Below are 56,955 nucleotides of genomic sequence, written 5' to 3'. Positions count from 1 at the left end.
TCGACGCCGCGGATGTCCACGGAGCCTTCGGGTCCGGGCGGCAGCAATTGTTCGTAGAACGCCAGCTGGTCGCGCACCCTGCCGACTTCGGCCTGGACGGCGCGCAGCTGGGTTTCCAGTTCCTGGCGCGCCGCGCGCTCGATGACCAGTTCGCCATCGACGGTGTCGAGCTGGCCTTGCGTATAGCGCAGCTGCGTCGCCTGCTGCCGCATGGCCTCATCCTGGACTTCGGCCTGGCGCGCGCTGATCACCACCGCGTCCTTCGGCCGGTAAAGCTGGCGGGCGTAGAAAAAACTGGCCGCTCCGCCCAGCAACACACCGATCAGCAGTCCCGCGACCACGCGCACCAGCCCGCCGGCGGGGCGAGACTGGGACGTGGCGGAAGAATCGGCGGGCATAAAGAACGGCGGCTTGCGGCGCGTGGCCGCAAGCCTGCGGGCATCAAGGCAGAATCGCGACCTGGTCCAGGCCGGTGGACTCGGAGATGCCGAACATCAGGTTCATGTTCTGGACGGCCTGGCCGGCGGCGCCCTTGACCAGGTTGTCCTGCACCACCATGACGATCAGCTGGTCACCATTGCCCGGACGGCTGAGCGCGATGCGCAGGTTGTTGGAGGCGCGCACCGACCGGGTTTCCGGCAGGCTGCCAGCGGGCATCACGTCGACGAAAGCCTCGTCGGCGTAGCGCTTTTCGAACAGGGCCTGGAAGTCCGTGTCGCGGGCCTCGGGCAGGATACGGGCGTAGATCGTGGAGAACATGCCGCGGATCATCGGCACCAGATGCGGCACGAAGGTCAGGCCGACCTTGCCGCCGGCGATCTTTTCCAGCTGCGCGACGATTTCCGGGTGGTGGCGGTGGCCGGCCACGCCGTAGGCCTTGAAGTTGTCGGAGGCTTCCGAGAAGAGCGAGCCCACTTCGGCCTTGCGGCCGGCGCCCGACACGCCCGACTTGCAGTCGGCGATCAGGGTTTGCGCATCGACCAGTTTCTTGCCGCCTTCGAGCAGCGGCGCCAGGCCCAGCAGCACGGTGGTGGGATAGCAACCCGGGTTGCCGATGACGCGGGCCTTGGAGATGGCCTCGCGGTTCAGCTCGACCAGGCCGTACTGGGACTCGGCCAGGATGTCCGGGCAGGTGTGGGGAATCTTGTACCAGCGTTCAAACGTGGGGATGTCCTGCAGGCGGAAGTCCGCGGCCAGGTCGATGACCTTGGTGCCCGCATTGATGAGTTCCTGGGCCTGGGCCATGGCCACGCCGTGGGGCGTCGCGAAGAACACGACGTCGCAATCCGTCAGCGAGGCTTTTTCCGGCGCGGAGAAGGCCAGGTTCACGCGGCCGCGCAGGTTCGGATACATGTCGGCTACCGGCAGCCCGTCTTCCTTGCGGGACGTGATGGCGGTCAATTCCACATTGGGGTGCTGCGACAGCAAGCGCAGCAGCTCGACGCCGGTATAACCGGTGCCGCCGACGATACCAACCTTGATGCGGGTGTTCGATGCTTGGGCCATGATGTGTGCTCTTCGTAGAACGAGGATCGATTGTATCGCTCGGGAAAGCGGGTGTTGCGGCTAAGAGCCCGAAATGGCACCGCAGTCCTTCTTTCCGACCGGGCGGAAAGCGCGGAGTTCCGCGCGGGACGCACAGCATCCGGGCCATGCCCGGCGCTGGAACTGCAGGTGCGAAAAAAAGCCCGCCGAAGCGGGCTTTCTTTCGCAGCGTATTAGCGCTTGCTGAACTGCTTGCGCCGACGTGCCTTGCGGAAGCCGACCTTCTTGCGTTCGACTTCGCGGGCATCGCGGGTGACAAAGCCAGCTTGCGACAGTGCGGGCTTCAGGGTCGCGTCGTAGTCGATCAGGGCACGCGTGATGCCGTGACGGACTGCGCCGGCCTGGCCGGTTTCACCGCCACCGTGCACGTTGACCTTGATGTCGAACGATTCCAGGTGGCCGGTCAGTTCCAGCGGCTGGCGCACGATCATGCGGCCGGTTTCGCGGGCGAAAAAGTCGTCGACGGGCTTGCCGTTGACAACGATCTTACCCGTGCCCTTCTTGATGAAAACGCGAGCCACCGAGGTTTTGCGACGGCCGGTTCCGTAATTCCAGTTACCGATCATGGCGTTTCCTTAGATATCCAGCGTCTTGGGCTGCTGGGCGGTGTGCGGGTGCTCGGCACCGGCGTACACCTTCAGTTTCTTGATCATGGCGTAGCCCAGAGGACCCTTGGGCAGCATGCCCTTGACAGCCTTCTGGATGGCACGGCCGGGAAAACGCTCTTGCATCTTCTCGAAGTTCGTTTCACGGATACCGCCCGGGTACGTCGTGTGGCGGAAGTACTTCTTGTCCTTCGCCTTGGCGCCCGTAACAACGATATCGGCAGCGTTGACGATGACGATGTAGTCACCGGTATCAACGTGCGGCGTGAATTCAGGTTTGTGCTTGCCACGCAGACGACGTGCGACTTCGCTGGCCACACGACCGAGGACTTTGCCCTTGGCGTCGATCACAAACCAGTCACGTTGGACTTCATGCGGCTTGGCCACAAAGGTCTTCATGATGGTTCCTAAGAATAAAAATTTTCCTGGCTGGACCATCCAGCCAGTGTTTTTCCCTGAACTAGACCGAAATCCCGGAAAGAACCCATAGGGTTTTCCAAAAATTCAGTCGATATCAGCGTCTTGCCTAAGCGTTATTACCCGCCCGTGCATTAGCCAAAATGAGGGAAAGCCTGCGATTCTAACACAGCTGCTCAAAAAGTGGGCAACTTGATTCGCGGCCGGAAATGCGCCGGCGGCGCCCGAGGGCGCCGCCGGTGTCCTGCGATATCAGGGACGCCTTGCCCTGCGCGCGCTGTCAGGCGCCCAGGTAGGCCTCCAGCACGCGCGGGTGGCCCAGCAGTTCGCGGCCGGTGCCGGTCAGCGCCATGGCGCCGTTCTCCAGCACGTAGCCGTGCTGGGCGATCTTCAGCGCCTGGCGCACGTTCTGCTCGACCAGGAACAGGGTCAGGCCGTCGGCGTTGATCGCGCGCAGCGAGCGGAAGATTTCCTGCACCACGATGGGCGCGAGGCCCATGGAGGGCTCGTCCAGCAGCAGCAGGCGCGGCTTGGCCATCAGGGCCCGGCCGATGGCCAGCATCTGTTGCTCGCCGCCCGACAGGTTGCCGGCGATGCCGGTGATCCGTTCCTTCAGGCGCGGGAACAGGTTGAACACGTATTCCAGGTCCGAGTCGACGTTCTTGAGGCCGCGGCGGTAGGCGCCCAGCTCCAGGTTTTCGAGCACGGTCATGGTGGTGAGGATGGCCCGACCTTCCGGCACCTGGACGATGCCGCGCGCCACCAGCTGGTGCGGCGGCAGGTTGGTGATGTCCTCGCCTTCGAAGGTGATCTTGCCGCGCGCCTTGGGCAAGAGGCCCGACAGCGCCAGCAGCGTGGTCGACTTGCCGGCGCCGTTGGCGCCGACCAGGGCGGTGATTTCCTTGGCGTTCAGGTCCAGGTCGATGCCGCGGACTGCTTCGATGTGGCCGTAGTTGACCTCGAGTCCGCGGACTTCCAGCATGGCGCTCATTGTGCAGCCTCCGCGCAATGCGCTACGGTATTCGTCTTGGGAGCGGCCCGGCGACTCATTTGGCGGCCTCCGCTTGTTCGGTGTCTTCGTCGTCTTCGCGGCCCAGATAGGCTTCGATGACCTGTTCGTTGTTGCGGATCTCTTCGGGTCCGCCGCAGGCGATGATCTTGCCGAAGTTCAGCACCGCGATGCGTTCGCACAAGCCCATGACGAAGCGCATGTCGTGCTCGATCATGAGGATGGTGTAGCCGCGGTCGCGGATGGCCAGGATCTCGCGCATGAGCTCGGCGCGCTCGCCGGTGTTCATGCCGGCGACCGGCTCGTCCAGCAGCAGCAGCTTGGGCTCGGTGGCCAGCGCGCGCGCCAGCTCCAGGCGGCGCTGCTCGCCGTAGGACAGGTTGTCGGCCAGATCATTCGCCTTGTGGTCCAGGCGCATCCAGGTGAGCAGTTCATGGGCGCGCTCGCGGGCGCGCTTCTCGTGCTCGCGATAGCCCGGCAGGCCCAGCAGCAGGCTGGGGAAGCCGTAGTTCATGTGGCGGTAGGCGCCCACCACCACGTTTTCCAGCAGCGTCATCTCCTTGAAGAGACGGATGTTCTGGAAGGTGCGGGCGATGCCCATGCGCGTGATGCGGTGCGGCCGCTTGCCCAGGACGCTCTGGCCATTGAAGGTGATGGTGCCGCCGCTGGGCGGCAGCAGGCCAGTGATCAGGTTGAACACCGTGGTCTTGCCGGCGCCGTTGGGGCCGATCAGGCCGAAGATGGCGCCCTCGGGCACGGACAGGCTGACGTCATGCAGCACATGCAGGCCGCCGAAGCTCTTGGAGACGGAAGAAAGCTCAAGCATGGCGCTTGCCTCCCTGGCGTCCTTGGCGCATCCAGCGCTTGAAGCGCGCCGGATCCCAGATGCCTTGCGGCAGGAACAACACAATCACCACCAGAATCACTCCATTCGCGACCAGGCGCAGATCGGCAAAACCGCGCAGCATTTCCGGCAGCACGGTAATGATGAAGCTGCCCAGCACGGGACCAGCCAGGCCGCCGATGCCGCCCAGGATCGCCATGGTCAGGATTTCCACGCCGCGGTCGAAACCGTATTCGTTGGGACCGATGAAGAAGGTCAGGTGCGCATTCAGGGCGCCGGCCAGACCCGCGATCATCGCGCCGGCCACGAAGGCCAGCATCTTGTTGGCGCGCACGTCGATGCCCATCAGGCCGGCCGCGGTTTCATCGCCGCGGATGGCGTCGAAGGAGCGCCCGATCTTGGAGGCGCGCACGCGCCACAGCACGAACAGGACGATGACGACGGCCAGCACCACGTGCCACCACTGCGTCAGCTGCGGAATGCCATTGAGGCCCAGCGCGCCGCCGGTGATGGACTCGGTGTTGAGGATGGTCACGCGGACCACTTCGCCGAAGCCCAGCGTGGCCATGGCCAGGTAGACCCCCGACAGCCGCAAGGTTGGCAGGCCGATCAGCGCCGCCACCAGCGCGGGCGCAGCCATGCCTCCGGCCAGGGCGACCGAGAACGGCGCGTCATAGTTCATGGTGAGCAGCGCGGCGGTGTACGCCCCGATGCCCATGAAGGCTGCATTGGCCATGGCCAGCATGCCGCAAGCCAGGGTCAACCAGATGGAGAGGGCCAGCAACGCGTTGGTGCCCAGCGTGAGCACCAGGTTGCCGTAGATGGCCCAGAAGTTTTCGAATCCGCTCATTCTTTAAGCCTTGCGTTGAACCACTTTGCCGAACAGACCTTGCGGACGCACCAGCAGGATCAGGAACAGCAGGCCGAAAGCCACCGCATCGCGCATGGTGGAGCCGATGTAGGCCACCGACAGCACCTCGGCGAAGCCCAGGAACAGGCCGCCCAGCATGGCGCCGCGGATGTCGCCCATGCCGCCCAGGATGATGACCGCGATGCCCTTGTGCAGCATCGGCTGGCCCATCAGGGGGAACAGCGCATTCGAGTACAGGCCGATCAGCACGCCGGCCACGCCGCCCAAGGCAGCCGCGGCAAACGAGGTGGTGACGAACAGCTTTTCGACGTTGATGCCCAGCAGCCACGCGGCCTTGGGCGATTCGGCGATGGCGCGCAGGGCGCGGCCGAATTGCGTGCGGCGCATGACGTACATCAGCACGGCCATCAGCGCGAAAGACAGGAAGATGATGCCCAGTTCGATGACGGTCAGATGCAGGCCGGCGACTTCGATCACTTCCTCGGGCACGGTGCCGTGCGGGAAGCGCAGGTTGCTGGCGCCGAAGATGCTCTGGGCAGTGTTGTTCAGGATGATGCCCACGCCGATGGTGGCGATCATGGGGATCAGGTGGGGCGCGTTGCGCTTGCGCAGCGGCTTGAGCACCAGGTAGTCGATGATGACCCCGGTGAAGCCGGCGACGAAGAACGCTGCCATCAGACCGGCCCACAGGGGCAGGCTGAATTGCTGCACGACGAACAGTGCCGCGTAGGCGCCAACCATGAAGACGGCGCCATGCGCCAGGTTGATCACCCCGAGCACGCCGAAGATCAGCGTGAAGCCCAGCGCGAACAGTGCATACACACAGCCCAGCGACAAGGCATTGACGAATTGTTGTTCGAACATGATGGGACTTTCCAAAGCTGTGAGGGCCCCATGCAGCGCCCACTGCATGGCCTTGAGCCTCCGAGCAAGGAGGCATTTCTTTTATGGTGACGGCCCTGCGATAAAAAGCGCCTTGCGGACGGCTCAGCCGCCCGCAAGGCGCATCCCCCCGCGCGGGGATGCGTAGCGCTTACTTTTCGATGACGTACTTGCCGTCCTTCGTCACGCTGACGATGGGGGCCTGGTCGGCGTCATAGCCGGCGGGCTTGCCGGCGCGGTCGTTGGCCTGGCGGAACTTGAACGCGCCGGTGGCGCCAGTCCAGGTTACCGAAGGCAGCGCATCGCGCAGGGCTGCGCGATCCTTGGGCAGGTCGCCCGAGATCTTGACGTTCTTCAGTGCCTGGGCGGCGATGTACATGGCGTCGTACGACTGGGCCGCGAACTGGTCGGGCGCGCCGTTGAACTTGGCCTTGTAGGCGTCGATGAACTTGACGTTCTCGGGGGCCTTGTTCTCGATCGACCACGGGCTGCCGATCCACAGATTGTTCGACGCGCCGCCGGGGGCCAGGTCGAAAATCTTGACCGAGTTCATGCCGTTGCCGCCGATGACGGGCACGTTCAGGCCCAGTTGGCGAGCCTGCACCATGATCGGGGCGCCTTCGGCCAGCAGTGCGGACAGCACGATGGCGTCGGGGTTGGTACCCTTGATCTTGGTCAGCTGGGCCTTGAAGTCCACGTCGCCCTTGGCGAACGTTTCGGTCGTGGTGACCGGGATCTTCTGGTCTTCCAGGGCCTTCTTGAAGTTGTCGTAGCCGCTCTTGGTGAAGACGTCGTCGTTGCCGTACAGCACGGCCACGTTCTTCAGGCCGGTCTTGGCCTTGACGGTGGAAATGGTGGCGGGCAGCACGTCGGCTTCGGTGACCGAGTTGCGGAACACGTAGTTGCCGATGGAGGTGATGCCGTCGGCGGTGTTCGAGGTGCCGAATGCGACCGTCTTGGCGGCCTGGGCGATCGGGTCGGCAGCCTGGGCCGAGTTCGACAGCGTCGGGCCGAAGACCATCAGGACGTTGTCCTTGAAGATCAGCTTCTTGAAGACGTTGATCGCTTCTTCTTTCTTGCCTTGTTCGTCCTCGACCACGAGCACGATCTTGTTGCCGTTGATGCCGCCGGCGGCGTTGATTTCATCAGCGGCCAGCTGGAAACCGTTGCGGATCGACACGCCGTACTGGGCGGCGCCGCCCGACAGGGCTTCGGCCACGCCGATCTTGATGTCAGCCGCGTGGGCAGCCGGGACGATACCGGCAGCGATCAGCGCGGCCAGCAGCTTCTTGGTCTTGGATTGCATGGTTGTTACCACCTTAAAGTCTGTCTCGGAATATTGGTAATCCGGGCTGATGTAATCCTGCCGGATTGACGTCGGATGCCGCCTAAAGGCGCCATGTTTGCGCGTCAAGACCCGGGATATTACTCCTTTGTATCAGGCGGCTACTCGAACGCCATTCAACAAAAGCCTACAAACCGCCCATTTTTTTGTAAAAAACGTGTGGTTACTAGCAAAAACCCTAACGCCGGCCGAATGTTATTCGGCAGGCGTTAGTGTCCTACGTTCTGGCCGATAAAGCCACGCCCAGATATTGGTCGTAGGCGCTTTCGGTCAAACGGAACCATGGCATCTCGCTGTCGCGAAAACCCATGTAACTATCGTGCATCGCCTTGAATTTGGGGTCTTTGGCGGACAAGTCCTTGTAGACCTGCTGCGTGGCCTCGAACGCCAGGTCCATGATGGACCGCGGGAATGTGCGGATTTGCGCACCGTTGGCCGTCAATTGCGCCAGCGCCGCCGGATTGCGGGCGTCGTAGCGGGCGATGGCGGCGGCGTGCGCGGCCTGCGCGGCGGCGTCGACCACGGCCTGGTAATTCTTGGGCAGCGCGTTCCAGGCCTCGTCGTTGATGTACAGCGACAGCTGCTCGCCGGGCATCCACCAGCCGGGTGCGTAGTAATACTTAGCAACCTTATTCAGGCCAAGCTTGTCGTCATCGTAGGGGCCAGCGCCCGCCACCGCCTGCAGGCCTTCCTTTTCGAAGGCCTCGGCCAGCTTGGCCGGATCCGCCTGCTGCGGCGCCACGCCCAGCTTGGCCAACACGTCGCCGGCCAGGCCGCCGACGCGCATTTTCAGATCCTTCAGGTCGCCGGCGCGCTTGATTTCCTTGGCATACCAGCCGCCCATCTGGGCGCCGGTATTGCCCAGCGGAAAGTTGATGATTTTCTCGGGCTTGAAGAGCTCGCGGGTCAGCCGCAAGCCGCCGCCCTCGCTCATCCAGGCGTTCATCTGCCTGGCGTTCAGGCCGAAGGGCACGCCTGCATCGAAGCAGAAGACGGGATTCTTGGCGTAATAGGCGCGGGACGAGGCATGGCCGCATTCCACCTTCTTGGTGGACACCGCTTCCATCAGGTCCGCGGCCGGCACGACCTCGCCTTCGGGGAAATGGCGGATATTGAATTTCCCGCCGGTGGCTTCGGAGACGAATTTGCAGAAGCTTTCGCCGGCGCCGATGCGCAGGTCCAGGGTGCTGGGAAAGCCGGAGGACAAGCGCCAGCTCAGGGAAGGCATGTCCTGCGCGAACGCGGGCGCGCTGACTGCGGCCCCTGTGGCGACGGCGCCGAGCCCGGCGTGCTTCAAGAATGAACGTCGTTGCATCTCTTTGCTCCTTTACAGCAACACCTGGGACATCACGCAATACCCGCTGGATATTACACGCCGATATTGCTCGGCATTAATAGGTCGGCGGGTAAAGGTTTGCAAATAGGCCTGCGAGCCAGGGACTGTCTGATGGAGCAAGAAGCGGGACCGCGAAGGTCCGCGAGGCGGCCGTGGCGCATGGCACGGCCGCCGCGCCGGAACGTCAGGTTCCGGCGATGGCCATCTGCTCGATCAGGATCGAACCGGTGGTCTTGGTGCCGCGCGAGATGGCGTCGGCGCCGATCGCGACGATCTGCTTGAACATGTCAGCCAGATTGCCGGCGATGGTGATTTCCTGCACCGCGTGCTGGATCTGGCCGTTTTCCACCCAGTAGCCGAACGCGCCGCGCGAGTAATCGCCGGTGACGTAGTTGACGCCCTGGCCGATCAGTTCGGTGACCAGAAAGCCCGTGCCCATCTTCTTGAGCATGGCTTCGAAGTTGTCGCCGCGGCGGGTCTGGGTGGAGCTGAACACCAGGTTATGCGAGCCGCCGGCGTTGCCGGTGGTCGTCATGCCCAGCTTGCGGGCGGTGTAGGACGACAGGAAATAACCTTCCAGCACCCCGGCCGACACCACGTTGCGGCGCCGCGTGCGCACGCCTTCGTCGTCGAAGGGCGAGCTGCCCATGGCGCCGCGGACGTGCGGGTCTTCGGTGAGATTGATGTGGTCCGGGAAGATGGGCTTGCCCAGCGAGTCCAGCAGGAAGCTGGCCTTGCGGTACAGCGCGCCGCCGTTGGCGGCCTGCGTCAAGGCGCCCACCAATCCCAGCGCCAGCGGCGCTTCGAACAGAACGGGAAACTTGCCGGTGCGGATGCGGCGGGCCGACAGGCGCGACAGCGTGCGTTCGGCGGCGTAGCGGCCGACGGCTTCGGGCGAGGCCAGCTTGGCCGGATCGCGTTCGGAGGTGTACCAGTAGTCGCGCTGCATGCCGTTGCCGCGGCCCGCGATGGGCGCGACCGACAGGCTATGGCGCGAATAGGGATAGCCGCCCAGGAAGCCGCGGGTGTTGCCCATCACGAATTGGCCTTCGTAGGTGCCCACGGTAGCGCCATCGGTATTGGTGATGCGCGGATCGACCTCGCGGGCCGCGCGCTCGGCGCGCAGCGCCAGATCGGCGGCCTCTTCGGTGGACACGCCCCAGGCATGGTGAAGGTCCAGGTCCGGGAATTCGGTGGCCAGCTGGTCGGCGTCGGGCAGGCCGGCGGCCGGGTCGGCGGCGGTGTGGCGGGCGATGTGCCAGGCGGCTTCGACCGTCTGGCGCAGCGCCGCTTCGGAAAAGTCGGAGGTGGAAGCGGAGCCGCGGCTCTGGCCGGCGTAGACCGTCAGGTCCAGCGAGCGATCGCGGGTCTGCTCGACGGTTTCGATGTCGTTCTTGCGTACGGAGACCGACAGGCCCAGGCTTTCCGAGACTTCCGCCGCGGCGTCGGAGGCGCCGATCTGGCGCGCGTAGGCGAGGGTTTGTTCGACGAGTTCGGAAAAACGCGCGTGATTCGCCGCCAGCGGCAAGGATGAGGAGGATTTAACCATTGCAGTCCAATTTGCAGAGACGGTTATCATAGCCAAGTCTGTCATTGCGCAGTTTTCCATGAATTCCCATACTGAAGAAGAACCCGTCGACGACGGCTACGACGAGAACGGCTACGACCGTCCCAGCAAGTCCCAGGTCAAGCGCGAAATGCACGCCCTGCTGGACCTGGGCAAGCAGCTGATCGAACTGTCCCCCGAACGCCTGAAGCAATTGCCGCTGGCCGAGCGTCTCTATGAAGCGATCCGCACCGCGCAGCGCACCACCGGGCGCGAGGGCAAGCGGCGCCAGGTTCACTTCGTGGGCAAGCTGATGCGCGACGCGCCGGCCGACGAGATCCGCGCCCAGCTCGACATCTGGGAGAACGGTTCACGCGAGGAAACGGCCGCCATGCACCGGCTGGAAACGCTGCGCGACCGCCTGCTCGACGACGACGAGGCCCTGACCAAGCTGCTCAACAGCAATCCGCAGGCCGACGTCCAGCAGCTGCGCGCGCTGATCCGCGCCGCCCGCAAGGAAAAGCTGGCAAACGCCGCCCTGCTGCAGGGCCAGGAACCGCAGAAGAAGCACTACCGCGCGCTGTTCCAGGCCCTGAAGACCCTCACCCTCTGATTGCTACTGCCCGCCGTCCATGAACGCACCGACCCACCTGCTCGATTGCATCGAGATCGAAACCGCCCCCAATCCCACGCACGCCGTGATCTGGCTGCATGGCCTGGGCGCCGACGGCAACGACTTCGCACCCATCGTGCCGGAGCTGGACCTGCCCGCAGGCGTATCGGTGCGCTTCGTCTTCCCGAACGCGCCGGTGCAACGCGTGACGATCAATAACGGCATGGCGATGCGCTCCTGGTACGACATCCTGGTCATGGACCTGGTGCGCGTCGAGGACGGCCACGGTATCCGCGCCTCGGAAGCCGAGATCCACAAGCTGATAGCGCGCGAGAACGCCCGCGGCATCCCGACCTCGAACATCGTGCTGGCCGGCTTTTCGCAAGGCTGCGCCATGACCCTGCACACCGGCATCCGCCTGCCGGAAAAGCTGGCGGGCATGATGGGCCTGTCGGGCTACCTGCCGCTGCTGGATACGGCCGAGGCCGAGCGCAGCAGCGCCAACCAGCACACGCCGATCTTCCTGGCCCACGGCCAGTACGACCCGGTGGTGTCGCTGCCGCGCGCCCAGGCCTCGCTGGCCGAGCTGCAGCGGCTGGGCTACGACGTGCAGTGGCACACCTATCCCATGCCGCACTCGGTCTGCGCCGAGGAAGTGGCCGATATCTCGAAGTTCCTGAGCACGGTCCTGGTCTAGGATCCGTCACGGCCGCGCGTCCTGCGCGGCTGCTTGGCTGAGCAGGTCCAGACGGCCTGCAAAACTCATTTTGTATACCAACTGGTATTCCAGTCCGAAATTTTCCCGGGCTGATCTGCGCTCGTCCATAGAGAAAAACGCCAACTGCAAAAAGCTTGTCGCTCTTTTCAGTTGAATATAGTATTCGATCCAAGCCTTGTCGGCCCGGGCCACCAGTTCGGGCTTCCCTGTTGTTGCAGTCGAGTCGATCCATCCCATTGGCCGTGTTGCGCCGGGTTTCGGCGTGGCATTCAAGACGCAGGAGAAAGTCCCGTGAAATCCTTGCCATCGCCCCGTCTGGCGGCTGCGGCGCTGTTCGCGCTGTTCGCCCCCCTGGCCGCCCAGGCCGAAGCCCTCAATCCCCCCGTGAAGGTCCGCTACGAAGAAGTGGTGCGGTCCATTCTGTACGTGCCCAAGTACGTGGCCCTGTCGCAGGGCTACTTCAAGGACGCCGGACTGGACGTGTCCATGAAGACTTCGCAGGGCACGGACAAGGGCATGACCGCCCTGCTGTCCGGCAGCGCCGACATCGTGCTGATCGGCCCCGAGGCGTCCATCTACGTCCACAACAGCGAATCCCCGGTCAAGCCCAAGATCTTCGCCGGCCTGACCGCCACCGACGGTTTCTTCCTGCTGGCCCGCAAGCCGGTGGAGAAATTCGACTGGTCCATGCTCAAGGGCAAGGAAGTCATAGGCTTCCGGCCCGGGTCCAATCCCATCGTGTTCCTGGAGACCGCGCTGCGCAAGCATGGCGTGGATCCGCAGAAGGACGTCAAGCTGCTGAACAACATCGGCATTCCGGCGCGCGCGGGCGCCTGGATGGCCGGCCAGGGCGAATACGGCATCTTTCTTGAGCCCGAGGCCGGCGAGCTGGTGCGCAACGGCAAGGGCTACATCGTCGCCTCGGTCGGCCACGAAGTCGGCCAGGTGGACTACACGGTGTTCACCGCCACCGACAAGTACATCCGCGACAACCCCAAGGTCATCCAGGCCTGGACCGACGTGGTGGCGCGCGCCGAGAAGTACGTGAAGGACACGCCCGCGGCCACGCTGACGCCGCAGATCATGAGCTACTTCCCCGGCATGGACCAGGCCGCGGTGACCGAGGCCATCGAGCGCTACAAGAAGTACCAGATCTGGAAGGCCACGCCGTTGGTGACGGCGGAAGCCATGAACCAGCTGCAGGACATGCTGATCGCCAGCGCGGTCATGAAGGACAACGCCCGCGTCAAGTACGAGGACGTGGTGGTGACCGACTTCGCCAAGAAGGCCCAATGATGGGCGCCGTCGTCCACAACCTGAAGCCGGAAGCGGCCACGGCGAAGATCGAGCTGCGCGAGGTCTGTCTTTCCTATTTCACGCAGGAAGGCGAGACCGAGGCGCTGTCCAACGTGTCGTTCACGCTGGCGGCGGGCGAATTCGTCAGCCTGATCGGACAGAGCGGCTGCGGCAAGAGCACGCTGCTGTCGCTGATCGCCGGCCTGATCCCGCCCACCTCGGGCGCCGTGATGATAGACGGCCAGGCCGTGACCAAGCCCAATCCGCGCATCGGCTACATGCTGCAGCAGGATTACCTCTTCGAGTGGCGCACCATCCTGGACAACGTGATGCTGGGCGCGGAGATCCAGGGCCGGCGCGACGCGCGCAGCGAGGCGCGCGCCGTTCACCTGCTGGAGAAATGCGGCCTGGGCGCCTTCCTGTCGCATACGCCGCGCCAGCTGTCGGGCGGCATGCGGCAACGCGCCGCGCTGGCCCGCACCCTGGTCACCGAACCGGACGTGATACTGCTGGACGAACCCTTCTCCGCGCTGGATTCGCAGACCCGGCTGGCGATCTCCGATGAAGTCGTGGACATCCTGCGGCGCGAAGGCAAGACCGTGGTGCTGGTCACGCACGACATCGGCGAAGCCATCGCCATGACGGACCGCGTGATCGTGCTGTCGCGCCGCCCCGGCCGCCTGAAGAGCCAGTACCGCATCCACTACGGCGACGGCCAGGCCCGGCCGACGCCGTTCCAGGCGCGCTCGCGGCCGGAATTCAATGCCTACTTCAAACAGCTGTGGGACGAGCTCGATGTCCACGTGGAGGGTTGACCCATGAACGCGCCCGTCGCCAACACCGTTCCGCTGCGCGCCGTGCGCGCGCCCAGCGAGAAGTACCTGAACTACCTGCGGCGCGACCGCGCCCGCCGCAGGCACATCCGCATCGCGCAGGCGCTGCTGCTGGCCGTGTTCCTGTGCGCCTGGGAAATCCTGCCGCGCATGCACGTCCTCAACCCGCTGCTGACCAGCTATCCCAGCGCGCTGTGGCCGACGTTCGTCGAACTCTGGAACAACGGCAACCTGGGCAAGCACATCATGACCACGCTGAGCGCCACCCTGGTGGGCTTCGGCCTGAGCATGGCGATCGGCATCGTGGTGGCCGCCGCGCTGTGGTGGTCCGATTTCCTCTACAAGGTGCTGGATCCCTTCCTGGTGGTGGCCAACGCCATGCCGAAGATCGCCTTCGTGCCGATCTTCTACCTGTGGCTGGGGTCGGACTACGCGGTGTACGGCATGGCCGTGGCCATCGCCGTGTTCGTGACCATCATGGTGGTCTACGCCGGCTTTCGCGGCATAGACCTGAACAAGGTGAAGCTGGCCCACACCTTCGGCGCCAGCCGGTGGCAGGTGCTGACCAAGGTGGTGCTGCCAGGCAGCGTGCCCACGCTGATCGCGGCCGTGAAGATGAACATCGGCCTGGCGCTGGTGGGGGTGATCGTGGGCGAGTTCCAGTCGGCGGATTCCGGCCTGGGCTTTCTCATCATGAACGGCAGCCAGGTGTTCAAGCTGAACATCGTCATGACCGCCATCGCCATCCTGGCCCTGATCTCCAGCGTGATGTACCTCATCGTCTACCGCATCGAAGCCGCCATCGCGCGGCGCTACGGATAAGGAACCGCCATGGAATTCCCGCAATGGGTGCAGGACCGCGTGATCGCCCGCCAGGGCCGCCTGCACCCCTATGACGAACTGCCCGCCGCGCGCCTTGCGGTGGTGGTGGTGGACATGCAGCAGTACTTCACGCTGCCCGGCTACCAAGGCGAATGCGCGCCGGCGCGCGAGATCATCGCGCCCATCAACCGCCTGTGCGACGCGGTGCGCGCCGCCGGCGGCGCCATCGTCTGGGTGCAGACCGCGTCCGACAACGCCGACTCGTTCTGGTCGCACCACCACGGCGTGATGCTGACGCCGGAACGCAGCGCCCGGCGCCTGGAAACGCTGCGCCGCGATGCCCCGGGCTACGCGCTGCACCCGGACCTGCATGCGCACGACAGCGACCTGCGCGTGACCAAGCGCTTCTACAGCGCGATGGCGCCGGGTTCCTCGGAACTGGAGCCGCTGTTGCGCGGACGCGGCGTGGACACGCTGCTGATCGCCGGCACGGTCACCAACGTATGCTGCGAATCGACCGCGCGCGACGCGATGATGCGGGACTTCCGCACGATCATGGTGGACGACGCGCTGGCCGCGGTCACCCCGGCCGAGCACGAGCACGCGCTGCACGGCTGGATGCTGTTCTTCGGCGACGTGCTGTCGGTGGATGAATCGATTGCGCGGCTGAAGCCCGCGCAGGCGGCCAGGAAGACCCCCTGAACGGCTGGGATATCAGGCCGGGGAAAGACCGCCCGGCCGGGATATCAGGCCAGGTCCAGCCAGACCCGGCGCATCGTCGGGTCTTCCGGATCCGCGTCGTTGGTGAAGCCCAGGCTGGTCATCAGCGCCAGCATGGGCCGGTTGGTCGACAGCACCAGGCCGTCGATGTATTCCAGCCCCTGCTCGCGCGCCGCGTCGATCAGCGCCGTCATCAGCTGGCGGCCCAGGCCGCGCCGCTGCCAGTCGTCGCCGATCACCAGGGCGTACTCCGCCCCCCGGCCGTCCGGGTTGCGCAGGTAGTGCGCGAAGCCCACCAGCACCTCCCGCGGATGGCCGCGGTTGGCCGGGTTCGGCACCTGCGTGGCGGCCACCAGGGCCAGCTCGCGGTGATAGTCCACCTGCGTGTAGCGCGACACCATGCGCGGCGTGAGCTCGCGCATCATGGACACGAAGCGCATGTAGCGCGAACGCTCCGACAGGCCGCGGATGAATTCCTGCAGCGGCTCGGCGTCCTCGGGGCGGATGGGACGCAGCACCCAGGGTATGCCGTCCGCGAAGCGGCGCACCTGCACCAGCCGCGCCGGATACGGGTGGATCGCCATGTGCGGATAGCCCGCGGTCTGCGGCGATTCGCAGCCCGGCTTCTCGGTCAGCGTCATGCGCAGTCCGCCGGCCCGCAAATGGGTCTCGCCGGCGTACAGCGGATCGATGTCCAGCGATTCGATGTCGGGGAGTTCCGACACCAGCTCGGACACCTGCACCAGCGCCTGCTGCAAAGCCTCGGCGGCCATGTGGCCGATGCGCGGCGCCAGCACCCGGCGCCACAGCCGGCTGCGTTCGATCAGCTGGCGGGCCAGGAAGCCATTGAGCGGCGGCAGGTCCATGCCGCGGTCGGACTGGGACAGCACCGCATCCGGGCCGCCGGCGCCGAAGCGGATCACCGGGCCGAACTGCGGGTCGCGCCGCACCCGGATCGCCATGGGACGGGATTCCGGCTCGGCGGCAGCCACTTCCATCGGCGTGTCGCGCAGCGGCACGTAGAACAGGGCCAGCAGGCTGCGGATTTCAGAAGTATTGAGTTCGCGCCGACATTCGGCGCGCACGCGCGCCAGGATCTCCCGCGCGGCCGCCAGGTCGGGCACGTGGCCGGCCGGTTCCGGCGGCTGGGTTTGCAGCAGCAACTGCTGGTTGTAGTGATGGGTGGCCAGCACGCCGAAGGCGTCAGCGGCCGACTCGGGCGTGCGGAACGCCGAGGTGCCGGCGTCGTCCAGCATGCGCCGCAGCGGCCGCATGCCGGCGTCGCCCATGAAACAGGTCACCACCGGCTTCTTCGCCTTGGGCGCGATCTGCGCCAGCTCGCGCGCCACCGCCGGCATATCGGCCAGCGCATCGGGCGCAAGCAGCACAAGCACGCCGTCCACGCCGGCGTCGTCCAGCACCACGTCCAGGATGGCGCGGATGCGTTCCGGGGTCAGCGGCGTGAAGGTGATGACGGGGTTGGCGGTGGCCGCGTCGGGCTCCAGCATGGCCAGCAGGGCGCGCTGGGTCGCGGGCGCGAGTTCCGCGCGCAGCACGGCGGCGTCTGGGCCGATCAGGTCCATGGCCAGCTGTGGGGGCCCGCTGCCGTTGGAGATCAGCGCCACGCGCCGGCCCTTGGGCCGCCGCGTGTAGCCCAGCACCTTCACGGCGGAGAACAGCTGCACGAAGTAGCGCACGCGCACCGCGCCGGCGCGGCGCAGGGCGGCGTCGAAGATGGCGTCGGCGCTGTCGGTGTCCGCGCGGCCGGCCTTCAACACGATCACGGGCTTGATCGAGGCCGCGGCGCGCAGGGTGCTCATGAATTCGCGGGCCGGACCCACGTCTTCCAGATAGAGCACGATGCTGTCCGTGCGCGGATCGCTGGCCAGGTAGTCCAGCACCTTGGACAGGCCCACCACGGCCTCGTCGCCCAGCGACACGGCGGTGGAAAAACCGATGTGCACGTCCTCGGCCCAGTCCATGACCGCCGCCATGATGGAGCGCGACTGCGCCAGCAACGCGACGCGGCCGGCGCGCGCCAGCACCGGGTGCTGGCTCAGGTTCAGGCCGGCGTGCGGCCGCTGGGCGCCGAACGAGCGCGGGCCAAGAAGTTCGCAGCGGTTTTCCTCGGCCCAGGCGCGGCACAGCGCCAGCGTGCCGCGCGGGTAGGGATCGGGCAATGGGTGCGGCAGCAGGATCACCGAGCGCGGCGCCAGAGGCGACAGGCGGCGCAGGGTTTCCGGCAGGACCGCCGGCGATACGCAAACCAGGGCCAGATCAGGCCGTTCACCCTGGGCCAGGCCCTGCAACGTGTCGGGCAGGTCCGGCGCGGCGCCGACTTCGCAGGCCACCACCGTGGTCTTGCCCTTGAGCGCGGGCGGCAACGAGGCCGCCGCCGGCAGCGGCCGGTCGGCGACGATCACCAGCGAGGCGGGCTCGAACATCGGGGCGAGAGCGTGTCGCAACATGGTGTTAGCAGGCCCTAATCTAAAATACCCCTCATCGTAACAAGACAACCCTGCCCTACGATTGACATGGGCCCAGCCTGACGCCGATTTGTGGCGCCGCAGCCGCTATCATTGCCACCTATGACTTCCAACGCCTCTACCCCCATTCGTACCCGTTTCGCGCCCTCGCCCACGGGTTTCCTGCATCTGGGCGGCGCCCGCACCGCGCTGTTCTCCTGGGCCTTCGCGCGCCATCACAAAGGCACCTTCGTGCTGCGTATCGAAGACACTGACGTCGAACGCTCCACGCCGGAAGCGGTGCAGGCCATCCTGGACAGCATGGACTGGCTGGGCATGCAGCCCGATGAAGGCCCGTTCTATCAGATGCAGCGCATGGACCGCTACCGCGAAGTGGTCGCGCAAATGCTGGCCGCCGGCACCGCCTACCACTGCTACAGCTCGCCCGAGGAAGTGGAAGCCATGCGCGAAGCCGCCCGCGCCCGCGGCGACAAGCCGCGCTATGACGGCACCTGGCGCCCCGAACCCGGCAAGACCCTGCCGGCCATCCCGGAAGGCCGCAAGCCCGTGGTGCGCTTCAAGAACCCGCAGGAAGGCGCGACGTCGTGGAACGACATGGTCAAAGGCACGATCAGCTTCGACAACACCGAACTGGACGACCTGATCATCGCGCGCCCGGACGGCACGCCCACCTACAACTTCTGCGTCGTGGTCGACGACTGGGACATGGGCATCACCCACGTGCTGCGCGGCGATGACCACGTCAACAACACGCCGCGCCAGATCAACATCCTGCGCGCGCTGGGCGCCACGCTGCCCGAATACGGCCACGTGCCCATGATTCTGGGCCCGGACGGCGAAAAGCTGTCCAAGCGCCACGGCGCGGTCAACGTGATGGAGTACGACAACGAGGGCTATCTGCCCGAGGCCATGGTCAACTACCTGGCGCGCCTGGGCTGGAGCCACGGCGACGACGAACTCTTCTCGCGCGACCAGCTGGTGTCGTGGTTCGACACCAAGCACCTGTCCAAGTCGGCCTCGCAGTGGGATCCGAAGAAGCTGAACTGGGTCAACGCCCACTACATCAAGCAGATGGACAACGCGGAACTGGCCGAGCGCGTCGCGCCGCGCGTGGCGAACCGCGGCGGCCATCCGGAAAAGATCGACCTGCCGGGCGTGATGGGCCTCTTGAAGGACCGCGCCGAAACCCTGGAACAGCTGGCCGATGGCGCCATGCTGTTCTGCGCCGAGTTCAAGGGCGCGCCGGCCGAGCTGGCCGAGCAGCACCTGACCGCCGCCGCGCGCGAAGCGCTGGCCGACTTCGCCCAGCGCGCCCAGGACACGGACTGGACCCGCGAGGCCCTGTCCGCCCTGATCAAGGCGGTGCTGGCCGACCGCGGCATGAAGATGCCGCAGCTGGCCATTCCGCTGCGCGTGGCCGTCACCGGCCAGACCCAGACCCCGGCCGTCGACGCCGTGCTGGCCCTCTTGGGCAAGCAGGTGGTGCTCAAGCGCCTGGCCGCGATCTAAGGCGTCCGTCCAAAACACCGCGGGCCTTGCTCATCCTGAATGAGCAAGGCCCGCGGTGTTTCCGGCCTGCCTGTTGAGGTCTGGCGCCGGGCCTCAGGCTTGCTGGATCGCCGAGCGCGCCTTGAGCGCGCGCGAGAAGAACGCGCCCAGCAAGGGCAGCAGCACCGCCGAGCCGCCGAACAGCGCGCCCGGCCCGATCTCGTCGACCACCGCGCCCGCCAGGGCCACGCCGGCCGCCTGCCCCATGAACAGGCAGGACGCGAACCACGCCACCGCCGTGCCGCGCGCCGAAGGCACCATCTGCGTCGCGTTGGTCTGCAGGGTGGCATGCAGCAGGTAATAGCCGAAGCCCGCCAGCACGCTGGCCAGCAGGCTCCACATCCAGACCGGCCCCAGCAGGTAGGACAGGAACGCCACGCCCAGAACCAGCCCGCCGGCGATCGCCAGGCCGCGCTCGCCCAGGCGCTTCAGGATGCGGCCGGCCACCACCGTATAGATCAGGCCGCCCACGGCGTACACCGCCACCAGCGCGCCCGCCGCGGTCAGCGAGATATCGAAGCGTTCATGCAGGTAGGAAGGCGCGAAGGCCAGGGCGCCGAACACCAGCAGCCCTTCCACGAACACCGTGGCCAACACGACTCGGGCCCAGGGCGTGCCCAGCACCAGCCGGGCCTGCGCCACGAAACCCTGGCGCGCCGCGCCCGGATCCACCTGCCCCAGGCCCGAGGCCTGCTGGCGGTGCACTTCCAGGAACAGCAGCACGCCCACTATCAGGTAGCCGCAGACCAGCGCGGCAAAGGCCCAGCGCCAGCCCACGGTGTCGGCGAACAGGCCGCCGGCCAGTTGGCCGGCCGACATGCCCAGGATGGTGCCGGTCAGGAAGCGCGCCAGCGTCGCCTGGCGGCGTTCGTACGGGACGTTGTCGCCGATCCAGGCCATGGACAGCGGCACGATGCCCGCCCCCGCCGCGCCAGAAAGGACGCGGCAGAACACCAGCACGTCCAGCGTGTTGGCCGCCACGGCGCCGGCGCTGCCCGCGGCGCAGGCGAAGGTGGCAAAGCTGACGACGCGGTACTTGCCGTAGCGGTCGCCCAGCGGACCGAAGAACATCTGCAGCACGCCATAGGCCACGGCGAACGCCGTCACCGCACGCGCGGCCTGGCCCGTGGTGGTGCCGAATTCCGCCGCCAGCTGCGGCAACATGGGATCACAGATGCGGAAGGCGCTGGCGCTGACGAAGGCGGCCAGGGCAAGCAGCGCGATGGCGCGCGCTTCGGAGGACAGGGCAGGCATGGATGACCGGCGGCGGGGCGATGGGCGAAGACCGCACCTTACCCCAGCCCGGCCATCTTGGCTCTGCCGGCGGGCGGAATGTCCGCCCGGCGCAACGCTCAATAAGCCAGGCGGTAGCCCGTCGGCATGCGGCGCGCGGTCATGACCTGGCCGCCGTTCTTCAGCTCGCGCATCGTCAGCTTGGCTTTCTCAAGCTTTTCGACGCGGTAGCGGTTCAGGTAGATCGGATCGTTGGCGTCCACCAGCTCGCCGGCGGACTTGGTGGTCTGCATCGTGTAGATGCCGTCCGCCACGCTCCAGCAGCCGGTCTCGCGCAGGGCGGGACGCGTCTTGCGGCCGATCTTCAGCAGCGATTCGTAGGCCATGGTGCCATCGGCGGACAGCACGAGCAGCGATTGCAGGTCGCCGCTGACGTCGCGCGGGCGGCTGTTCGACAGCCAGGTGCCTATCATCGGATCGCCGGCCTTGGCGGGCACGCATGCCACCGGCTTGGGCGGCTCCGCGGGCTGGGCCTCGGAGATGGTGGCGGGTTTCCTGGCGGCGCAACCGGCCAGGATCAGAACGGCGCAGGCGATGCCCGCCGAACGCAAATACACACTGCTCATGACTTCCTCAACACGTCTGTCGACGCGCCGCGCCGATCACCCCGGCACGTCCCTCGCGCAGCAAACATCACGCACTCTAAAGAGCCGTTTGCGAAGAATCAACGACGATCCGCGACCAGTGCAATTGCGCAACAGTCGGTCTCGGAATAGCCCTATTTTTAGGCCGTAAACCGCAAAAATGCGTTGGTTTCAAACGACACTGCGGCCGCGCTTGGCCGCTTTCGCGCGCAGCATTTCCTCCATGCGCGCGGCGGCCGGAGACAGGCTGCGGCCGGCCAGCCGCGTGATGCCCAGCTCGCGCTCGATGCGCGGCGCGGACAAGGGCACGAAGGCCAGTCCGCGCGAATCCGGCGGCACGCCCAACCGCGCCAGCACCGTGACGCCGACGCCGCGCTCCAGCATGGCCAGCAGCGACATCATGTTGGACACGAAGACCTGCCGGTCCAGCATGAAGGCCGCCTGCGGATAGCCGGCGAGCTGCCGGTGCGCGATGGTGCCGACCAGGGGCAGGTCCTCGATTTCGCGCCAGGTCACCGACTTGCGCCGGGCCAAGGGATGGCCGCGATGGCAGACCAGGCCAAAGGCGTCGCGCAGCAGGGGCTCGAACGCCAGCCGCCGGTCCTGCGACACCGGACTGCACACGCCCAGCTCGACCTCGCCCGCCAGCACCATGCGCTCCACGCCTTCCGAGTTGTCGTCGAACAGGCGCAGCGCCACGGCCGGATAGCGCTCGCGGTACGTCGCCACCAATTCGGGCAGCCAGTGCGTCGCCACGGTGGCCACCGACGCCATGGTCAAGGTGCCGGCCTCGTTGCTGGCCAGCCCCGACAGTGCGCCGGCCACCCGGTCGTGGTGCTGCACCAGCTCGCGCGCCAGCGGCAGGCAGTCCTGACCGAAGCGCGTCAGCGTGCCGCGGTTGCCCGGCTCGAACAGCGGCTGCCCCAGGCGCTGCTCCATTTCGCGGATCGACAGCGACAGCGCCGGCTGCGAACGGAAGGCCCGCGCCGCCGCCGCACGGAAGCTGCGCAGTTCGGCCACCAGCAGGAAGTGGCGGTAATGCGTGATGGAAAGTTCGGGCAAGGGGCGCATGGCGGATCTGTATTAGCTGAACTTATCTAATCATATGAAAAATAAAATTTTCTGATCGGATCGGCCGGCCTAAGATGGCCGCACCATGAATGCCGACACGCTGCTCTCCCCCGCTCCCGCCTGTGCCGATCCGCTGGACTTCAGCCTGGCCGACCGCCTGCCCGCCCGCCCCGCCGGCCAGGGCCGCCTGATCGTCGGCGCCGCGCCGCAAGACGCCGGGCCCGGCCTGCTGTTCGTGCCGGGCGCCTATCACGGCGCCTGGTGCTATGCGCACTATCTGGACTTTTTCGCCCGCGCCGGCCTGGGCTGCGCGGCGCTGGACCTGCGCGGCCATGGCGCCCTGCCGCAGGACGATGCATTCCCGTCCACCACCATTGCGGACCTGGGCCAGGACGTGGCGGACGCGCTGGACGCGCTCGGGCATCCCGCCGTCGTCGTGGGCCACAGCATGGGCGCGCTGCCGGCGCTGCTGGCCGCGAGCCTGCGGCCGGTGGCGGGCGTGGTCCTGCTGGCGCCCTCGCCTCCCGGCGACCTGCCCGGCGCCCAGGCGCTGCCACCGGTCCCCGAAGGCGTGCCGCGCCGCGCGCCGAACGACACAGAAATCCGCGCGCGCTTCCTGGCGACCGCGCCGGACCGCGACGTCAGCGCGGTATCGCGGCGCCTGTGCGCCGAGAGCCCGCAAGTGCTCAACGACCGTTACCTGCTGCGCGTGCCCGTTACCGCCGCCGCCATCCGCGCGCCCGGCCTGTGCCTGGAGGCCGGCCTGGACACGCACGACCGGCATCCGCCGGGCCAGGACCTTGCGATCGCGCGCCGCTTCGGCTTTACCCACGGCGTACTTGCCGGACAACCGCATTGCATGATGTACGCGGACCAATGGCAGGTCAGCGCCGCCGCCATCCTCGACTGGCACCGCAGCCAGTACGGCTGACGCCCCCCTCGAATACCCACGACAACAACGACAACGACGCGCCCCAGCGCAACCAGGAGACAACCATGTCCATTCCCCGCTCTCTTCGTCCCGCCCTGATCGGCGCCGGCCTGCTGCTGGCCGCCGCCTCGCATGCCGCGGGCTGGCCCGAGAAACCCGTGACCCTCATCGTGCCGTCGGCCGCGGGCGGCGCCGCCGACCTGACCGCGCGCACCCTGGCCCAGTACCTGGGCGAGAAGACCGGCCAGACGGTGATCGTCGAAGATCGCCCCGGCGCGGGCGGCATCGTCGGCACCAACGCCGCCAGGAACGCGGCGGCGGACGGCTACACCTTCCTGCTGTCCACCAACTCCACCCACTCCGCCAACCAGTTCCTCTACAAGAGCCTGCCCTACGACGCGCAAAAGGATTTCCGCCAGGTCGGCATGCTGGGCACCTTCGGCACCGTCGGCGTGGTCGCGCCGGACAGCCCGTACCGCACCGTGCCCGAGCTGGTGGACTACGCCAAGCAGCATCCCGGCAAGGTCTTCTTCGGCTACTACAGCTCATCCTCGCAAGTGCCGTCCGAACTGCTGAAGCAGCGCGCCGGCATCGAGATCACCGGCGCGGCCTACAAGAACATCACGCAGATCATCACCGACCTGCGCGGCAAGCAGATCAACTTCGCCTTCGTGGACTACCTGACCGCCATGGGCCAGATCGACGGCAAGGGACTGGTCCCCATCGCCGTCACCGGCGCGCAGCCGCAGCCGGCCTGGCCCAGCGTGCCGACCATGAGCACCTACTACCCGGATTTCATCGTCGCCGGCTGGCTGGGCCTGTCGGCCCCGGCGGGCACGCCGCAGGACATCGTGGAAAAGATGAATGCCCACATGCAGGCGGCGGTCAAGGACGAGGCCACCGCGAACAAGCTGCGCGCCCTGGGCCTGACGCCGGAAACGATGGACGTGGCGCGCTTCGACGCCTTCGTGAAGGAAGACACGGCGCGCTGGAAGGAGTGGATCCGCATTTCGGGCATCCAACCCCAATAAAACGGCTGCCCTCCCTATATCTATATATAGAGAGGGCCCGCGCGCCTACAGCGGCAGGCGCTGTTCGTGCTTGATCTCGCGCAGCGCGACGATGGTGCGCGTCTGGCGGATGCCCGGCATGTTGAAAAGGAAGCGGTGCAGGAACCGGTCGTAGGCTTCGGGGCTTTCGACCAGGATCTTCAGCAGGAAGTCCGAATCCCCCGTGACCGCGTAGCACTCCAGGATTTCGGGCGCGTCGCGCACCGAGCGCTCGAAGTTTTCGACCGTATTGGCGGAATGTCGCTCCAGGCTGATCTGCGCGAACATGCAGCCCAGCCCCACCTTGCTGCGGTCCACCTGGGCGCTATAGCCCTGGATCACCCCGCTGGCTTCCATCGCCTTCACCCGCCGCCACACCGGCGCGGCCGACAGGCCGACCTTCTCTGAAAGCTGCTGCGCCGAGGCCCGGCCGTCCTCCTGCAAGGCCTTGAGGATGCCGATATCGGTCTTGTCCATTGCTTAGTCTCCTGGTTTTTGTCGAACACGAAACGTTCATTGCGAATTATAGGGATAGCACGATCCAAAAACGCAATAAACCTGATGGCTCGCGAACCTATCATGGTGCCGAAACCAGGAGCATTCACCATGGACGGTACCCCCGCCGCCGAACCCCAGCTGGACCTCGAGTACCAGCTGGCCGACAACCTCACCCGCACTTCGGGCCGCATCTTCCTCACCGGCACCCAGGCGCTGGTGCGCATCATGCTGACCCAGGCCCGGATGGACCGCGAGCGCGGCCTGAACACGGCCGGCTTCGTGTCGGGCTACCGCGGCTCGCCGCTGGGCGGCGTGGACATGGCCATGTGGAAGGCGCAAAAGGCCCTGGACGCCAACCAGATCACCTTCCTGCCCGCCATCAATGAAGACATGGCGGCCACCGCCGTCATGGGCACGCAGCAGGCCGGCGTGCGCGCCGACCGCAACGTCGATGGCGTCTACGCCATGTGGTACGGCAAGGGTCCGGGGGTGGACCGCGCCGGCGACGCGCTGCATCACGGCAACGCCGCGGGCGCATCGCGCAACGGCGGCGTGCTGGTGGTGGTGGGCGACGACCACACCGCCGTGTCGTCCTCGATCCCGCACGCCAGCGAAGCCTCGCTGATCGGCTGGCAGATGCCCATCGTGCATCCCGCCTCCATCGACGAATACGAGACCTTCGCGCTGTGGGGCTGGGCCCTGTCGCGCCACTCGGGCACCTGGGTTGCCTTCAAGGCCGTGTCCGAAACCATCGAGTGCGGGCACTCCTTCGTCCCCGCTGCCGCGCAGCGCTACGACATGCCCGCCGATCCGGACATGCCGGCGGAATCGCTGGAATACTCCGCGCGCGAATTCCTGTCGCTGGCGATCGAAACGCGCATGAACCTGCGCATGAAGGCCGTGGCCGCGTTCGCGCGCCGCCACAGCATCGACCGCCTGGCCTGTCCGGCGCCCAAGGCGACCGTGGGCATCGTCACGGTGGGCAAGGCGCATCTGGACGCCATGGAAGCGCTGTCGCGGCTGGGCGTGGACACCGTCACCGCCAACGCGCCGGTGCGCATCTACAAGCCCGGCCTGACCTGGCCGCTGGACGCCGAACGCCTGCTGGACTTCGCGCGCGGCCTGTCGCACATCCTGGTGATCGAGGAAAAGGGCGCGGTGGTCGAAAGCCAGATCAAGGACCTGCTGTTCAACCTGCCGGACCGCCCCACCGTCATCGGCAAGAAGGGCTACGACGGCGAAGCGCTGGTGCCCTCGGCCGGCCAGCTGCGCCCGTCCCTGCTGGCGCAGCCGCTGGCCGCCTGGCTGCGGCGCGCCGCCGGCCTGCCGCTGGCCGCGGACCTGTCCGCCTTCGACTGCCAGGCCCCGCTGTCCAATGACGCCGACGGCATGCGCCGCCGCCCCTACTTCTGTTCGGGCTGTCCCCACAGCACCTCGACCAAGGTGCCCGAAGGCAGCCAGGCGCTGTCGGGCGTGGGCTGCCACTACATGGCCGCCTGGATGGACCGCGACACCGGCGGCCTGACCCAGATGGGCGGCGAAGGCGTCGACTGGATCGGCTTGTCCCGCTACACCAAGATGCCGCACATCTTCCAGAACATGGGAGAAGGCACCTACTACCACTCGGGCTATCTGGCCATCCGCCAGGCCGTCGCGGCCAAGGCCAACATCACCTACAAGATCCTGTTCAACGATGCCACGGCCATGACGGGCGGCCAGCCCATCGACGGCCCGATCTCGGTGCCCGGCATCTGCCAGCAATTGCGCGGCGAGAACGTGGCCCGCATCGTCGTCACCACCGACGAGCCCGAAAAGTATCAGGGCGTGGACCTGGGCGCCGGCATCAAGGTGCACCACCGCCGCGAACTGGACGCGCTGCAGCGCGAACTGCGCGAGATCCCCGGCGTGACCGTGCTGATCCATGACCAGACCTGCGCCGCCGAAAAGCGCCGCCGCCGCAAGAAGAACCAATACCCCGACCCGGCGCGCCGCATGCTGATCAACAGCGCGGTCTGCGAAGGCTGCGGCGACTGCGGCGTGCAATCGAACTGCCTGTCGGTGGTGCCGCTGGAAACGCCTTATGGCCGCAAGCGCGCCATCGACCAGTCCAGCTGCAACAAGGACTACTCCTGCGCCGAAGGCTTCTGCCCCAGCTTCGTCTCGGTCATGGGCGGCAAGCCCAGGAAGAGTGCGGCGCCCAAGGCCGACCAGGAACGCCTGCAGCAACTGATCGCGCAATTGCCCGCGCCGGCCACGCCGACGCTGGACCATCCCTACCGCCTGCTGGTGGCGGGCATGGGCGGCACCGGCGTCATCACCATCGGCGCCATCGTGTCGATGGCGGCGCACCTGGAAGGCCTGTCCGCCGCCGTGCTCGACCTGACCGGCCTGGCGCAGAAAGGCGGCACGGTGGTCAGCCACATCCGCCTGGCGCCGGCTGGCGCGCCTGCCGGTCCGGTGCGCCTGGACTGGCAGCAGGCCGACGCCGCGATCCTGTGCGACCCGGTCGCCTCCGTGGCGCCGGATTCGCTGGGCGCGCTGCGCCGCGGCCACACCCAGGTCACGGTCAACAGCTATGTCGCGCCGGTCTCCGACTTCACGCGCAACCCGGACGCCGCCATGCGCCCCGAAGCGCTGCTGGCCAAGATCCGCCACGCGGCGGGCGACGCCAATACCGCCGCCATCGACGCGCACGAAGCCGCGCTGGCCCTGTTCGGCGACAGCATCCTGTCCAATATGTTCATGCTGGGCTATGCCTGGCAGCGCGGCGGCGTGCCGCTGTCGCAAGCCGCCATCAACCGCGCCATCGAACTCAACGGCGTGGCGGTGGCCGCCAACCGTGCCGCCTTCGACAGCGGCCGCCTGGCGGCGCACCAGCCCGACGCGCTGGAAGGCGCGCTGCGGCCGCGCGCCCAGGTCGTGCAATTGCACGTGCCAGAATCGTTCGAGCGCGCCGTCGCCCGCCGCGTCGAGGACCTGACCGCCTATCAAAACGCCGACTACGCCCGCCAGTACCAGGACGTGGTCGAAGCCGTCGCGGCGCGCGAGCGCGAACTGGCGCCCGAGGCCAAGACCCCGCGCCTGGCGCTGGCGGTGGCGCGCGGCCTCTTCAAGCTCATGGCCTACAAGGACGAGTACGAAGTGGCGCGGCTCTACACCGGCGAATCCTTCCAGGCGCAATTGAAGGGCCAGTTCGAAGGCGACTACAGCCTGCGCTTCCACATGGCGCCGCCCATCTTCGCCCGCAAGGATCCGCGCACCGGCGTGCCGCGCAAGATGACGCTGGGGCCGCGCACCATGACGGCGCTGAAAGTGCTGGCCCGCATGAAGGGCTTGCGCGGCACCTGGTTCGATCCCTTCGGCCACACCGCCGAACGCAAAATGGAGCGGACGCTGGTGCGCGAGTACCGCCAGACCATAGACCAGTTGCTGGCAGGGTTGAACCGGGACAAGCTTGCCCAAGCGGCTACAATCGCCGGCCTTGCAGAAACCATACGCGGCTTCGGTCACGTGAAGGCTGCAAACGTCGAGAAGTATCGGACGGAGTTGGGCCGCTTGATGCAAAGCTATACGGCGCCTGCCCCGCGCGATATGCCCCTGCGGAAAACCGCATAAACATTCGCTCTGAGCGGCACCGTCCTAGGCGCGCCTTGCTGGGCGCGCCTAGTGCATTTGGTAACAACCTTTTGTGAACTTCGTCTTATTTTTTTCTTGTCCCTGTCGTACACGATCACTAGAATTAGTGTCCAACGAGGGGTGCTACACTATATGTTGTGGTCGCCTAAGCGCTGATTCCCGTCGGCCACGCCTTTTGGACTAACCCGTCCTAGCGTTACGACCCCCTCAAAAGAACCGATTTCGTACCTGACATGACGTCGTCATGTCGCTATCTACGCGCTTTTCGCACAGGAGCTTCCATGCAGACTACGATCGCCTCTGTGACCCGGCCTACGGCCGTGCCGCCCTCGCAAACCGACTCCCCTGCCGACGCCAATGGCGGGCAATGGGCCAGCTACAACATCATTCGCCGCAATGGCTCGGTGGTCGGGTTCGAACCCAACAAGATCGCCATCGCCATGACCAAGGCCTTCCTGGCCGTGAACGGCGGACAGGGCGCGGCCTCCGCGCGCGTGCGCGAGCTGGTCGAGAACCTGACCGGCCAGGCCGTCAACGCGCTGGTGCGCAACCGCCCCAACGGCGGCACCTTCCATATTGAAGACATCCAGGACCAGGTCGAACTGGCCCTGATGCGCTCGGGCGAACACGACGTCGCCCGCGCCTACGTGCTGTACCGCGAAAAGCGCACGCAGGAACGCGCGGCCGCCGCTGCTGCCGCCGCCGACAGCCAGGAGAAGGCCGCCGCGCCGCAGGAACACGTGCTGAACGTGACCGATGCCGGCGTGCGCCGTCCGCTGGACCTCGCCGAACTGCGCGCCACGATCGTCGCCGCTGGCGAAGGCCTGGCTGAATTCATCGACACGGAAGCGATCCTGAAGGAAACGGTCAAGAACCTGTACGACGGCATCCCCGTCGACGAAGTGTTCAAGTCCGCCATCCTGTCCGCGCGCGCGCTAGTCGAAAAGGACCCGGCCTACAGCCAGGTCACCGCCCGTCTGCTGCTGCACACGATCCGCAAGGAAGTGCTGGGCGAGGAAGTCTCGCAAGACGGCATGGCCACCCGCTACGCCGAATACTTCCCCACCTTCATCGCCCGCGGCATCGAAGGCGGCCTGCTGTCGCCCGACCTGGCCAGCTATGACCTGACCAAGCTGGGCCACGCCCTGAACGCCAAGCGCGACCTGCAGTTCGGCTACCTCGGCCTGCAGACCCTGTACGACCGCTACTTCCTGCACATCCGCGGCACCCGCATCGAGCTGCCGCAAGTGTTCTTCATGCGCGTGGCCATGGGCCTGGCGCTGCGCGAAACCGACCGCGAAGCCCGCGCCATCGAGTTCTACGAGATCCTGTCCTCGTTCGACTTCATGAGCTCGACGCCCACGCTGTTCAACTCGGGCACCCTGCACTCGCAACTGTCGTCGTGCTACCTCACCACCGTCTCCGACGACCTGGAAGGCATCTACGACGCCATCAAGGAAAACGCGCTGCTGGCCAAGTACGCCGGCGGCCTGGGCAACGACTGGACCCCGGTGCGCGCGCTGCGCAGCCACATCAAGGGCACCAACGGCGAAAGCCAGGGCGTCGTGCCGTTCCTGAAGGTCGTCAACGACACCGCCGTCGCGGTCAACCAGGGCGGCAAGCGCAAGGGCGCAGTCTGCACGTACCTGGAATCGTGGCACCTGGACATCGAAGAATTCCTGGAACTGCGCAAGAACACCGGCGACGAGCGCCGCCGCACGCACGACATGAACACGGCGAACTGGATTCCCGACCTGTTCATGAAGCGCGTCATGGAAGGCGGCGAGTGGACGCTGTTCTCGCCGTCCGACTGCCCCGACCTGCACGACAAGTACGGCCGCGAATTTGAAGAAGCCTACGTGGGCTACGAAGCGCGCGTGGCCAGCGGCGACCTGAAGCTCTTCAAGAAGATGCCGGCGCTGAACCTGTGGCGCAAGATGCTGTCGATGCTGTTCGAAACCGGCCACCCCTGGATCACGTTCAAGGATCCTTGCAACATCCGTTCGCCGCAGCAGCACGTGGGCGTCGTGCACAGCTCGAACCTGTGCACCGAGATCACGCTGAACACCAACGAATCCGAAATCGCGGTGTGCAACCTGGGTTCCGTGAACCTGGTCGCGCACATGAAGCCGGCTGCCGGCGGCGGTTTCGAACTCGACCACGACAAGATCAAGCGCACGGTCAGCATCGCCATGCGCATGCTCGACAACGTGATCGACATCAACTACTACGCCGTCGACAAGGCCCGCAATTCCAACGCGCGCCATCGTCCGGTGGGCATGGGCATCATGGGCTTCCAGGACTGCCTGCAGATGATGCGCGTGCCTTACGCATCGCAAGCCGCGGTTGAATTCGCCGACCGTTCGATGGAAGCCGTGTGCTATCACGCGTACTGGGCATCGAGCCTGCTCGCTGAAGAGCGCGGCCGCTATCAATCGTATGAAGGCTCGCTGTGGTCGCGTGGCATCTTGCCGCAAGACACGTTGAAGATGCTGCGCGATGAACGCGGCGGTCACGTTGAAGTCGATGAGTCGAGCACGCTCGATTGGGATACGTTGCGCGCGCGCATCAAACAACATGGCATGCGCAACTCCAATTGCATCGCAATCGCCCCAACCGCGACTATTTCCAATATCATTGGTGTATCTGCGTGCATCGAACCCACTTTCCAGAACTTGTACGTCAAATCGAATCTCTCCGGCGAGTTCACGGTCGTTAACGATTACCTCGTGCGTGACCTGAAGAAACTCGGTCTCTGGGACGAAGTCATGGTCGCCGACCTCAAGTACTTCGACGGCAGCCTGTCCCGCATCGATCGCGTACCTTCCGAACTCCGCGACCTCTACGCCACTGCGTTCGAAGTCGAACCGAGCTGGCTGGTTGAATGCGCGTCGCGCCGCCAGAAGTGGATCGATCAAGCACAGTCGCTGAACATCTACATGTCGGGCGCGTCGGGCAAGAAGCTGGACGACACCTACAAGCTGGCCTGGAAGCGCGGCCTGAAGACGACCTACTACCTGCGTACCCTGGGCGCCACCAGCGCCGAGAAGTCCACGGGACGCGGCGGCGAATTGAACGCCGTCTCGGCGGGCGCGCCGTCCGCTGGTCCTGCTGTCGCTGCTGCACCTGTTTTGCCGGAACCCGAAGTTCTCGGGGCGGTTTGCACCATGCGGCCGGGCGACCCCGGCTTCGAAGAGTGCGAAGCCTGCCAATAACCGCCTCCGGAGAATGAATCATGATTAATTGGGAAGACGACACCATCGCCACGCAACCTGCTCAATCGCCCGCACCCGCGGCGGGCGGGCAGGCTGCGCCCGCAGTCCGGGCGGCGACCGGTGTTTTCGGCGACACCGCCATGCCCACGCCCGCCGCGCCTGAACACGCGGCAGGCCTGGCCGCCAGCGGCGCCGCCACCTCGCAACGCGTGAAGGTTGCCGACAAGCGCATCATCAACGGCGAGACCGACGTCAACCAGCTGGTGCCGTTCAAGTACAAGTGGGCTTGGGAAAAGTACCTGGCCACTTGCGCCAACCACTGGATGCCGCAAGAAATCAACATGTCGCGCGACATCGCCCTCTGGAAGAACCCCAACGGGCTCACCGAGGACGAGCGCCGCATCGTCAAGCGCAACCTGGGTTTCTTCGTCACCGCCGACTCGCTGGCCGCGAACAACATCGTGCTGGGCACCTACCGCCACATCACGGCGCCGGAGTGCCGCCAGTTCCTGCTGCGCCAGGCCTTTGAAGAAGCGATCCACACGCACGCCTATCAATACATCGTCGAAAGCCTGGACCTGGACGAAGCGGAGATCTTCAACGCTTACAACGAAGTTCCGTCCATCCGCGCCAAGGACGAGTTCCTGATCCCGTTCATCGACGCGATCGCGGACCCCAACTTCAAGACGGGCACTCCCGAGGCCGACCAGACGCTGTTGAAGTCGCTGATCGTCTTCGCTTGCCTGATGGAAGGCCTGTTCTTCTACGTTGGCTTCACGCAGATCCTGGCGCTGGGCCGCCAGAACAAGATGACCGGCGCCGCCGAACAGTACATGTACATCCTGCGCGATGAATCCATGCACTGCAATTTCGGCATCGACCTGATCAACACCGTCAAACTGGAAAATCCGCATCTGTGGACGCCGGAATTCCGCGAAGAAATTCGAGAACTCTTCCGCAAAGCGGTCGAACTCGAATACGCTTACGCCGAAGACACGATGCCGCGCGGCGTGTTGGGCTTGAACGCACCCATGTTCAAATCCTATCTGCGCTTCATCGCCAACCGTCGTTGCCAGCAAATCGGTATCGAACCGCTGTACCCGCAGGAGGAAAATCCCTTCCCGTGGATGGCGGAAATGATCGATCTTAAAAAGGAACGCAACTTTTTTGAAACTCGCGTGATCGAATACCAAACCGGTGGCACGCTGAGCTGGGAGTAAAAGCAGTACGTCATCAGGCCCGGCGCGGGCACGCTCCAGCAGCAAGGAGCGTCGCGTTCGCGACAGGCTTGATGACGCTCTCCCCGGTCAGGGTGTTTTGTCGCCAGGCCGCCCCAAGGCAAAACGTACCCCCTCGGGGGGCAGCAAGCCGAAGGCGCGGCGTGGGGGCATATCGAACACGTAGAACAAGCGGTAGGCGGCCTGTGATCAGGTCGCCTACCGGCGCCATTTGAAATGGCTCGCGCCAAAGGAGCGGGGGCCATATCAAATGGCTGTGCCGAATTCATTAGCGCAAACCGTAGTAGCTGTTGCTCGCACAGAACAGCGGCATGCGCCGATGAATAGCCCGGGCACGATGCGCCTTGTTGGCGGATCGGGGCACGGGTTTAAGTTCTGGGACCCCTGAACCTAAGGAGCATGACCATGGCAACAGCCAAGAAAGCCGTAAAGAAAGCCGCGGTGAAAAAACCCGCCGCCAAGAAGGCAGTAGCGAAGAAGGCCGCCCCGGCCAAGAAAGCCGCTGTCAAGAAGGTAGCCGTCAAGAAGGTCGCCGCCAAGAAGCCGGCAGTGAAGAAGGTTGCCGCCAAGAAGCCGGCAGTCAAGAAGGTCGCCGCCAAGAAGGCAGTAGCCAAGAAGGCCGTCGCCAAGAAGGCGGTTGCCAAGAAAGCCGTCGCCAAGAAGGCCGTCGCCAAGAAGGCGGTAGCCAAGAAGGTCGTCGCCAAGAAGGCGGTTGCCAAGAAGGCCGTCGCCAAAAAGGCGGTTGCCAAGAAAGCCGTAGCCAAGAAGGCAGTTGCCAAGAAGGCCGTCGCCAAGAAAGCGGTAGCCAAGAAGGCCGTTGCCAAAAAGGCTCCTGCTGCCAAGAAGGCGGTTGCCAAGAAGGCCGTAGCCAAGAAGGCGCCTGCCGCCAAGAAGGCTGTTGCCAAGAAGGCTCCGGCTGCCAAGCCTGCCGCTGCCGCCAAGAAGCCCGCTGCGAAGAAAGCCGCTCCGAAGAAGCCCGTAACGCCGCCGTCCACGGCTGCCGCCCCGGGCGCGAAGACCGCGCTGAACCCCGCCGCGTCGTGGCCGTTCCCGACGGGTGGCCGTCCTTAATCAGGACGGTTCGAAGCTTTAGCTTCGCTAGAGCCGCCTGGCCTTGGCCGGGCGGCTTTTTCACGTCTGTCCGCCCCTCAGCCGAAAGGCTCTCATCCAGAGGTCGAGGCCGCCCCGGCCCCGCAGGCGATTTTGCGTCCGGCCGTGCGACAATTGACTCCTCTTTTTCAGGGTGATCGTGTCCATGCTCGGTGATATCTTGCGCTTCCTCCTCGAAATCGTGTTCACGCTGTTCGGCGCGGCGCTGATTGCCCGCGCCTGGATGCACGCGATACGACTGCACCCCTTCAACCCCTTGTCCCGCGCCATCTACCAGGCCACCAACTGGCTGGTGATGCCGCTGCGCAAAATCATCCCCGCCAGCAACAAGATCGACTGGACCAGCCTGGTCGCCGCCTGGCTCTCCGCGCTGGTCTATCTGGTGCTGGTGTGGCTGCTCGCGATCGGCGCGCTGATTCCGGTGGAATACCTGCCCAAAGCCATGGGCTCGGCCCTGATCCTGGCCATCAAATGGGCGCTGAACCTGGTGGTGTGGCTGACGCTGATCCAGGCCGTGCTGTCGTGGGTCAACCCGATGGCGCCCATGATGCCGCTGCTGCAGGCCTTGACCGCGCCCATGCTGGATCCCATCCGCCGCCTGCTGCCGCGCACCGCGATCGATTTCTCGCCACTGGTGCTGCTGGTCGTGGCGCAAGTGGTGCTGATGGTGCTGGCCAATGTCAGCCAGCGCATGATGGGTCTATAAGGTAGACGGCGGGGCCGCGCGCCCCGCCCTTTGAAGGACTACGCCGGAATGCCGGCGTAGATCTCGACCAGCTTCTTGCGGTCGATCTTGTGGTTGTTCGACATGGGCAGCGCTGGGCAGGCCACCAGTTCGGACGGCACCATGTAAGGCGGCAGGCGCTGGGCCAGCCGATCCTTCCAACCCGACAGCGCGTCCGGCGCCAAAATGTGCGCCGCCTGCTCCCCCACTCCCGCCACGAAGCCGATCAAACGCACCGCCGTGCCGTCCGGCCTGCGCAGCACCGCGCAAGCGCCGCCCTCCACGCCAGGCAGGCCATGCAGCGCTTCGTCGATCTCGGCCAGCTCGATGCGATAGCCGTTCAGCTTGATCTGGTCGTCCATGCGGCCGCGGCAGAACAGCAGGCCGTCGCCCTCCATCTGGCCCAGGTCGCCGGTGCGGAACGCGCGGCGGCCGTCGGCATAGGTATAGAGCTTGGCTTCGTTCAGGTCGGGCCGGTTCAGATAGCCGCGCATGACGTGGTCGCCCACGATGCAGATCTCGCCCTCATCCACGATCAGCACGCTGTCGGGCTTGGCATGCCCCACCGGCAGCGGATCGTGCGCAGCCAGCACGGCGTCGGTGACTTCGATCCAGGTGGTCGCCACGGTCGCTTCCGTCGGGCCGTAGGTGTTCAGGATGACCGCGTCCGGGAAGCGTTGGCGCAGCTTTTTGGCCAGGGCCGACGGCAGGGGCTCGCCGCAGAACAGGAAGGTGCGCAACGTCGGCAAGGCAGCCGGCGAGAAGTCGCGGTTGGCCAGCTGCTGGTGCGCGAACGACGGCGTGGACACCCATGCCGTCACGCCGTGCGCCGCCAGCCGGGCCATCCAGGTGCCCGCCGCCGCGATCTGCTCGCGTGCATTCAGCACGCAGCAGCCGCCCGCGGCCAGCGTGGCGAATACTTCGTACATGGACAGATCGAAGCTGAACGGCGCCTGGTTCATGAACACGGGCGCATCGCCCAGGCCGAAGCTGCCGAGCATCCAGTCGCCCAGCAGGCCGACGCTTTCACGGCCGATCTGCACGCCCTTCGGATCGCCCGTGCTGCCGGACGTGAACATCACGTAGGCCAGGCCGCGCTCGGCCAGCTCAGCGCCCTCGCCCGGCGTGAAGGCGCCGGCGGCGGCGTCATAAACGGCGGCCGGACGCACGATCTCGACGATGCGGCGCAGGCGTTCTTCCGGATAAATGGTGTCGACCGGCACGAACGGCGCGCCGATCAGCAAAGCCCCGACCATGGCGACGAAGAACGAGGCTTCCTTGTGGCCATAGATGGCCACCGGCACGTCCGGCGCCGCGCCATGCCGGCGCGCCTCGTCGGCCCAGGCGCCGGCTTCGGCGCGCAATTGCGACCAGCTCAGGCTGCGGTCGGCGGCGACGACGGCGGGCGCATCGGGCGCGCGCTCGCAGTCGGTGAACTGGAAAGACTTCAGATCGAAACGCATGCCGAAACTCCCGGCGTCAGATGGGGCTGCGGCCGCTGAATACGTAGAGCGCCAGCGCAGCAAGAATCAGGGTGAGCACGCGCCCAAGAAAGCGCATGACGGGTTGCGCCAGCGCGGCCTGCAAGGCCGGCCGGGTACGCGCGGCGTTGATCAGCAGGTTGTGGCCCACCGAGTACGCGCCGAACATCAGGCCGCTGACGATGTAGTGCAGCGACAGGCCATTCCAGACGCCCATGGCCAGCAAGGTCGCGAAGATGCCGATGTTCTGCGCCGCCATGCGGTGGCGTCCAAAGAACTTGGTCTTGCTCAGCGCCTTGTAGATGGGCATGAACACCACGTCGCGCAGCCATTCCGACAGGCTGATGTGCCAGCGGCGCCAGAAATCCTGCGGATTGAGCGTGGCCAGGGGATTGCGGAAGTTGATCGGCAAGGTGAAGCCGAACAGCATGCCGATGCCGATCGCCATCGTCGAATAGCCAGCGAAGTCGAAGAACAGGTAGGCGCTGTAGAGCGAGGCGTTGAGCGCCACGCCGGTGAACGAGTAGTCGTGCGCGTCCAAGGTCGCCAGGCCATAGCGCCAGACCAACTCGGCCAGGCCGAACTTCTGGATGACGCCCAGCATGATGAGTTCGAAGCCGCTGAGCCAAGTGTTCAGGTTCACGCCTTCGTAGCCGCGCTTGAGATCAGCCTGGAAGTTGCGCCAGCGGTACATCGGGCCAGCCAGCAGCGTCAGCGGGAAGAACAGGTAGATGAAGTAGTCCAGCGGCGACACGCGCTCATTGCGCTGCGCGAACAGCAGCACGTCGATGGCGCGGAATGTGGCGAAGGACAGTCCCAGCATGGCGCCCAGGTGCGAGATGCCCGTCTTCACCAGCAGCAGCGGCGTCATGGTGATGATCACGGCCAGCCAGGTCGGGATGTAGTTGCGCCGCACCGCCCACAGCGCGCTGCCCGAGATGGCCAGCAGCGCGATGGGTTGATAAGGACGCGCCCAGAACACCGCCATCCAGACGCCCAGGCAGATCACGCCGATGATGTGGCGGTATCCGATACGGAACGGCATGCCGAAGGAGCGATAGGCCAACAGGCCCAGGCCGCCGAACAGGGCGCCGCCGAAGAAGCTCAAGCTTGCGAACAATTCCATGCCGGGCTCAGAACTGTTGGTACTGGAATTCGACCTTTATCGGTCCGCCGCTGCCCGTGGTGGGCTGCGCCTGCAGCACGAACACCAGGATCACTCCGATATACAGGCACAGGTGCCAGAAAAAGCGGCGCCCCCAGGCGACAGCGGCCTTGCGGGACGCCTGCCCTTCGTCGGCGCGGCCGGCCTCGGGCGCGGCCACGCTGGCGGCCTCGGCCGCGGGAAGAATCTTGCTCATCGGGAAAAGTACTCCGCAATGCCTTGGTCGGCCATGGCCCAGCCCAGTTCGGCCAAGTGCATGTCGTCGCGCAGCATGCCCGGTTCGAACGGGATGCTGTAGAGATCCAGGCAACCCATCTGGTAACGCGTGCACATGCCCGTGATGGCAGCCACCACCGGGTCGAAGCGCTCCACGTCCAGGATGAGCTTGGGATTGAAGGGCTGGATGACGAAATACGCGTGGACCTTGCGCTTCTGCAGCAAGGCCATGACGCGCGACAGATCGCCGAGTTCGGTGCGCGTGATGGGGTCGACGTCGGCGAACTCGTTGCGGGCCGGCGAATACAGCGGCGCCAGGTACTGCTTGTAGTAATCGTCGCGCACGTCGTAGGGATTGTGGCCCCCCAGATCATGCTCGACCTCGCGTGCCTGATGCGTCAGGTTTCCCCACTGCCCCTGGTCGAGCCGCGCGGCCGAAGGCCACGACACATAGCGGTGCGCCGGCACGGACAGCTTGCTGCGCGGCCGGTCGGGCGCCGGTTCCTTGCGCGCGTGCCACCACAGCGACAGCTTGTCCTTCAGCTCCGCCACTTGGCCGTTGGCGATGAGCCACAGCAAGCCCCAGTTGGCGTTGTCGCTGATCCACGTCTGCATCTGCTCGCGCGTGCTGGGCTGGTCCCACAGCCGGTCCCAGACCGGGCCGGTAACGTGTTCGGCGAACGCGCTGCGCGGCAGCTGGCCGCCGGACGCGAACCAGGCCGGCGACAGCATGATCACCAGACGCGTGTTGGGCGTGAGCGAATCCGCCACCGACTCCAGCACGCTGACGATGCCGTAGGACTGGAACATGGCGTGGCCATAGGCCAGCGTCGGCACCTTCAGCTCTTCGGGGAAGAAGCGGTAGGGAACGAAACGCAGGTCATGGCTGGACAGTTCGGAAGAGCCGAGCACGACCAGCGTCCCGTCGCTCAGGGCGTTGCCCAGGCGATTCAGGTTGACGTGCTGGGTGCCCCAGTCCGGGCCCAGGTTGGGCAGGTAGTTGCTCTTGGCGGCCGCGGCCGCCGACGGCGCCGACAGCGGGTTCACGATGCGGCTGAGCACATCGTCCGCGCCGCAATACGCGCCTATCGCCAGGGCCACCGCCGTCGCGGCAGCCGCGACGTGAGACAACAACCGGGTATTACGAAGTATGGGCAGCGACATAGCCGGCAAGCGTGCGGACCGACTGCAGATGCTCCGCGATCTCGGGAGCCGGGATGCTGCAACCGTACTCCGACTCGACCGCCAGCGTGATGTCCACGGCGGCGAGCGAATCGACCAGGCCGGTGGCAATCAACTGGGTGTCGGGGGTGACTTTCTTCATGACGATCGACTCGACGATCTCGCCGATCTTGGTGTGGAGTTCTTGCTCGGTATGCATAGATAGTGCGGTGTTGCTTTGCCTGATCGGCCTGACATCCCCCGCCCCGGGATTCCAGGACGATGAGAATACAAATAAACAGCTGAAACCGGACTGAACTTCAGCCTTCCAGGTCGACGCGCAGATGCACTCAGTTACATGATTTTCGCAATGCGACGTCGATCGCAGACGCAATCATGGCACTACGTTTGTTGAATCGCCATGAAACTTATGGAGGAAATCGCGAGAAAAGGCTGGCAAACGTAACCTTCGCGGGTAAATCCTCGGGTGCCGCGTTGCTGCCGAGCGACAGATTTTTACGCTTGCGCGATCTCTGGCGCCCCGGCCCCCTTTATGCCCAGGACGCCAGGAATAAAAAAAGCCCCCTGGATGGGGGCTTTGCCATGCCGCGCCGGCTTACCGGCGCGCAAGACTGGACTTACATCGGCGTGACGCGGGTCGGGCCGGCGCCGCTGATCACCTGCACACGTTGGCCGACACTGATGGGCACATCCGCTTCCTGGGCCACGACGCGGGTTTCGCCGTTATCCAGGCGCACCGTGATTTCATAGCCGGAATTCTTGCCGGTCTGGTTTTCGATCGCATTGCCTGCCAGAGCGCCCAGGATGACGCCGCCCACGGTGGCGATGGTGCGGCCGGTGCCGCCGCCAATGGCATTGCCCGCCACGCCGCCCAGCGCGCCGCCTGCCACCATGCCGACGCCGCTGGACTTGTCGTTCTGGATCACGATGGGGCGCACGCCAGTGACCGTGCCAGTGCGGACGATTTGCTCGCGCTGCGCCTGGTCATAGCTGTAGACGCCGCTGGACGCGCTGCGATTGGCGCAACCGCCCAGGACCGCCATCGAGGTTACGACAGCGGCGATGGCCAGCCAGCGACCCGCGCGCGGCGTGACCAGGGAAAAAGTTTTGGTTTGGTTCATTTGGACTCCTCGATCGGCCATTGCCGACGATGCACTCATCATACCCCGGGCCAAGGGCGCGCCCAGCGCAGCTGCAACACACTGAAACGCACCGCCAGAAGCTGAAAACACGGCGGAAAACGCGGTCGGACGAGGCGGCGAAAAACGCCGCTTCCCATCTCCCTGGAGCTCTTCGACCGCGATCGCCGCGGCGGGTTCCCCGAGCCCTCAGACGGGCAGATGAATCCCGTAGGTCGCGTGCAGCACGGCGTCGATCTCGGCGCGCGAAGGCGCGTGGTTCTGCGGCCCGCGCGAAGCAATCTTGATGGCGCCCATGACGTTGCCCAGACGGCAGCTGTCTTCCCAGCTCCAGCCGCTGGTCAAGCCGTACAGCAGGCCCCCACGCTGCGCATCGCCGCAGCCCGTCGGGTCCACCACCCGGGCCGCGCGCACCGGCTCGATCTGGATGGTCTTGCCTTCGGTCAACAAGGTGGCGCCTTCCGCGCCGCGCGTCACCACCACGGCCTGCAGCGTGCGGGCGATGTCTTCCATGCTGCGGCCCGTTCGCTGTTCCACGATGCCTGCCTCGTAGTCGTTCACCGTCAGCGCCTGGGCCAACTTGAGCATGCGCTCCAGGTCCGCGCCGTCGAACAGCGGCATGGCCTGGCCCAGGTCGAAGATGAACGGAATGCCGCGCTTATGCAGGCGTTCGGCATGCGCGAACATGCCTTCCTTGGCATCCGGCGCGACGATGGCCCAGGCCGCGTCGGCGTCGCTCAGGTCGTTCTCCGCCGCGTGCGACATGGCGCCCGGGTGGAAGGCCGTGATCTGGTTGTCGTCCAGGTCGGTTGTGATGAAGCACTGCGCGGTGAAGGTCTCGGGAATGACCTTGACGCGGCTGGTGTCGATGCCCAGCTTGGACAGGCGTTCCAGGTATTCGTCCGCGTCCACGCCCACGGTCGCCACGGGCACGGGCTTGCCGCCCAGCAGATTCATGTTGTAGGCGATGTTGCCGGAGCAGCCGCCGTATTCCTTGCGCATGCTGGGCACCAGGAACGACACGCTCAGCGATTGAATGCGATCGGCAAGGATGTGTTCCTTGAAACGTCCTTCAAACACCGCGATGGTGTCGAACGCCATCGAACCGCAAACCAGGACAGGGGTCGCCATGTCAGTCATCCCTCAAGGAAAGAATTTATCGAGTTGGTAGCCATTGACCTGGACGCCGGTCACTTCAATGGGCACGGAGATCTTCAGATCGCTATTGGGCGCGAAAGGACCACGCAGCTGCTCGGGCGTCAGGTAGTCCTCGGGCCTGAGCACGCGGCGCACAACCGCCGTATCCGACAGGTCGTTCAGGTCCAGCACCAGCGCCGGCCAGTGCTGCGGCTTGTCGTAGCTGTTGCGTAAATTCACTGTCAGCACCAGGCGGCTGCGGCCATCATCGATCGCCGCGGCGCCGGTCGGCGGCTGCAGCGACGACGAAAGAATGTGGATGCGATCCAGGCGGCGCGCGTACCCCACGGTGCAGCCCAACTGCTGGCACGCGGTCTCCAGCACCGGCCGCAGGACCGGCACGGAATTGGCGATATCGGTGCGGTACGCGTACACCAGTTGCAGGCCCAGCGCGATCAGGCCGACCAGGCAGGCATAGCCCCACAACTTGCGCAGCAGACCGTTCCGTTCCTGGCGATCCTGGTCCAGGAACTCGGGCGGCGCGCGGCCCACGTCGGTGGCGCTGGAATAGCGCGTGCGCGTGTCGCCCAGCACCGGCTCGCCGGGTTGGTCGCGGTCGGGAGCATCGCGGTCGGGATCATAGTCGTCGCGGTGTTCGTCCGCGTACTCGTTGTCGTATTCGTCGTCGCGCTCTTCGTCGCGCACGTCCGCGCGGGCGCGGCCGATGGTGAAGGCCGGCTCCGCTTGCGCGCCGCGCGGGGCGGGATCGGCGCGATGGCCGGTCTGCGCAACCGGGGGCAAGGTCCAGCGCGGCTGATCGTCGTCATCGGCGATATCGTCGTCGGCCGGCTCATCGGCCTCGTCATGCTCATGCTCCTGGACGCCCGACTCAGGTTCGGCACGTCGGCGGATGTCGTCGCGGCCGCGCAGGACTGCCGGCGGAATCGCGGGTGCGCTGGAAGCAGGCGTCGCGGGCGCCATGGCGGGCCGGGACGGCTCGGGTTCGTCATCCCAGGGAGGGATCACGAAAGGGTCTGCCGCGGGCGCCGCCGCTGCAGGCCGATACGCGGGGACCGCTGGCGTGGCAGGCGCTTGCGGAACGGCGGGAACCGCCGGAGCCGCCGGAACATGCGAGGTGACCGGAACCTGCGGAGTTGCCGGAACTTGCGGGACGGGCGGAACCTGCGGCGCTACCGGGACCTGCGAGGCGAGCGAAACGTGTGGCGCCACCGGAACTTGCGGAGCAACGGGAGCCGGCGGCGTAACCGACGCCGCGGCCACGGCGGGAACCGCCGGCGTGGCCAGGACCGGTGCGGCCTGGCCCGCGGCCGGCATCTCCGGCATCACCGGAGCCGCCGACACTGCCGGCTGCGGCGCCGCGCCCGCTACCGGCAACAAGCAAGCGCGCCCGTCGAACACGGTCGAGCATGCTCCGCAGCGCACCAGGCCATTACGGACCCGGAGCTGGTCAGGCACCACCTTGAAGGTGGTGCCGCACTGCGGGCAACGGGTGGTCAGGGCCATGGAGCGATCCTGCTGCGGCGGCGCTCAGGCCTTCTGGCCGTGCAGGCACACCCAGCCGTCGCGCGCCCGCCAGACCGACATGGCGATCCAGGGCGCATAGGCGGCGGCCACTTCCTCGGCCTGGCGCTCCAGCACGCCGGACAGGACCAGATGGCCGCCCGCGGCGACGCGTCCTGCCAGCATGGGCGCCAGCACCTTCAAGGGGTTGGACAGGATGTTGGCCACCACCACTTCGAAGGTGCCTTCCGCCAGCCCGTCGGGCAGCATGGCCTGCAGCTCGACGTGGTTGACCTCGGCATTGAAGATCGTGCTCTGCACCGCCTGGGCGTCGATATCCACCGCCTGGGTCGGGCCCGCGCCCAGCTTGCGCGCGGCGATGGCCAGGATGCCCGAGCCGCAGCCGTAGTCCAGCAGCGTGGCGCCGGCCGGCAATTCGGCCTCCAGCCAGGCCAGGCACAGGTGGGTCGTGGGATGGCTGCCCGTGCCGAACGCCAGGCCCGGATCCAGCTCGATGTGGATCGCGCCGTCCTGGGCGGACGCGTCCGGCTCGAAGGCTGGAACGTCGGGGTTGTCGCGGTGCCAGCTGGGCACGATCCACAGGCGTTCGGCGATGTGGATGGGCCCGAACTGCGATTGCGTCAGGCGCACCCAATCCGCGTCGGGCACGTCGCGCAGGCTCCAGCCCTCGAACACGGCGGGATCCAGCTCGCCGGCCGCGGCGGCCTCTTCCATGATCTGCGCGGGATCGGCCCCGTCGGGCAGCAGGGCGACAACGCGGTTGCGGTCCCAGGCCTGCACGTCGGGCTCGGTGCCCGGCTCACCAAACAAGGGACGCTCGTCGTCGGTGCCCAGGTCGGCGTCTTCGACCGACACCGACAGCACGCCCGCTTCCAGCAGGGCGTCCGAGAGAGCTTCGGCCTGCGCCTCCAGGCAATGGAGCACGAGTTCACGCATGATTATTCTTCCATCTGGCCAACGGGCCGCGGCTTGCGCCGCGGCCCGTTCGACCGTAAAACAAAACAGGAACGGCCCGGGGCCAAAGCCCCGGATCGCGGCTCAGGGACGCTGCGCCAACTTGTGTTCCAGGTAGTGGATGCTGGTGCCGCCTTCGATGAAGCGGGCATCCTGCAGCATTTCACGATGCAGCGGGATGTTGGTGGAAATGCCTTCCACCACCATTTCCGACAGCGCGGTGCGCATGCGGGCCAACGCCTGGTCGCGCGTATCGCCGTAGGTAATGACCTTGGCGATCATCGAGTCGTAGTTCGGCGGCACGAAATAGCCGTTGAACGCGTGCGAATCGATGCGCACGCCCGGACCGCCCGGCGTATGCCAGTTGGTGATGCGGCCGGGACTGGGCACGAAGCGGAACGGATCTTCCGCGTTGATGCGGCATTCGATCGCGTGGCCCTTGAATTCGATGTCGCGCTGGCGCAGCGTGAACTTCTCGCCGGCGGCGATCAGGATCTGCTGCTGGACCAGGTCGATGCCGGTGATCAGTTCGGTGACGGGGTGTTCGACCTGGATGCGGGTGTTCATTTCGATGAAATAGAACTCGCCGTTTTCATACAGGAACTCGAACGTGCCCGCGCCGCGGTAGCCCATCTTGCGGCAAGCGTCGGCGCAACGGTCGCCGATGCGCTCGATCAGGCGGCGCGCGATGCCAGGGGCCGGCGCTTCCTCGATGACCTTCTGGTGGCGGCGCTGCATGGAGCAGTCGCGCTCGCCCAGCCAGACCGCGTTGCGGCCGCCGTCGGCCAACACCTGGATTTCGATATGGCGCGGGTTCTCAAGGAACTTCTCCATATAGACTTCCGGATTGTTGAACGCGGCGCCCGCTTCGGAACGCGTCATCGTGACGGCGTTCAGCAGCGCGGCCTCGGTGTACACCACGCGCATGCCGCGGCCACCGCCGCCGCCTGCCGCCTTGATGATGACCGGATAGCCGACCTCGCGCGCAATGCGGATGATTTCCTGCGGATCGTCGGGCAACGCGCCTTCCGAACCCGGCACCACCGGCACGCCGGCTTCGATCATGGCGCGCTTGGCGCTGACCTTGTCGCCCATCAGGCGGATGGTGTCGGGACGCGGACCGATGAAGACAAAGCCGCTCTTTTCGACGCGATCGGCGAAGTCGGCATTTTCGGACAAGAACCCGTAACCCGGGTGGATTGCCTCGGAGTCCGTGACTTCGGCCGCCGAAATGATGGCCGGCATGTTCAGGTAGCTTTCACGCGACGGCGCGGGCCCGATGCACACCGATTCATCGGCCAGGCGCACGTACTTGGCTTCGCGGTCGGCCTCGGAGTGCACCACCACGGTCTTGATGCCCAGCTCGCGGCAAGCGCGCTGAATGCGCAGGGCGATTTCGCCCCGATTGGCGATCAGGATTTTTTCGAACATTTTCAGCTATCAGCCAATGACGAACAGGGGTTGACCGTACTCGACGGGCTCGCCGTTTTCGACCAGGATTTCTTTGATGACGCCGGACTTGTCGGCTTCGATCTCATTGAGCAGCTTCATGGCTTCAATGATGCACAGCGGGTCGCCTTCCTTGACGGTGGCGCCGACGTCGATGAACGGGGCGGCGCCCGGGTTCGGCGCGCGGTAGAACGTGCCGACCATCGGAGCCTTCACGACATGGCCCTGGATCACCGGCGCGGCTTCCGCGGCGGCGGGAGCGGCCGGAGCAACGGCCTGGGCCATCGGCGCGACCGGCACGCCGGCTTCGGGGTGGTGGTAGGCGACCGGCTGCAAGGTCTGCGAGAACTTGACGATCCTCACCTTGCCTTCGCCTTCGGTGATTTCCAGCTCGGCGATACCCGATTCAGCCACCAGGTCGATCAGGGTTTTGAGTTTTCGGAGGTCCATAGAAGCTGCTTCCCGAGATAGTGTCGGCAACGTCCCTTCGTCGGGTCCGTGCCGTATAAGATGTAAATGCCGTGAGTTGGTGCGAGATCAGTGCCGCACTGCGTAGCGCAAAGCCGCCTCGTAGCCGTCCGCGCCCAGGCCGCTGATCAGGCCCACCGCCAAGTCGGACAGATAAGAGTGATGCCTGAAAGGCTCTCGCTTATACAGATTGGACAAATGTACTTCAATAAATGGGATCGCGACCCCAGCCAGCGCATCGCGAATTGCGACGCTGGTGTGCGTATATGCCGCCGCGTTGATGATGATGAAGTCCGTGCCGTCTTGCCGGGCCGCCTGAATGCGGTCAACCAGCGCGCCTTCGTGATTGCCTTGCCACGCTGTCAGCGTGGCGCCCAGTTCGCCTGCGAGCAGCTCGAGCCCCTCGTTGATCTGTTGCAGCGTGAGGCTGCCGTAGATGTGAGGTTCTCGGGTGCCGAGCAGGTTCAGATTCGGGCCATGCAATACCAGTATGTTTTGCGCCATGCGCTTGCCAATGAGTGGTTTGCCAATTGTTGGCAAAACAGCCGATAAACCAGCTTTTTACGCCAATTCCTACTATTTGTCCAACAGACTTACGCCTTTAAACCAGATAAAGTGCGGTCCAGATCATCGGGTTGAATTTCACCCAATATCTTCCGGTTAATTCCGCCATCTGCATTGAAAACAATAGTAAAAGGCAGACCGCCGCTGGGGTTTCCCAGCTTGCGCAGCGTATCGATGGCGCCTGCGCCTATCACCCAGAGGGGATAGGAAACTTGCACTTTCTCGACAAATTTTTGCATGTTCGCGGCTGAATCAACACCAATGCCGACAAATCGGACATTCGGATATTTTTTCTGCAAAGCGTCGAGTTCAGGCATCTCCCGGACGCAAGGCGCGCACCAGGTTGCCCAGAAATTGACCACAATGGGCTGGCCTTTCCAGCCCGACAGCGTATGCGTGGCCCCGTTCAGGTCGGGCAGCTGCATTTGCATCAGGCCGGCGACGGGATCGCCGGCATCTGCGCCCGGCGCCGGCGTCGAGGGCTTGCGGCCCATCAGGGTATAGCCGCCCGCAACCGTGGCGGCTATGGCCACGCCGGCGGAAAGAAGTAGGCGTCGATTCATGGCGCGATCATAACCGCTGCCGCCGTTTTGCGCCGCGCCCGCCGCCACGGGCCCTCCCTCTATATATATACAATGCAGGACAGGAGAGTTTTCAATGCACCTGCATATTCTTGGCATCTGCGGTACGTTCATGGGTGGCCTGGCGCTGATCGCGCGCGCCGCCGGCCACAAGGTCACTGGTTGCGACGCGGGCGTGTACCCGCCCATGAGCACGCAATTGGCCGAACAAGGCATCGAGTTGATCGAAGGCTTCGGCGCCGAGCAACTGGCGCTCAAGCCCGATCTGTACGTGATCGGCAACGTTGTCAGCCGCGGCAATCCGCTGATGGAGGCCATCCTGGACTCCGGCGCGCGCTACGTGTCGGGCCCGCAATGGCTGGGCGACAACATCCTGCCCGGCCAGCATGTGCTGGCGGTGGCGGGCACCCACGGCAAGACCACCACCAGCTCGATGCTGGCCTGGGTGCTGGAAGCCGCGGGCATGGCGCCCAACTTCCTGATCGGCGGCGTGGCGCAGGACCTGCACGTGTCGGCCCGCTACGACCCGTCGCGCCTGCCCTTCGTGATCGAGGCGGACGAATACGACACGGCCTTCTTCGACAAGCGCTCCAAGTTTGTCCATTACCGTCCGCGCACGGCCATCCTGAACAACCTGGAATACGATCACGCCGACATCTTCCCCGATCTGGCCGCCATCGAGACCCAATTCCACCACCTGGTGCGCACCATTCCCGGCTCCGGCCGCATCGTGCGCCCGACGCGGGACGCCGCACTGGACCGTGTGATTGCCCGCGGATGCTGGTCTGAAACCGTCACGTTCGGCGCCGATGGCGCCTGGCAGGCGACGGCGCCGGACGCCGATGGCGCCTTCAGCGTACTGCGCGCCGGCGTGACCGCCGGCACGGTGCGCTGGAACCTCAGCGGCGAACACAACCGCATGAACGCGCTGGCGGCGCTGGCCGCCGCCGAACACGTGGGCGTGCCGGTGGCGCAAGGCATCGAGGCCCTGAGCCGCTTCGCGGGCGTGAAGCGCCGCATGGAACTGCGCGGCACGGTCAACGGCGTCAAGGTCTATGACGATTTCGCCCACCACCCCACCGCCATCGCCACTACGCTGGAAGGCCTGCGCCGCCAGGTGGGTTCGGCCCGCATCCTGGCCGTGCTGGAGCCGCGCTCCAACACCATGAAGCTGGGCACCATGGCGGCCCGCCTGCCCGAAGCCCTGGCCGACGCCGACCTGGTGTTCTGCTTTGGCGCGCATTCCGGCAAGCACGCCCTGGGCTGGAATCCGGCCGAAGTACTGGCGCCCCTGGGCGACCGGGCTTCCAGCTACGATGACATCGGCGCGCTGGTCGCGGCCGTGGCGCAAGCCGCCCGCCCGGGCGACCAGGTGCTGGTCATGAGCAACGGCGGTTTCGGCGGCGTGCACGGCAAGCTGCTGGACGCCCTGCAGGCGCGCGGCTGATCCCGCGGACGACACGGCAAAGGCGAGACATGATTCTCTATCTGCACGGTTTCCGTTCCTCGCCGACCTCATTCAAGGCCCGGATGATGGCCGATGCCATGGCCGCTCGCGGCCTGGCTGCGGACTGGGCCTGCCCGCAGTTGCCCGCCAGCCCGCGCGAGGCCATCGAGCTGGCGATGGATATCGCCAGGCGCCAGCTGGACGGCGCCAGCTCCCCCCGGGCGCTGACCGTGATCGGCTCTTCGCTGGGCGGCTTCTACGCCACCTGGCTGGCCGAGCAGCTGGGCTGCAAGGCAGTGCTGCTGAACCCCGCCGTGGAAGCCGCGCGCGACCTCGCCACCCAGGTCGGCGAGCACCGCATGTATCATTCCGACGCGCCGTTCGTCTTCCGGCCCGAATACGTGGACGAACTGGCCGCCATCCACGCCCCCCGCATCACCCAGCCCGACCGCTATTTCCTGGTCGCGGCCACCGGCGACGAAGTGCTGGATTGGCGCGAAATGCGCGACCGGTACGCGGGCTGCCGCCAGCGCATCGTGCAAGGCAGCGACCACGGTTTGTCCGATTTCGCGGAATGGATGCCCGAAGTGCTTGAATTCGCCCTTGGCGACAAGCAGGTTCGCCCCCAATAATCAGTATCAGACTTCTACACTCTATATAGCTGCGCAAGGCGGCGCGTACGCGCCGCCCAGGACGATCCCCACCATGTATGTGTTTTACGAAGACGACGGCAGCTTCAAGGCCGGCAATATCCTGTCCGAGACCGATGCCAGCCTGCAGGTGGAGTCGGAATCCGGCAAGCGCAGCAAGATCAAGCGCGCCAACACCTTGTTCACCTTCGCCGCGCCCGAACCGGCCGCGCTGATGAGCCAGGCGGCCGCGACTGCCGAAACGCTGGACCTGCAATTCCTGTGGGAATGCGCGCCGCAGGACGAATTCGATTCCCCCGCCCTGGCCGCCGACTACTTCGGCCACGCCCCCACGCCCGTGGAACAGGCCGCGCTGCTGATGCGCCTGCATGGCGCGCCGGCGTACTTCCACCGCCGCGGCAAGGGCCGCTACCGCCCCGCCCCGCCCGACATCCTGGCCGCCGCCCTGGCCGCGCTGGAAAAGAAGCAACGCCAGGCCGAGCAGCAGCAGGAGTGGGTCGACGAAATGGCCGCCGGCCGCCTGCCCGAGCCCATCGCCCAGGCCGCCGAATCCCTTCTGATCCGCCCGGACAAGAATTCGCAGCAATGGAAGGCGCTGGACGCCGCTTGCGCCAAGCTGGGCAAGAGCCCCGACCGCCTGCTGCTGGAACTGGGCGCGTGGCCGCACGCGCTGGCCCTGCACAAACGCCGCTTCCTGGCCGTGAACTTCCCGCGCGGGCTGGCCTTCCCCGACCTGGAACTGCCTCCCATCGACCGCGAGCTGCCGTTGTCCGACGCCGAGATCTACTCGGTGGACGACGTCACCACCACGGAAATCGACGACGCCCTGTCCGTCTCCACACTGCCCGACGGCCGCCTGCGCGTCGGCGTGCACGTGGCCGCGCCGGGCCTGAGCGTGACCCGCGACAGCGATTTCGACAAGCTGGCGCGCGCGCGCCTGTCCACCGTCTACATGCCGGGCGACAAGATCCCGATGCAGCCGGACAACGTCATCAAGGCGTTCTCGCTGGACGCCGGCCGCGAAGTGCCGGTGCTGTCCCTGTACGTCGTGGCCGACCCGGAGACCGGCGAGGTCATCGAATCCGAAACCCGCCTGGAGCGCGTGGTGGTGCGCGAGAACCTGCGCCACAACATGCTGGACGCCCAGGTCACGGAAGCCAGCCTGTCCGACCCGTCGGCCGAGCTGCCCTACGGCCACTGGCTGCGACCGCTCTGGAAGCTTGCGCAAGCCCTGTCGGCCCAGCGCGAGAACGTGCGCGGCAAGCCGGAAAACAATTCGCGGGTGGAATACAGCTTCTACCTGGACGGCAACCCCGACGATCCCGACACGCCGGTGCGCCTGGTGCCGCGCCAGCGTAACGCGCCGCTGGACCGCATGGTGGCGGAATACATGATCCTGGCGAACAACCTCTGGGGCGGCCTGCTGCACCAGCACGGCGTGCCGGGCATCTACCGCTCACAACAGGCCGGCCGCGTGCGCATGAGCACCCAGGCCCTGCCTCATGAAGCCATCGGCGTGCCGCAATACGCCTGGAGCACGTCGCCGCTGCGCCGCTACGTGGACCTGGTAAACCAGTGGCAACTGATCGCCGCGGTCGAGCACGGCGTCTCCGCCCGCCTGGTCGCGCCGTTCAAGCCGCGCGACGCGGACCTGTTCGCCATCATCGGCGCGTTCGATGCGCAATACGCGGCCTGGGCCGAGTTCCAGAGCGCGATGGAGCGCTACTGGTGCCTGCGCTGGCTGAAGCAGCACAACGTGACCCGCACGGTGGCGCACGTGCTGCGCGAGGACCTGGTGCGGTTCGCGAATGCGCCGCTGGTGACTCGGGTGGGGGGAATGCCTGAGCTGGAGCGGGGGACGGCTGTGGAGATTGATATTCTGGGGATGGATGAGTTGTCTCTGGAGTTGGATTGTCGGTATATCGGGGAGATTAGTCCTGCTGTGGGTGGGCAGGAGTAAGGGCTTCTGCTCTGGGGGCTGTTGAGGTCAGCCAGCGAGTTCTTCGTAGGCCGCTCGTCGGCGCGGATGACGTGACGGCTCGCGCCCACGATTGCGGTCCGGAGCCTTCGCTCCGGACTGCCCCATCCTCATCCTCGTGGCCGCCTGCGGCGGCTGCCTTCGGATTCCGTCGGGCGCATCGAGGTTGCGAGCCGTCACGTCATCCGCGCCGACGAGCTACTTAATTCTTGGCTTGGAACGCTGCTAGAGCCGTGGTCAGGCACGATTCTTGAGCTGCCCGCCATTATCGGCCGCGCGGGCGGCCGATAATGACATACGTGATTTTTGAAATTTCGATTGTGCTCGCTCGCGCGCATGCAACGAACGGTTTGCTGATGGTCCCCAGCTCTTGGGGGATGGGCGGTGATGGGTGGCGCGCGACGGACAGCCGCTTGCGCATGCAGACCTGGCGCGCGCCACCCATCCGGCAGCGGTGTTGAACTGGCGATTGTCCGGCGCCCGCGTCAGACGCAGAATGATGGCAGCCCAACTGACTCGAAGGAAAGCCTCTACAACCAAACGCGCGTAACCCGTCAAACCGCCATCCACCGATGCCGGATTACATGCGATCAACGCCACCAGCGCGCAGCGTCATCCCATGACGCAAGACACCGCGTAAGCCCCAAAAGGCCGCCCGCGCGGCCGGCCTGGGGCGGGCCCCGCAAGACTCGCCCCCACCCCTCGGCCGTGGCCAGAACGCCAAGCACACCGACCGCCCCAGCGCCCGTAAAGATTCAACCAGCGCAGCCTGCCGCGTCGGGGGCCTGCGGTGCGCGGGGCGTCGATAAGCCCGAGGGAATCTGAAGGAACCGCCGCAGGCGGTGACGAAGATGACGACGGGGAAGTCCGGAGCGAAGGCTCCGGACCGCAATCGTTGCCCCGCGCACCGCAGGCCACCGACGCGACAGGCGTCTCAAGAACCAACAACTCCCGCAACAAACAACCACAAACCAACAACCGCAAACCCCCACACCCCATTAAACTCCCCCAAAATCCACAAAAGACACGGAGACAACACATGCGCATTTTGCTGGTCGAGGACAATCTCGATCTCGGCGATGCCGTGGAAAGCAAGCTGCGTTTCGCCGGCCACAGCGTGCAATGGGTGCGCGACGGCGTGGCGGCGTTGCGGTGGGGGCTGGATGAAACCTGGGACGCGCTCGTCCTGGACATCAACCTGCCCGGCAAGGATGGCTTCACCGTCATCCGGGAGCTGCGCGCCGCCGGGCTGGAAGCGCCCGTGCTGGTCATGACCGCGCGCTCCGAAATCGAAGACAAGATCGACATGCTGGACCTCGGCGCCGACGACTACCTGGTCAAGCCCTTCGACCTGCGCGAACTGGAAGCGCGGCTGCGCGCGCTGATGCGCCGTCCCGCCGGCCAGACAAGCAGCGTCACCGTCTATGGCAACCTCAGCCTGGACCTCGCCAACCGCAACGTCAGCGTGGCCGGCGCGCCGCTGGAGCTGGGGCGGCGTGAATTCCGCCTGCTGGAGATCCTGGTGGGCAAGCTGGGCCAGACCGTCGCCAAGGAGCGCCTCATGAACCAGCTCTTCGACCTGGATGATGGCACGCTCAATGCGCTGGAACTGCTGATATCGCGGCTGCGCAAGAAGCTGGCCGGCGCTTCGATCGATATCGTCACCGTGCGCGGCGTCGGCTATCAGGCCCGCAGCCATGAACAGCCCTGAAAACTTCTCCATCCGCCGCCGCGTCTTCACACTGGGCGTGCTGCTGCTCGCCTGCGCGTTGATCGGGCTGGTGTTCTTCCTGCGCGGCTACGCGCAGCGGGCGGCGGAGCAGGCGTTCGACCGGCTGCTGGCGGCCTCGGCGCTGACCATCGCCGGTTCGGTGCAGATCGAGGACAACAACGTCACCGTCGAACCACCGGTATCCTCGCTGGCCATGCTGTCGGGCGGCGAACGCGTGTTCTACGAGGCCCGCACCTCGAACGGCCGCCTCATCACGGGCTACGACGACCTGGCGCCCGGCATGCCGCTGGCGCAGTCCGCCACGCCGGTGTTCACCTACCTGAGCTATCACGACGACCCCGTGCGCGTCGCCACCGTGGGCCGGCTGGTGTCCGCCAGCCAGCACGCGGGCTGGGTCACCGTGCGCGTGGCCGAGACGCTGGGCTCGCGCGAGGCCCTGGCCGACGAAATTCTGGGGCGCACCGCCCTGCCGCTGGTGGTGGTGTCGCTGGTGGCGCTGGGCTTGCTCTGGTTCGGCGTGCAGCGCGCCTTCGCGCCGCTAGCCGTGGTGGAGCGGGAATTGCGCAACCGCGCGCCGGACGACCTGGCGCCGCTGGTAACGCCGGTGCCGCGCGAAGTGCGGCGGCTGGTCGAGGCGCTGAACGCCTTCATGCAGCGCCTGTCCGGCATCATGGGCACGCTCAATACCCTGGTGGCCGACGCCGCGCACCAGGTGCGCACGCCGCTGGCCTCCCTGCGCGCGCAGGCCGAGGTCGCCCTGGACGAGACCGATCCGCAGCGGCTGCACGCGCGCCTGGAACGCATCCACCTCAACGCCACGCACGCCAGCCAGCTGATCAACCAGCTGCTGATGGACGCCACCATCACCCACCGCCTGGGCAAGGGCTCGCGCACCCTCGTGGGCGTAGCCGAAACCATCAACGAAACGCGCCGCCGCATCGGCCCGCTGGAGGCGCAGCGCCTGCGCATCGAGATCGCGCCCGAGGTCCGCCGCGCCCGCATCGCCGGCGACCGCGTGGCCCTGCGCGAGATGCTGCGCAATCTGGTGGACAACGCGCTGCGCTATGCGCCGGACGGCACCGTGGACATCCAGGCCACGCCAGTGGCGGGGTTCCGCGTGGCGCTCACCGTGTCCGACCGCGGCCCGGGCGTGGCCGACGACGAAAAGGACGCGGTGCAGCAGCGCTTCACCCGCGGCCGGGCCGGCGAATCGCAGCCCGGCTCGGGGTTGGGACTGTCCATCGTGCGCTCGGTGGCCATGGCCCATGGCGGCTCGCTGTGGCTGCAGGACCGTCCCGGCGGCGGGCTGACGGCGCGCGTGATCCTGCCGCTGGCGCGCTCCGCGCCCGGACGCGCGGCCGCGGCCTGCCTGGGCGCGCTGTGCCTGGCGGGGCTGCTGCTGGGCACCGCGCCCGCCGAGGTGCGCGCCGCCGACGTTCCCGAAATCGTCACCCGCTACCCGGCGCCGCAGCCCACCTCCCGGGTCCTGACCATCGCCGGACCCACGGACACGCCGGTGGTCGCGCCGCTGATCCAGGGCTTCCAGTCGCAACGGCCGGACGTGACCGTGGTGTACCGCGAGATGGGCAGCCGCGAACTCTACGAGGCCGCCGTGGCGGGGCAACTGAAGGACGTGGACGTGCTGATGAGTTCGGCCTCGGACCTGCAGATCCGGCTGGCCAACGACGGCTATGCGCTGAGCTATTCCTCGCCCTATGCCGCCAAGCTGCCATCCTGGGCCATCTGGCGCCACGAGGTCTATGGCTTCACCTTCGAGCCGGCGGTGATCGTCTACAACCCCAAGCGTTTTACCGAAGCCACCGTGCCGCGCTCGCGCCAGGACCTGCTGCGCCTGCTGGAGCGCGATCCGGCGAAACTGCGCGGCCGCATCGGCACCTACGATATTTCGGCCAGCAGCTTGGGCTATCTGCTGGCCGAACAGGACGAGCTGGTGTCGTCGAACTTCTGGGGGCTGGCCAACGCGATGGGCCAGGCCGGCGTGCGGCTGTCGGCCACCAGCGCCCAGATCCTGGACGCGATCGAGAACGACGAGATCGACATCGGCTACAACATCCTCGGCTCCTACGCCCTGTCGCGGCAGGCCGCGGGCAGCCCGATAGGCGTGGTGTTCCCGCAGGATTACGTGCTGGTGCTGGCGCGTTCGGTGCTGATCGCGCGCAAGGCCCCCAGCCCCGAGCTGGGACGCGCGCTGGTGGACTGGCTGCTGTCGCCGGCTGGGCAACAGGTGGCGTCCAGCCATGCCGCGCTGGGCTCCATCATGGAGGACACGCCCGGCCGCTGGACCTCCGAAGCGGTGCTGGCGCGGTCGCAAGGCATCGTGCAGCCGGTGGTGCTCAGCCCCGCCCTGCTGGTCGGCCTGGACCAGCGCCGCCATTCGCGCTTCGTGCAGAACTGGATCCGGCTGGTGACGGACACGCCGCATCCGTAGGCTGGGCGCGGCGCGGTCTCATCATCCTGATCCGCGGCACCAAGGGATTTCCCCTAGCCGCCACCTGTCGCCATGACAGGACGACGACAGACGCCGGCTCCTAAGATGCGGCCAAGCTGGACAGGGATCCTGCTCGAACTCAAATCATTCGGAGACAACACCCATGCTTGCCAAGTCCAAACTGGCGGCCGCCTGCGCCGCTGCATTCGCCCTCGCCGCCGGCAGCGCCTTTGCGCAGCAAGTGCCGGCCGGCTATCCGGCCGACTACCAGAAGATCCTGGACGGCGCCAAGAAGGAAGGCAAGGTCGTCATCTACTCGACCACCGACACCAAGGCTGCAGGCCCCGTCATCAAGGGCTTCGAAGAGCTGTATCCGGGCATCAAGGTCGAATACAACGACATGAACAGCACCGAGCTCTACAACCGCTACATCAGCGAACAAGCGGCGGGCGGCGGCAGCGGCGATATCGTCTGGAGCTCCTCGATGGACTCGGCCCTGAAGCTGGCCACCGACTACGCGCTGCAGTACAAGTCGCCGGAAATCGGCAAGCTGCCGGCCTGGGCGGTGTGGAAGGATTCGGCCTACGGCACGACCTACGAGCCGGCCGTGTTCATCTACAACAAGCGCCTGATCCCCGCCGCCGAAGTGCCCACCACGCACGGCGCGCTGGCCAAGCTGATCGCCAGCCAGCCGGACAAGTTCAAGAACAAGGTCACCACCTACGACATCGAGAAGTCGGCGGTCGGCTTCATGCTGGCGGTGCAGGACAAGGCCAACGATCCCAAGTACTTCGAGACGCTCAAGGGCATCGGCGCCGGCGGCCTGATCGTGCAGTCGTCCACGGGCACCATGATGGAACGCGTGTCCTCGGGTGAAAACCTGATCGGCTACAACATCCTGGGCTCCTACGCCGAAACCCGCGCCAAGAACGACCCGTCGCTGGGCATCGCCTACCCGACCGACTACGCGCTGGTGCTGTCGCGCGTGGCGTTCATCAGCAAGAAGGCGAAGAACCGCAACGCCGCCAAGCTGTGGATGGACTACCTGCTGTCGCAGAAGGGCCAGACCATTCTCGCGAACCAGGCCGACCTGGCCTCCGTGCGCGACGACATCGAAGGCGACAACGACGTCGACGGCATGACCAAGAAGCTGGGCGCCGCGCTCAAGCCGATCCCGGTCAACGAAACGCTGCTGGACTACCTGGAGCAGAACAAGCGCCTGCAGTTCATCAAGGACTGGCGCGCCGCGGCTGGCAAGTAATGCCGCGCAGCCCGGAGCCGCACAACAGCTCCGGGCCGCCTCGCGCGTAGGGGACGGCGGCATGCCGCCGTCCGCCTGACCGCCGCCGGGGCGGTCGTCCCCGACCCGGCCGCGCGACCTTCGCGCCATTCAAGAACACAGGATTCCCCATGCAGTCATTGCGCTCGAAATGGCAGTCCCTGCCCCGCGGCGTGGTGGTGCTGATCACGGCCCTGGCCATCTATGTGCCGCTGTCGTTCATCATCATCCAGAGCTTTCTCTCCGCGCCCTTCTTTGCCCCGTCCAAGACGTTCAGCCTGGACGCGTTCCGCTTCATCTTCGCGGACCCCGATTTCTACAAGGCGCTGAAAAGCGGCTTCATCCTGGCCTTCGGCCTGGCCGTCATCGCCATCCCGCTGGGCGGCATGCTGGCCTTCCTGATGATACGCACGGACCTGCCCGGCCGCCGCTGGATCGAGCCGCTGATCCTCGTGCCGGTGTTCGTGTCGCCCATGGTGCTGGGCTTCGGCTACGTGGTGGCCGCGGGCCCCGTGGGCTTTTTCTCGATCTGGGCGCAGAACCTGCTGGGCTTCGTGCCCTGGAACGTCTACTCGCTGACCAGCATCGTCGTCATCGCCGGCCTGACCCACGTGCCGCACGCCTACCTGTACATCTCGTCGGCGCTGCGCAGCATGGGCTCGGACGTCGAGGAAGCCGCCCGCGTGTCGGGCGCCTCGCCGCTGCGCGTGATGGTGTCGGTCAGCCTGCCGATGGTGCGGCCGGCCATGCTGTACGC

The 56,955-nt window shown here is 66.1% G+C and carries 51 protein-coding genes (2 of these 51 cut by a window edge); 21 read left to right on the top strand and 30 right to left on the bottom strand.

The annotated features are described in order from the left end of the window. The 11 genes from HWY37_RS26720 to pmbA form a co-directional block, all read right to left on the bottom strand. Positions 1-398: the 5' portion of a DUF6776 family protein gene (locus HWY37_RS26720; RefSeq protein ID WP_176090241.1), read on the bottom strand. It extends 349 nt beyond the left edge of the window; only the first 398 of its 747 coding nucleotides appear in the window; it begins with the start codon at positions 396-398; the stop codon falls past the left edge of the window. 43 nt (positions 399-441) lie between these two features. Beyond that, complete coding sequence (gene argC / locus HWY37_RS26715) at positions 442-1,506, bottom strand: N-acetyl-gamma-glutamyl-phosphate reductase (RefSeq protein WP_176090240.1); 1,065 nt, start codon at positions 1,504-1,506, stop codon at positions 442-444. A 212-nt stretch (positions 1,507-1,718) separates the two neighbouring features. After that, entirely contained in the window at positions 1,719-2,111 is a 393-nt protein-coding gene (gene rpsI, locus HWY37_RS26710) for a 30S ribosomal protein S9 (protein WP_006217310.1), read from the bottom strand. A gap of 9 nt (positions 2,112-2,120) precedes the next feature. Then, positions 2,121-2,549, bottom strand: a complete 429-nt coding sequence (gene rplM / locus HWY37_RS26705; protein ID WP_013391412.1) for a 50S ribosomal protein L13 — start codon at positions 2,547-2,549, stop codon at positions 2,121-2,123. 298 nt (positions 2,550-2,847) lie between these two features. After that, positions 2,848-3,558 (bottom strand): ABC transporter ATP-binding protein, encoded by a 711-nt coding sequence (locus tag HWY37_RS26700; RefSeq protein ID WP_054458384.1) that lies wholly within the window; start codon positions 3,556-3,558, stop codon positions 2,848-2,850. 55 nt (positions 3,559-3,613) lie between these two features. Beyond that, positions 3,614-4,402 carry an ABC transporter ATP-binding protein gene (locus HWY37_RS26695; RefSeq protein ID WP_176090239.1) on the bottom strand — a complete coding sequence of 263 codons (789 nt, stop codon included), beginning with the start codon at positions 4,400-4,402 and terminating at the stop codon, positions 3,614-3,616. After that, positions 4,395-5,270 (bottom strand): branched-chain amino acid ABC transporter permease, encoded by an 876-nt coding sequence (locus tag HWY37_RS26690; protein WP_013391409.1) that lies wholly within the window; start codon positions 5,268-5,270, stop codon positions 4,395-4,397. Before HWY37_RS26690 ends, HWY37_RS26695 begins: the two co-directional genes overlap by 8 nt. A 3-nt stretch (positions 5,271-5,273) precedes the next feature. Next, on the bottom strand, positions 5,274-6,155 hold the full coding sequence (locus HWY37_RS26685) for a branched-chain amino acid ABC transporter permease (RefSeq protein WP_059372875.1): 882 nt from the start codon (positions 6,153-6,155) through the stop codon (positions 5,274-5,276). Between the two features lie 169 nt (positions 6,156-6,324). After that, positions 6,325-7,479: an ABC transporter substrate-binding protein gene (locus HWY37_RS26680; RefSeq protein ID WP_175207765.1), complete on the bottom strand. Its 1,155-nt coding sequence runs from the start codon at positions 7,477-7,479 to the stop codon at positions 6,325-6,327. 256 nt (positions 7,480-7,735) lie between these two features. Next, entirely contained in the window at positions 7,736-8,833 is a 1,098-nt protein-coding gene (locus tag HWY37_RS26675) for a TRAP transporter substrate-binding protein (RefSeq protein ID WP_175207764.1), read from the bottom strand. Positions 8,834-9,038: 205 nt separating this feature from the next. After that, positions 9,039-10,403: a metalloprotease PmbA gene (pmbA, locus tag HWY37_RS26670; RefSeq protein WP_175207763.1), complete on the bottom strand. Its 1,365-nt coding sequence runs from the start codon at positions 10,401-10,403 to the stop codon at positions 9,039-9,041. A gap of 58 nt (positions 10,404-10,461) precedes the next feature. Between pmbA and yjgA the strand changes: the two genes are divergently transcribed. Together yjgA and HWY37_RS26660 are read left to right on the top strand one after the other, a co-directional pair. Continuing rightward, positions 10,462-11,013 carry a ribosome biogenesis factor YjgA gene (gene yjgA, locus HWY37_RS26665; protein WP_176090238.1) on the top strand — a complete coding sequence of 184 codons (552 nt, stop codon included), beginning with the start codon at positions 10,462-10,464 and terminating at the stop codon, positions 11,011-11,013. Between the two features lie 19 nt (positions 11,014-11,032). Next, positions 11,033-11,710, top strand: a complete 678-nt coding sequence (locus HWY37_RS26660) for an alpha/beta hydrolase (protein ID WP_176090237.1) — start codon at positions 11,033-11,035, stop codon at positions 11,708-11,710. 6 nt (positions 11,711-11,716) lie between these two features. Here HWY37_RS26660 and HWY37_RS26655 read toward each other — a convergent pair whose 3' ends face one another. Next, complete coding sequence (locus tag HWY37_RS26655; protein ID WP_176090236.1) at positions 11,717-11,968, bottom strand: hypothetical protein; 252 nt, start codon at positions 11,966-11,968, stop codon at positions 11,717-11,719. A gap of 54 nt (positions 11,969-12,022) precedes the next feature. Between HWY37_RS26655 and HWY37_RS26650 the strand changes: the two genes are divergently transcribed. From HWY37_RS26650 to HWY37_RS26635, 4 genes are read left to right on the top strand one after another with little or no spacing between them, the layout of a single operon-like run. Next, positions 12,023-13,027 carry an ABC transporter substrate-binding protein gene (locus HWY37_RS26650; protein ID WP_176090235.1) on the top strand — a complete coding sequence of 335 codons (1,005 nt, stop codon included), beginning with the start codon at positions 12,023-12,025 and terminating at the stop codon, positions 13,025-13,027. Further along, the gene (locus HWY37_RS26645; RefSeq protein WP_175207811.1) at positions 13,027-13,842 is read left to right on the top strand and encodes an ABC transporter ATP-binding protein; all 816 of its coding nucleotides are present in this window, start codon (positions 13,027-13,029) and stop codon (positions 13,840-13,842) included. The genes HWY37_RS26650 and HWY37_RS26645 overlap by 1 nt, the downstream gene beginning before the upstream one ends. 3 nt (positions 13,843-13,845) lie before the next feature. Beyond that, the gene (locus HWY37_RS26640; protein ID WP_175207758.1) at positions 13,846-14,682 is read left to right on the top strand and encodes an ABC transporter permease; all 837 of its coding nucleotides are present in this window, start codon (positions 13,846-13,848) and stop codon (positions 14,680-14,682) included. A 9-nt stretch (positions 14,683-14,691) separates the two neighbouring features. Continuing rightward, positions 14,692-15,384, top strand: coding sequence for a cysteine hydrolase family protein (locus tag HWY37_RS26635; protein WP_176090234.1), 693 nt, complete (start codon positions 14,692-14,694; stop codon positions 15,382-15,384). Positions 15,385-15,428: 44 nt separating this feature from the next. Here HWY37_RS26635 and HWY37_RS26630 read toward each other — a convergent pair whose 3' ends face one another. Then, entirely contained in the window at positions 15,429-17,870 is a 2,442-nt protein-coding gene (locus HWY37_RS26630; protein WP_176090233.1) for a bifunctional acetate--CoA ligase family protein/GNAT family N-acetyltransferase, read from the bottom strand. Between the two features lie 120 nt (positions 17,871-17,990). Between HWY37_RS26630 and gltX the strand changes: the two genes are divergently transcribed. Further along, positions 17,991-19,397, top strand: a complete 1,407-nt coding sequence (gene gltX, locus HWY37_RS26625) for a glutamate--tRNA ligase (protein WP_175207755.1) — start codon at positions 17,991-17,993, stop codon at positions 19,395-19,397. A gap of 93 nt (positions 19,398-19,490) precedes the next feature. On the opposite strand, the gene HWY37_RS26620 is transcribed toward gltX, so the two are convergent. The 3 genes from HWY37_RS26620 to HWY37_RS26610 all read right to left on the bottom strand — a co-directional run bounded on the left by HWY37_RS26620 (position 19,491) and on the right by HWY37_RS26610 (position 22,384). Further along, on the bottom strand, positions 19,491-20,690 hold the full coding sequence (locus tag HWY37_RS26620; RefSeq protein WP_175207754.1) for an MFS transporter: 1,200 nt from the start codon (positions 20,688-20,690) through the stop codon (positions 19,491-19,493). Positions 20,691-20,788: 98 nt separating this feature from the next. Continuing rightward, positions 20,789-21,295: a hypothetical protein gene (locus tag HWY37_RS26615; protein ID WP_175207753.1), complete on the bottom strand. Its 507-nt coding sequence runs from the start codon at positions 21,293-21,295 to the stop codon at positions 20,789-20,791. Between the two features lie 189 nt (positions 21,296-21,484). Further along, a complete protein-coding gene (locus tag HWY37_RS26610; RefSeq protein WP_175207752.1) occupies positions 21,485-22,384 on the bottom strand; it encodes a LysR family transcriptional regulator in 900 nt (299 codons plus the stop codon). An 85-nt stretch (positions 22,385-22,469) separates the two neighbouring features. Here HWY37_RS26610 and HWY37_RS26605 point away from each other — a divergent pair, with 85 nt between their 5' ends. Next, on the top strand, positions 22,470-23,315 hold the full coding sequence (locus tag HWY37_RS26605) for an alpha/beta hydrolase (protein ID WP_175207751.1): 846 nt from the start codon (positions 22,470-22,472) through the stop codon (positions 23,313-23,315). A gap of 65 nt (positions 23,316-23,380) precedes the next feature. Further along, complete coding sequence (locus tag HWY37_RS26600) at positions 23,381-24,346, top strand: Bug family tripartite tricarboxylate transporter substrate binding protein (protein ID WP_175207750.1); 966 nt, start codon at positions 23,381-23,383, stop codon at positions 24,344-24,346. 45 nt (positions 24,347-24,391) lie between these two features. Here the strand turns inward: HWY37_RS26600 and HWY37_RS26595 are convergent, their stop codons facing one another. Beyond that, positions 24,392-24,841 carry an Lrp/AsnC family transcriptional regulator gene (locus HWY37_RS26595; protein ID WP_008159001.1) on the bottom strand — a complete coding sequence of 150 codons (450 nt, stop codon included), beginning with the start codon at positions 24,839-24,841 and terminating at the stop codon, positions 24,392-24,394. Positions 24,842-24,970: 129 nt separating this feature from the next. On the opposite strand from HWY37_RS26595, the gene HWY37_RS26590 reads away from it, so the two are divergent. From HWY37_RS26590 to HWY37_RS26570, 5 genes are all read left to right on the top strand, one after another. Next, the gene (locus HWY37_RS26590) at positions 24,971-28,477 is read left to right on the top strand and encodes an indolepyruvate ferredoxin oxidoreductase family protein (RefSeq protein ID WP_176090232.1); all 3,507 of its coding nucleotides are present in this window, start codon (positions 24,971-24,973) and stop codon (positions 28,475-28,477) included. Between the two features lie 302 nt (positions 28,478-28,779). Then, the gene (locus HWY37_RS26585; RefSeq protein WP_175207748.1) at positions 28,780-31,713 is read left to right on the top strand and encodes a ribonucleoside-diphosphate reductase subunit alpha; all 2,934 of its coding nucleotides are present in this window, start codon (positions 28,780-28,782) and stop codon (positions 31,711-31,713) included. Between the two features lie 20 nt (positions 31,714-31,733). After that, positions 31,734-32,933, top strand: a complete 1,200-nt coding sequence (locus HWY37_RS26580; protein WP_088138259.1) for a ribonucleotide-diphosphate reductase subunit beta — start codon at positions 31,734-31,736, stop codon at positions 32,931-32,933. Positions 32,934-33,356: 423 nt separating this feature from the next. After that, complete coding sequence (locus HWY37_RS26575; RefSeq protein ID WP_175207747.1) at positions 33,357-34,022, top strand: histone H1-like DNA-binding protein; 666 nt, start codon at positions 33,357-33,359, stop codon at positions 34,020-34,022. A 184-nt stretch (positions 34,023-34,206) separates the two neighbouring features. Beyond that, on the top strand, positions 34,207-34,767 hold the full coding sequence (locus HWY37_RS26570) for a YggT family protein (protein ID WP_175207746.1): 561 nt from the start codon (positions 34,207-34,209) through the stop codon (positions 34,765-34,767). A 38-nt stretch (positions 34,768-34,805) separates the two neighbouring features. Here the strand turns inward: HWY37_RS26570 and HWY37_RS26565 are convergent, their stop codons facing one another. The 13 genes from HWY37_RS26565 to HWY37_RS26505 form a co-directional block, all read right to left on the bottom strand. Beyond that, the gene (locus HWY37_RS26565) at positions 34,806-36,248 is read right to left on the bottom strand and encodes a D-alanine--poly(phosphoribitol) ligase (RefSeq protein WP_175207745.1); all 1,443 of its coding nucleotides are present in this window, start codon (positions 36,246-36,248) and stop codon (positions 34,806-34,808) included. A gap of 16 nt (positions 36,249-36,264) precedes the next feature. After that, positions 36,265-37,392: an MBOAT family O-acyltransferase gene (locus HWY37_RS26560; protein ID WP_175207744.1), complete on the bottom strand. Its 1,128-nt coding sequence runs from the start codon at positions 37,390-37,392 to the stop codon at positions 36,265-36,267. A gap of 7 nt (positions 37,393-37,399) precedes the next feature. Continuing rightward, positions 37,400-37,627, bottom strand: a complete 228-nt coding sequence (locus tag HWY37_RS26555) for a hypothetical protein (protein WP_175207730.1) — start codon at positions 37,625-37,627, stop codon at positions 37,400-37,402. Then, positions 37,624-38,811 (bottom strand): D-alanyl-lipoteichoic acid biosynthesis protein DltD, encoded by a 1,188-nt coding sequence (locus HWY37_RS26550; protein WP_175207743.1) that lies wholly within the window; start codon positions 38,809-38,811, stop codon positions 37,624-37,626. The genes HWY37_RS26555 and HWY37_RS26550 overlap by 4 nt, the downstream gene beginning before the upstream one ends. Then, on the bottom strand, positions 38,789-39,028 hold the full coding sequence (locus HWY37_RS26545) for an acyl carrier protein (protein WP_006226661.1): 240 nt from the start codon (positions 39,026-39,028) through the stop codon (positions 38,789-38,791). Before HWY37_RS26545 ends, HWY37_RS26550 begins: the two co-directional genes overlap by 23 nt. A 418-nt stretch (positions 39,029-39,446) precedes the next feature. Further along, a complete protein-coding gene (locus tag HWY37_RS26540) occupies positions 39,447-39,950 on the bottom strand; it encodes an outer membrane lipoprotein (protein ID WP_175207742.1) in 504 nt (167 codons plus the stop codon). A gap of 207 nt (positions 39,951-40,157) precedes the next feature. Next, positions 40,158-41,099 (bottom strand): carbohydrate kinase family protein, encoded by a 942-nt coding sequence (locus HWY37_RS26535; protein ID WP_175207741.1) that lies wholly within the window; start codon positions 41,097-41,099, stop codon positions 40,158-40,160. Between the two features lie 12 nt (positions 41,100-41,111). Beyond that, entirely contained in the window at positions 41,112-42,629 is a 1,518-nt protein-coding gene (locus tag HWY37_RS26530; RefSeq protein ID WP_176090231.1) for a DUF3426 domain-containing protein, read from the bottom strand. Between the two features lie 24 nt (positions 42,630-42,653). Further along, positions 42,654-43,583, bottom strand: coding sequence for a 50S ribosomal protein L11 methyltransferase (gene prmA, locus HWY37_RS26525; RefSeq protein ID WP_176090230.1), 930 nt, complete (start codon positions 43,581-43,583; stop codon positions 42,654-42,656). A gap of 102 nt (positions 43,584-43,685) precedes the next feature. Continuing rightward, on the bottom strand, positions 43,686-45,032 hold the full coding sequence (gene accC / locus HWY37_RS26520; protein WP_175207738.1) for an acetyl-CoA carboxylase biotin carboxylase subunit: 1,347 nt from the start codon (positions 45,030-45,032) through the stop codon (positions 43,686-43,688). 9 nt (positions 45,033-45,041) lie between these two features. Beyond that, positions 45,042-45,500 (bottom strand): acetyl-CoA carboxylase biotin carboxyl carrier protein, encoded by a 459-nt coding sequence (gene accB, locus HWY37_RS26515; RefSeq protein ID WP_175207737.1) that lies wholly within the window; start codon positions 45,498-45,500, stop codon positions 45,042-45,044. 87 nt (positions 45,501-45,587) lie between these two features. Then, positions 45,588-46,022 (bottom strand): type II 3-dehydroquinate dehydratase, encoded by a 435-nt coding sequence (gene aroQ, locus HWY37_RS26510; protein ID WP_013391376.1) that lies wholly within the window; start codon positions 46,020-46,022, stop codon positions 45,588-45,590. Between the two features lie 89 nt (positions 46,023-46,111). Beyond that, positions 46,112-46,645: a TlpA family protein disulfide reductase gene (locus HWY37_RS26505; protein WP_176090229.1), complete on the bottom strand. Its 534-nt coding sequence runs from the start codon at positions 46,643-46,645 to the stop codon at positions 46,112-46,114. 94 nt (positions 46,646-46,739) lie between these two features. On the opposite strand from HWY37_RS26505, the gene mpl reads away from it, so the two are divergent. The 7 genes from mpl to HWY37_RS26470 all read left to right on the top strand — a co-directional run. Beyond that, positions 46,740-48,110: a UDP-N-acetylmuramate:L-alanyl-gamma-D-glutamyl-meso-diaminopimelate ligase gene (mpl, locus tag HWY37_RS26500; protein WP_176090228.1), complete on the top strand. Its 1,371-nt coding sequence runs from the start codon at positions 46,740-46,742 to the stop codon at positions 48,108-48,110. Between the two features lie 29 nt (positions 48,111-48,139). Continuing rightward, complete coding sequence (locus HWY37_RS26495; protein WP_176090227.1) at positions 48,140-48,742, top strand: YqiA/YcfP family alpha/beta fold hydrolase; 603 nt, start codon at positions 48,140-48,142, stop codon at positions 48,740-48,742. Positions 48,743-48,815: 73 nt separating this feature from the next. Then, entirely contained in the window at positions 48,816-50,720 is a 1,905-nt protein-coding gene (locus tag HWY37_RS26490) for a ribonuclease catalytic domain-containing protein (RefSeq protein ID WP_175207733.1), read from the top strand. Positions 50,721-51,777: 1,057 nt separating this feature from the next. Further along, entirely contained in the window at positions 51,778-52,449 is a 672-nt protein-coding gene (locus HWY37_RS26485; RefSeq protein ID WP_175207732.1) for a response regulator transcription factor, read from the top strand. Further along, entirely contained in the window at positions 52,436-54,919 is a 2,484-nt protein-coding gene (locus tag HWY37_RS26480) for a sensor histidine kinase (RefSeq protein ID WP_176090226.1), read from the top strand. Before HWY37_RS26485 ends, HWY37_RS26480 begins: the two co-directional genes overlap by 14 nt. Positions 54,920-55,082: 163 nt before the next feature. Continuing rightward, positions 55,083-56,180: an ABC transporter substrate-binding protein gene (locus HWY37_RS26475; RefSeq protein ID WP_175211755.1), complete on the top strand. Its 1,098-nt coding sequence runs from the start codon at positions 55,083-55,085 to the stop codon at positions 56,178-56,180. Between the two features lie 149 nt (positions 56,181-56,329). Further along, positions 56,330-56,955: the 5' portion of an ABC transporter permease gene (locus tag HWY37_RS26470; protein WP_175211753.1), read on the top strand. The gene runs 1,147 nt beyond the window's last position; the window shows 626 of its 1,773 coding nt (coding positions 1-626); it begins with the start codon at positions 56,330-56,332; its stop codon lies off the right edge, out of view.

Source organism: Achromobacter anxifer, assembly GCF_903652925.1.
Lineage (GTDB): Bacteria > Pseudomonadota > Gammaproteobacteria > Burkholderiales > Burkholderiaceae_B > Achromobacter > Achromobacter anxifer.
Note: the sequence above shows the minus strand (reverse complement) of the source record. Positions and strands in the feature narration are given on the sequence as shown.

What these genes read in the sequence shown, in the direction of transcription:
- argC (WP_176090240.1), bottom strand. Translation starts at nt 1,506, where the DNA reads ATGGCCCAAGCATCGAACACCCGCATCAAGGTTGGTATCGTCGGCGGC.
- rpsI (WP_006217310.1), bottom strand. Translation starts at nt 2,111, where the DNA reads ATGATCGGTAACTGGAATTACGGAACCGGCCGTCGCAAAACCTCGGTG.
- rplM (WP_013391412.1), bottom strand. Translation starts at nt 2,549, where the DNA reads ATGAAGACCTTTGTGGCCAAGCCGCATGAAGTCCAACGTGACTGGTTT.
- HWY37_RS26700 (WP_054458384.1), bottom strand. Translation starts at nt 3,558, where the DNA reads ATGAGCGCCATGCTGGAAGTCCGCGGACTCGAGGTCAACTACGGCCAC.
- HWY37_RS26695 (WP_176090239.1), bottom strand. Translation starts at nt 4,402, where the DNA reads ATGCTTGAGCTTTCTTCCGTCTCCAAGAGCTTCGGCGGCCTGCATGTG.
- HWY37_RS26690 (WP_013391409.1), bottom strand. Translation starts at nt 5,270, where the DNA reads ATGAGCGGATTCGAAAACTTCTGGGCCATCTACGGCAACCTGGTGCTC.
- HWY37_RS26685 (WP_059372875.1), bottom strand. Translation starts at nt 6,155, where the DNA reads ATGTTCGAACAACAATTCGTCAATGCCTTGTCGCTGGGCTGTGTGTAT.
- HWY37_RS26680 (WP_175207765.1), bottom strand. Translation starts at nt 7,479, where the DNA reads ATGCAATCCAAGACCAAGAAGCTGCTGGCCGCGCTGATCGCTGCCGGT.
- HWY37_RS26675 (WP_175207764.1), bottom strand. Translation starts at nt 8,833, where the DNA reads ATGCAACGACGTTCATTCTTGAAGCACGCCGGGCTCGGCGCCGTCGCC.
- pmbA (WP_175207763.1), bottom strand. Translation starts at nt 10,403, where the DNA reads ATGGTTAAATCCTCCTCATCCTTGCCGCTGGCGGCGAATCACGCGCGT.
- yjgA (WP_176090238.1), top strand. Translation starts at nt 10,462, where the DNA reads ATGAATTCCCATACTGAAGAAGAACCCGTCGACGACGGCTACGACGAG.
- HWY37_RS26660 (WP_176090237.1), top strand. Translation starts at nt 11,033, where the DNA reads ATGAACGCACCGACCCACCTGCTCGATTGCATCGAGATCGAAACCGCC.
- HWY37_RS26655 (WP_176090236.1), bottom strand. Translation starts at nt 11,968, where the DNA reads ATGGGATGGATCGACTCGACTGCAACAACAGGGAAGCCCGAACTGGTG.
- HWY37_RS26645 (WP_175207811.1), top strand. Translation starts at nt 13,027, where the DNA reads ATGGGCGCCGTCGTCCACAACCTGAAGCCGGAAGCGGCCACGGCGAAG.
- HWY37_RS26640 (WP_175207758.1), top strand. Translation starts at nt 13,846, where the DNA reads ATGAACGCGCCCGTCGCCAACACCGTTCCGCTGCGCGCCGTGCGCGCG.
- HWY37_RS26635 (WP_176090234.1), top strand. Translation starts at nt 14,692, where the DNA reads ATGGAATTCCCGCAATGGGTGCAGGACCGCGTGATCGCCCGCCAGGGC.
- HWY37_RS26630 (WP_176090233.1), bottom strand. Translation starts at nt 17,870, where the DNA reads ATGTTGCGACACGCTCTCGCCCCGATGTTCGAGCCCGCCTCGCTGGTG.
- gltX (WP_175207755.1), top strand. Translation starts at nt 17,991, where the DNA reads ATGACTTCCAACGCCTCTACCCCCATTCGTACCCGTTTCGCGCCCTCG.
- HWY37_RS26620 (WP_175207754.1), bottom strand. Translation starts at nt 20,690, where the DNA reads ATGCCTGCCCTGTCCTCCGAAGCGCGCGCCATCGCGCTGCTTGCCCTG.
- HWY37_RS26615 (WP_175207753.1), bottom strand. Translation starts at nt 21,295, where the DNA reads ATGAGCAGTGTGTATTTGCGTTCGGCGGGCATCGCCTGCGCCGTTCTG.
- HWY37_RS26610 (WP_175207752.1), bottom strand. Translation starts at nt 22,384, where the DNA reads ATGCGCCCCTTGCCCGAACTTTCCATCACGCATTACCGCCACTTCCTG.
- HWY37_RS26605 (WP_175207751.1), top strand. Translation starts at nt 22,470, where the DNA reads ATGAATGCCGACACGCTGCTCTCCCCCGCTCCCGCCTGTGCCGATCCG.
- HWY37_RS26600 (WP_175207750.1), top strand. Translation starts at nt 23,381, where the DNA reads ATGTCCATTCCCCGCTCTCTTCGTCCCGCCCTGATCGGCGCCGGCCTG.
- HWY37_RS26595 (WP_008159001.1), bottom strand. Translation starts at nt 24,841, where the DNA reads ATGGACAAGACCGATATCGGCATCCTCAAGGCCTTGCAGGAGGACGGC.
- HWY37_RS26590 (WP_176090232.1), top strand. Translation starts at nt 24,971, where the DNA reads ATGGACGGTACCCCCGCCGCCGAACCCCAGCTGGACCTCGAGTACCAG.
- HWY37_RS26585 (WP_175207748.1), top strand. Translation starts at nt 28,780, where the DNA reads ATGCAGACTACGATCGCCTCTGTGACCCGGCCTACGGCCGTGCCGCCC.
- HWY37_RS26580 (WP_088138259.1), top strand. Translation starts at nt 31,734, where the DNA reads ATGATTAATTGGGAAGACGACACCATCGCCACGCAACCTGCTCAATCG.
- HWY37_RS26575 (WP_175207747.1), top strand. Translation starts at nt 33,357, where the DNA reads ATGGCAACAGCCAAGAAAGCCGTAAAGAAAGCCGCGGTGAAAAAACCC.
- HWY37_RS26570 (WP_175207746.1), top strand. Translation starts at nt 34,207, where the DNA reads ATGCTCGGTGATATCTTGCGCTTCCTCCTCGAAATCGTGTTCACGCTG.
- HWY37_RS26565 (WP_175207745.1), bottom strand. Translation starts at nt 36,248, where the DNA reads ATGCGTTTCGATCTGAAGTCTTTCCAGTTCACCGACTGCGAGCGCGCG.
- HWY37_RS26560 (WP_175207744.1), bottom strand. Translation starts at nt 37,392, where the DNA reads ATGGAATTGTTCGCAAGCTTGAGCTTCTTCGGCGGCGCCCTGTTCGGC.
- HWY37_RS26555 (WP_175207730.1), bottom strand. Translation starts at nt 37,627, where the DNA reads ATGAGCAAGATTCTTCCCGCGGCCGAGGCCGCCAGCGTGGCCGCGCCC.
- HWY37_RS26550 (WP_175207743.1), bottom strand. Translation starts at nt 38,811, where the DNA reads ATGTCGCTGCCCATACTTCGTAATACCCGGTTGTTGTCTCACGTCGCG.
- HWY37_RS26545 (WP_006226661.1), bottom strand. Translation starts at nt 39,028, where the DNA reads ATGCATACCGAGCAAGAACTCCACACCAAGATCGGCGAGATCGTCGAG.
- HWY37_RS26540 (WP_175207742.1), bottom strand. Translation starts at nt 39,950, where the DNA reads ATGAACCAAACCAAAACTTTTTCCCTGGTCACGCCGCGCGCGGGTCGC.
- HWY37_RS26535 (WP_175207741.1), bottom strand. Translation starts at nt 41,099, where the DNA reads ATGGCGACCCCTGTCCTGGTTTGCGGTTCGATGGCGTTCGACACCATC.
- HWY37_RS26530 (WP_176090231.1), bottom strand. Translation starts at nt 42,629, where the DNA reads ATGGCCCTGACCACCCGTTGCCCGCAGTGCGGCACCACCTTCAAGGTG.
- prmA (WP_176090230.1), bottom strand. Translation starts at nt 43,583, where the DNA reads ATGCGTGAACTCGTGCTCCATTGCCTGGAGGCGCAGGCCGAAGCTCTC.
- accC (WP_175207738.1), bottom strand. Translation starts at nt 45,032, where the DNA reads ATGTTCGAAAAAATCCTGATCGCCAATCGGGGCGAAATCGCCCTGCGC.
- accB (WP_175207737.1), bottom strand. Translation starts at nt 45,500, where the DNA reads ATGGACCTCCGAAAACTCAAAACCCTGATCGACCTGGTGGCTGAATCG.
- aroQ (WP_013391376.1), bottom strand. Translation starts at nt 46,022, where the DNA reads ATGGCGCAAAACATACTGGTATTGCATGGCCCGAATCTGAACCTGCTC.
- HWY37_RS26505 (WP_176090229.1), bottom strand. Translation starts at nt 46,645, where the DNA reads ATGAATCGACGCCTACTTCTTTCCGCCGGCGTGGCCATAGCCGCCACG.
- mpl (WP_176090228.1), top strand. Translation starts at nt 46,740, where the DNA reads ATGCACCTGCATATTCTTGGCATCTGCGGTACGTTCATGGGTGGCCTG.
- HWY37_RS26495 (WP_176090227.1), top strand. Translation starts at nt 48,140, where the DNA reads ATGATTCTCTATCTGCACGGTTTCCGTTCCTCGCCGACCTCATTCAAG.
- HWY37_RS26490 (WP_175207733.1), top strand. Translation starts at nt 48,816, where the DNA reads ATGTATGTGTTTTACGAAGACGACGGCAGCTTCAAGGCCGGCAATATC.
- HWY37_RS26485 (WP_175207732.1), top strand. Translation starts at nt 51,778, where the DNA reads ATGCGCATTTTGCTGGTCGAGGACAATCTCGATCTCGGCGATGCCGTG.
- HWY37_RS26480 (WP_176090226.1), top strand. Translation starts at nt 52,436, where the DNA reads ATGAACAGCCCTGAAAACTTCTCCATCCGCCGCCGCGTCTTCACACTG.
- HWY37_RS26475 (WP_175211755.1), top strand. Translation starts at nt 55,083, where the DNA reads ATGCTTGCCAAGTCCAAACTGGCGGCCGCCTGCGCCGCTGCATTCGCC.